Origin of the sequence: Gordonia effusa NBRC 100432, from assembly GCF_000241305.1 — a bacterium.
GTDB lineage: Bacteria > Actinomycetota > Actinomycetes > Mycobacteriales > Mycobacteriaceae > Gordonia > Gordonia effusa.
In genome coordinates this window covers 1-55,509 of the sequence record NZ_BAEH01000042.1, presented here as the reverse complement: position 1 = coordinate 55,509, position 55,509 = coordinate 1, and the positions used below count along the sequence as shown (strand labels likewise).

The 55,509-nt window shown below is 63.6% G+C and carries 52 protein-coding genes; 26 read left to right on the top strand and 26 right to left on the bottom strand.

Annotated elements, in window-relative coordinates; translation table 11 throughout:
• Both GOEFS_RS07505 and GOEFS_RS07500 read left to right on the top strand, forming a co-directional pair.
• The coding region (locus GOEFS_RS07505) for a MiaB/RimO family radical SAM methylthiotransferase (RefSeq protein WP_007317299.1) at positions 1–949 on the top strand (949 nt) is incomplete at its 5' end.
• Entirely contained in the window at positions 946–1,527 is a 582-nt protein-coding gene (locus GOEFS_RS07500; RefSeq protein ID WP_007317298.1) for an Rv2732c family membrane protein, read from the top strand. The genes GOEFS_RS07505 and GOEFS_RS07500, both read left to right, overlap by 4 nt.
• A 105-nt stretch (positions 1,528–1,632) precedes the next feature.
• Here the strand turns inward: GOEFS_RS07500 and GOEFS_RS07495 are convergent, their stop codons facing one another.
• On the bottom strand, positions 1,633–3,003 hold the full coding sequence (locus tag GOEFS_RS07495) for a DUF349 domain-containing protein (protein ID WP_007317297.1): 1,371 nt from the start codon (positions 3,001–3,003) through the stop codon (positions 1,633–1,635).
• A gap of 166 nt (positions 3,004–3,169) precedes the next feature.
• On the opposite strand from GOEFS_RS07495, the gene GOEFS_RS23210 reads away from it, so the two are divergent.
• The 4 genes from GOEFS_RS23210 (at position 3,170) to hflX (ending at position 7,434) form a co-directional block, all read left to right on the top strand.
• Entirely contained in the window at positions 3,170–3,910 is a 741-nt protein-coding gene (locus tag GOEFS_RS23210; protein ID WP_040524697.1) for a class III extradiol ring-cleavage dioxygenase family protein, read from the top strand.
• A complete protein-coding gene (gene miaA, locus GOEFS_RS07485) occupies positions 3,907–4,842 on the top strand; it encodes a tRNA (adenosine(37)-N6)-dimethylallyltransferase MiaA (RefSeq protein ID WP_007317295.1) in 936 nt (311 codons plus the stop codon). The genes GOEFS_RS23210 and miaA overlap by 4 nt, the downstream gene beginning before the upstream one ends.
• A 10-nt stretch (positions 4,843–4,852) precedes the next feature.
• Positions 4,853–5,761, top strand: a complete 909-nt coding sequence (dapF, locus tag GOEFS_RS07480; protein ID WP_007317294.1) for a diaminopimelate epimerase — start codon at positions 4,853–4,855, stop codon at positions 5,759–5,761.
• A gap of 83 nt (positions 5,762–5,844) precedes the next feature.
• Complete coding sequence (hflX, locus tag GOEFS_RS07475) at positions 5,845–7,434, top strand: GTPase HflX (RefSeq protein WP_007317293.1); 1,590 nt, start codon at positions 5,845–5,847, stop codon at positions 7,432–7,434.
• Between the two features lie 82 nt (positions 7,435–7,516).
• Here the strand turns inward: hflX and GOEFS_RS07470 are convergent, their stop codons facing one another.
• Genes GOEFS_RS07470 through GOEFS_RS07455 form a run of 4 tightly spaced genes read right to left on the bottom strand, consistent with a single transcriptional unit; the run spans position 7,517 to position 11,658 of the window.
• Positions 7,517–7,777 (bottom strand): HPr family phosphocarrier protein, encoded by a 261-nt coding sequence (locus GOEFS_RS07470; RefSeq protein WP_007317292.1) that lies wholly within the window; start codon positions 7,775–7,777, stop codon positions 7,517–7,519.
• A 50-nt stretch (positions 7,778–7,827) separates the two neighbouring features.
• Positions 7,828–9,876 carry a PTS fructose transporter subunit IIABC gene (locus tag GOEFS_RS07465; RefSeq protein WP_007317291.1) on the bottom strand — a complete coding sequence of 683 codons (2,049 nt, stop codon included), beginning with the start codon at positions 9,874–9,876 and terminating at the stop codon, positions 7,828–7,830.
• 49 nt (positions 9,877–9,925) lie between these two features.
• Positions 9,926–10,888, bottom strand: a complete 963-nt coding sequence (locus GOEFS_RS07460) for a 1-phosphofructokinase family hexose kinase (RefSeq protein WP_007317290.1) — start codon at positions 10,886–10,888, stop codon at positions 9,926–9,928.
• On the bottom strand, positions 10,885–11,658 hold the full coding sequence (locus GOEFS_RS07455; protein ID WP_007317289.1) for a DeoR/GlpR family DNA-binding transcription regulator: 774 nt from the start codon (positions 11,656–11,658) through the stop codon (positions 10,885–10,887). The genes GOEFS_RS07460 and GOEFS_RS07455 overlap by 4 nt, the downstream gene beginning before the upstream one ends.
• A gap of 141 nt (positions 11,659–11,799) precedes the next feature.
• Here GOEFS_RS07455 and ptsP point away from each other — a divergent pair, with 141 nt between their 5' ends.
• Positions 11,800–13,470: a phosphoenolpyruvate--protein phosphotransferase gene (gene ptsP, locus GOEFS_RS07450; protein WP_007317288.1), complete on the top strand. Its 1,671-nt coding sequence runs from the start codon at positions 11,800–11,802 to the stop codon at positions 13,468–13,470.
• Between the two features lie 162 nt (positions 13,471–13,632).
• Here ptsP and lexA read toward each other — a convergent pair whose 3' ends face one another.
• A complete protein-coding gene (gene lexA, locus GOEFS_RS07445; RefSeq protein ID WP_007317287.1) occupies positions 13,633–14,343 on the bottom strand; it encodes a transcriptional repressor LexA in 711 nt (236 codons plus the stop codon).
• Between the two features lie 182 nt (positions 14,344–14,525).
• Between lexA and GOEFS_RS07440 the strand changes: the two genes are divergently transcribed.
• Positions 14,526–15,002: a LysM peptidoglycan-binding domain-containing protein gene (locus tag GOEFS_RS07440; RefSeq protein WP_007317286.1), complete on the top strand. Its 477-nt coding sequence runs from the start codon at positions 14,526–14,528 to the stop codon at positions 15,000–15,002.
• Between the two features lie 34 nt (positions 15,003–15,036).
• The gene (gene nrdR / locus GOEFS_RS07435; protein ID WP_040524696.1) at positions 15,037–15,531 is read left to right on the top strand and encodes a transcriptional regulator NrdR; all 495 of its coding nucleotides are present in this window, start codon (positions 15,037–15,039) and stop codon (positions 15,529–15,531) included.
• On the opposite strand, the gene hrpA is transcribed toward nrdR, so the two are convergent.
• Positions 15,524–19,543: an ATP-dependent RNA helicase HrpA gene (gene hrpA, locus GOEFS_RS07430; RefSeq protein WP_505667386.1), complete on the bottom strand. Its 4,020-nt coding sequence runs from the start codon at positions 19,541–19,543 to the stop codon at positions 15,524–15,526. The two genes, nrdR and hrpA, sit on opposite strands and share 8 nt — an antisense overlap.
• Positions 19,544–19,619: 76 nt before the next feature.
• Here hrpA and GOEFS_RS07425 point away from each other — a divergent pair, with 76 nt between their 5' ends.
• A complete protein-coding gene (locus GOEFS_RS07425) occupies positions 19,620–20,849 on the top strand; it encodes an aminotransferase family protein (RefSeq protein ID WP_007317283.1) in 1,230 nt (409 codons plus the stop codon).
• Positions 20,850–21,093: 244 nt separating this feature from the next.
• Here GOEFS_RS07425 and GOEFS_RS07420 read toward each other — a convergent pair whose 3' ends face one another.
• Positions 21,094–21,627 (bottom strand): alkyl hydroperoxide reductase, encoded by a 534-nt coding sequence (locus tag GOEFS_RS07420; RefSeq protein WP_007317281.1) that lies wholly within the window; start codon positions 21,625–21,627, stop codon positions 21,094–21,096.
• Positions 21,628–21,671: 44 nt separating this feature from the next.
• The gene (locus GOEFS_RS07415; protein ID WP_007317280.1) at positions 21,672–22,259 is read right to left on the bottom strand and encodes a peroxiredoxin; all 588 of its coding nucleotides are present in this window, start codon (positions 22,257–22,259) and stop codon (positions 21,672–21,674) included.
• A 110-nt stretch (positions 22,260–22,369) separates the two neighbouring features.
• Here GOEFS_RS07415 and GOEFS_RS07410 point away from each other — a divergent pair, with 110 nt between their 5' ends.
• Positions 22,370–23,302 carry a hydrogen peroxide-inducible genes activator gene (locus tag GOEFS_RS07410; RefSeq protein WP_040524695.1) on the top strand — a complete coding sequence of 311 codons (933 nt, stop codon included), beginning with the start codon at positions 22,370–22,372 and terminating at the stop codon, positions 23,300–23,302.
• A gap of 107 nt (positions 23,303–23,409) precedes the next feature.
• Here the strand turns inward: GOEFS_RS07410 and GOEFS_RS07405 are convergent, their stop codons facing one another.
• Genes GOEFS_RS07405 through GOEFS_RS07395 form a run of 3 tightly spaced genes read right to left on the bottom strand, consistent with a single transcriptional unit; the run spans position 23,410 to position 26,928 of the window.
• Complete coding sequence (locus tag GOEFS_RS07405; protein WP_007317278.1) at positions 23,410–23,847, bottom strand: nitroreductase family deazaflavin-dependent oxidoreductase; 438 nt, start codon at positions 23,845–23,847, stop codon at positions 23,410–23,412.
• A gap of 29 nt (positions 23,848–23,876) precedes the next feature.
• Positions 23,877–25,994: a DEAD/DEAH box helicase gene (locus tag GOEFS_RS07400; RefSeq protein ID WP_007317277.1), complete on the bottom strand. Its 2,118-nt coding sequence runs from the start codon at positions 25,992–25,994 to the stop codon at positions 23,877–23,879.
• The gene (locus GOEFS_RS07395; protein ID WP_007317276.1) at positions 25,966–26,928 is read right to left on the bottom strand and encodes a PAC2 family protein; all 963 of its coding nucleotides are present in this window, start codon (positions 26,926–26,928) and stop codon (positions 25,966–25,968) included. Before GOEFS_RS07395 ends, GOEFS_RS07400 begins: the two co-directional genes overlap by 29 nt.
• A 256-nt stretch (positions 26,929–27,184) precedes the next feature.
• On the opposite strand from GOEFS_RS07395, the gene GOEFS_RS07390 reads away from it, so the two are divergent.
• Positions 27,185–27,883: a hypothetical protein gene (locus tag GOEFS_RS07390; RefSeq protein WP_050949819.1), complete on the top strand. Its 699-nt coding sequence runs from the start codon at positions 27,185–27,187 to the stop codon at positions 27,881–27,883.
• A gap of 115 nt (positions 27,884–27,998) precedes the next feature.
• On the top strand, positions 27,999–29,087 hold the full coding sequence (locus GOEFS_RS07385; protein WP_007317274.1) for a DUF4192 domain-containing protein: 1,089 nt from the start codon (positions 27,999–28,001) through the stop codon (positions 29,085–29,087).
• On the opposite strand, the gene GOEFS_RS07380 is transcribed toward GOEFS_RS07385, so the two are convergent.
• On the bottom strand, positions 29,088–29,771 hold the full coding sequence (locus GOEFS_RS07380; RefSeq protein ID WP_007317273.1) for an iron-dependent transcriptional repressor DtxR: 684 nt from the start codon (positions 29,769–29,771) through the stop codon (positions 29,088–29,090). It lies immediately after the preceding gene.
• Positions 29,772–29,988: 217 nt separating this feature from the next.
• Here GOEFS_RS07380 and GOEFS_RS07375 point away from each other — a divergent pair, with 217 nt between their 5' ends.
• Both GOEFS_RS07375 and GOEFS_RS07370 read left to right on the top strand, forming a co-directional pair.
• Complete coding sequence (locus GOEFS_RS07375; protein ID WP_007317272.1) at positions 29,989–31,278, top strand: acetoin utilization protein AcuC; 1,290 nt, start codon at positions 29,989–29,991, stop codon at positions 31,276–31,278.
• Positions 31,271–34,105: a bifunctional acetate--CoA ligase family protein/GNAT family N-acetyltransferase gene (locus GOEFS_RS07370; protein ID WP_007317271.1), complete on the top strand. Its 2,835-nt coding sequence runs from the start codon at positions 31,271–31,273 to the stop codon at positions 34,103–34,105. The genes GOEFS_RS07375 and GOEFS_RS07370 overlap by 8 nt, the downstream gene beginning before the upstream one ends.
• Positions 34,106–34,251: 146 nt before the next feature.
• Here the strand turns inward: GOEFS_RS07370 and GOEFS_RS07365 are convergent, their stop codons facing one another.
• Both GOEFS_RS07365 and GOEFS_RS07360 read right to left on the bottom strand, forming a co-directional pair.
• Complete coding sequence (locus tag GOEFS_RS07365) at positions 34,252–35,241, bottom strand: sigma-70 family RNA polymerase sigma factor (RefSeq protein ID WP_007317270.1); 990 nt, start codon at positions 35,239–35,241, stop codon at positions 34,252–34,254.
• A 71-nt stretch (positions 35,242–35,312) separates the two neighbouring features.
• Complete coding sequence (locus GOEFS_RS07360) at positions 35,313–35,723, bottom strand: DUF3099 domain-containing protein (RefSeq protein WP_007317269.1); 411 nt, start codon at positions 35,721–35,723, stop codon at positions 35,313–35,315.
• A 98-nt stretch (positions 35,724–35,821) separates the two neighbouring features.
• On the opposite strand from GOEFS_RS07360, the gene GOEFS_RS07355 reads away from it, so the two are divergent.
• Positions 35,822–36,082 (top strand): DUF3039 domain-containing protein, encoded by a 261-nt coding sequence (locus GOEFS_RS07355; protein WP_007317268.1) that lies wholly within the window; start codon positions 35,822–35,824, stop codon positions 36,080–36,082.
• 24 nt (positions 36,083–36,106) lie between these two features.
• Here the strand turns inward: GOEFS_RS07355 and GOEFS_RS07350 are convergent, their stop codons facing one another.
• A complete protein-coding gene (locus tag GOEFS_RS07350; RefSeq protein ID WP_007317267.1) occupies positions 36,107–37,261 on the bottom strand; it encodes a YihY/virulence factor BrkB family protein in 1,155 nt (384 codons plus the stop codon).
• A 136-nt stretch (positions 37,262–37,397) separates the two neighbouring features.
• Between GOEFS_RS07350 and GOEFS_RS07345 the strand changes: the two genes are divergently transcribed.
• The gene (locus tag GOEFS_RS07345) at positions 37,398–39,107 is read left to right on the top strand and encodes a DEAD/DEAH box helicase (protein WP_007317266.1); all 1,710 of its coding nucleotides are present in this window, start codon (positions 37,398–37,400) and stop codon (positions 39,105–39,107) included.
• Positions 39,108–39,177: 70 nt separating this feature from the next.
• On the opposite strand, the gene GOEFS_RS07340 is transcribed toward GOEFS_RS07345, so the two are convergent.
• The 4 genes from GOEFS_RS07340 to ppgK all read right to left on the bottom strand — a co-directional run bounded on the left by GOEFS_RS07340 (position 39,178) and on the right by ppgK (position 43,139).
• Positions 39,178–39,384 (bottom strand): DUF7455 domain-containing protein, encoded by a 207-nt coding sequence (locus GOEFS_RS07340; RefSeq protein ID WP_040524701.1) that lies wholly within the window; start codon positions 39,382–39,384, stop codon positions 39,178–39,180.
• A 197-nt stretch (positions 39,385–39,581) separates the two neighbouring features.
• Positions 39,582–40,667: a DUF5685 family protein gene (locus GOEFS_RS07335; protein ID WP_040524694.1), complete on the bottom strand. Its 1,086-nt coding sequence runs from the start codon at positions 40,665–40,667 to the stop codon at positions 39,582–39,584.
• Positions 40,668–40,737: 70 nt separating this feature from the next.
• Positions 40,738–42,168, bottom strand: coding sequence for an RNA polymerase sigma factor (locus GOEFS_RS07330; RefSeq protein WP_007317263.1), 1,431 nt, complete (start codon positions 42,166–42,168; stop codon positions 40,738–40,740).
• 194 nt (positions 42,169–42,362) lie between these two features.
• On the bottom strand, positions 42,363–43,139 hold the full coding sequence (gene ppgK, locus GOEFS_RS07325; RefSeq protein ID WP_007317262.1) for a polyphosphate--glucose phosphotransferase: 777 nt from the start codon (positions 43,137–43,139) through the stop codon (positions 42,363–42,365).
• A gap of 124 nt (positions 43,140–43,263) precedes the next feature.
• On the opposite strand from ppgK, the gene GOEFS_RS07320 reads away from it, so the two are divergent.
• Positions 43,264–44,157, top strand: coding sequence for an inositol monophosphatase family protein (locus GOEFS_RS07320; RefSeq protein WP_007317261.1), 894 nt, complete (start codon positions 43,264–43,266; stop codon positions 44,155–44,157).
• Position 44,158: 1 nt separating this feature from the next.
• On the opposite strand, the gene cei is transcribed toward GOEFS_RS07320, so the two are convergent.
• Positions 44,159–44,866 carry an envelope integrity protein Cei gene (gene cei, locus GOEFS_RS07315; protein ID WP_007317260.1) on the bottom strand — a complete coding sequence of 236 codons (708 nt, stop codon included), beginning with the start codon at positions 44,864–44,866 and terminating at the stop codon, positions 44,159–44,161.
• A gap of 427 nt (positions 44,867–45,293) precedes the next feature.
• Between cei and GOEFS_RS07310 the strand changes: the two genes are divergently transcribed.
• Positions 45,294–45,593, top strand: a complete 300-nt coding sequence (locus tag GOEFS_RS07310) for a DUF4193 domain-containing protein (RefSeq protein WP_007317259.1) — start codon at positions 45,294–45,296, stop codon at positions 45,591–45,593.
• A gap of 58 nt (positions 45,594–45,651) precedes the next feature.
• Here the strand turns inward: GOEFS_RS07310 and GOEFS_RS07305 are convergent, their stop codons facing one another.
• Positions 45,652–46,110 carry an SRPBCC family protein gene (locus GOEFS_RS07305; RefSeq protein ID WP_007317258.1) on the bottom strand — a complete coding sequence of 153 codons (459 nt, stop codon included), beginning with the start codon at positions 46,108–46,110 and terminating at the stop codon, positions 45,652–45,654.
• Between the two features lie 106 nt (positions 46,111–46,216).
• On the bottom strand, positions 46,217–46,753 hold the full coding sequence (locus tag GOEFS_RS07300) for a DUF3093 domain-containing protein (protein WP_050949816.1): 537 nt from the start codon (positions 46,751–46,753) through the stop codon (positions 46,217–46,219).
• Positions 46,754–46,776: 23 nt separating this feature from the next.
• On the opposite strand from GOEFS_RS07300, the gene dut reads away from it, so the two are divergent.
• A complete protein-coding gene (gene dut / locus GOEFS_RS07295) occupies positions 46,777–47,280 on the top strand; it encodes a dUTP diphosphatase (RefSeq protein WP_007317256.1) in 504 nt (167 codons plus the stop codon).
• A gap of 21 nt (positions 47,281–47,301) precedes the next feature.
• Positions 47,302–48,078 (top strand): DUF3710 domain-containing protein, encoded by a 777-nt coding sequence (locus tag GOEFS_RS07290; RefSeq protein WP_007317255.1) that lies wholly within the window; start codon positions 47,302–47,304, stop codon positions 48,076–48,078.
• Here GOEFS_RS07290 and GOEFS_RS07285 read toward each other — a convergent pair.
• Entirely contained in the window at positions 48,068–48,790 is a 723-nt protein-coding gene (locus GOEFS_RS07285; protein ID WP_007317254.1) for a hypothetical protein, read from the bottom strand. The genes GOEFS_RS07290 and GOEFS_RS07285 overlap by 11 nt on opposite strands.
• Before the next feature lie 124 nt (positions 48,791–48,914).
• Here GOEFS_RS07285 and GOEFS_RS07280 point away from each other — a divergent pair, with 124 nt between their 5' ends.
• Both GOEFS_RS07280 and GOEFS_RS07275 read left to right on the top strand, forming a co-directional pair.
• On the top strand, positions 48,915–49,289 hold the full coding sequence (locus GOEFS_RS07280; RefSeq protein WP_007317253.1) for an OB-fold nucleic acid binding domain-containing protein: 375 nt from the start codon (positions 48,915–48,917) through the stop codon (positions 49,287–49,289).
• A complete protein-coding gene (locus GOEFS_RS07275) occupies positions 49,273–50,094 on the top strand; it encodes a DUF3159 domain-containing protein (RefSeq protein WP_007317252.1) in 822 nt (273 codons plus the stop codon). Before GOEFS_RS07280 ends, GOEFS_RS07275 begins: the two co-directional genes overlap by 17 nt.
• A gap of 29 nt (positions 50,095–50,123) precedes the next feature.
• Here the strand turns inward: GOEFS_RS07275 and GOEFS_RS07270 are convergent, their stop codons facing one another.
• Complete coding sequence (locus GOEFS_RS07270; protein ID WP_007317251.1) at positions 50,124–50,783, bottom strand: potassium channel family protein; 660 nt, start codon at positions 50,781–50,783, stop codon at positions 50,124–50,126.
• A 52-nt stretch (positions 50,784–50,835) separates the two neighbouring features.
• Positions 50,836–51,501, bottom strand: coding sequence for a potassium channel family protein (locus GOEFS_RS07265; RefSeq protein WP_040524692.1), 666 nt, complete (start codon positions 51,499–51,501; stop codon positions 50,836–50,838).
• A 150-nt stretch (positions 51,502–51,651) separates the two neighbouring features.
• On the opposite strand from GOEFS_RS07265, the gene GOEFS_RS07260 reads away from it, so the two are divergent.
• The 3 genes from GOEFS_RS07260 to GOEFS_RS07250 all read left to right on the top strand — a co-directional run.
• A complete protein-coding gene (locus GOEFS_RS07260; RefSeq protein ID WP_007317249.1) occupies positions 51,652–53,661 on the top strand; it encodes an APC family permease in 2,010 nt (669 codons plus the stop codon).
• Positions 53,658–54,998, top strand: a complete 1,341-nt coding sequence (locus GOEFS_RS07255) for a class I SAM-dependent RNA methyltransferase (protein WP_007317248.1) — start codon at positions 53,658–53,660, stop codon at positions 54,996–54,998. Before GOEFS_RS07260 ends, GOEFS_RS07255 begins: the two co-directional genes overlap by 4 nt.
• A 165-nt stretch (positions 54,999–55,163) precedes the next feature.
• Positions 55,164–55,509, top strand: a 346-nt coding sequence (locus GOEFS_RS07250; protein ID WP_007317247.1) for a 1-deoxy-D-xylulose-5-phosphate synthase N-terminal domain-containing protein, incomplete at its 3' end; no start/stop codon positions are given.

The following is a 55,509-nucleotide window of genomic DNA, read 5'->3' as shown; positions in this document are numbered from 1 at the left end:
GGCCCTCGTCGATCAGGGGGTCAGCGAAGTTACCCTCCTCGGACAGAACGTCAATGCCTATGGCATGTCGTTCGCCGACCCAGAGTTGGGCCGTGACCGCGGAGCATTCGCCGATCTGTTGCGCGCATGCGGCAAGATCGACGGGCTTGAGCGGGTGCGATTCACCTCGCCGCATCCGGCCGAATTCACCGACGACGTCATCGAGGCGATGGCGCAGACACCCAATATCTGCCCGCAATTGCATATGCCGTTGCAGTCAGGATCTGATCGCGTTCTCCGTGCGATGCGCCGCAGTTACCGCAAGACGAAATTCCTCGGCATCATCGATCGAGTGCGAGCGGCGATGCCGCATGCGGCGATCACGACCGACATCATCGTCGGCTTCCCGGGGGAGACCGAGGAGGATTTCCAGCAAACCCTCGAAGTTGTTGCCGCAGCGCGCTTTTCGAGCGCCTTTACCTTCCAGTATTCGCAGCGCCCGGGAACGCCCGCGGCCACGATGGATGACCAGGTCCCGCCAGAGGTGGTGAAAGACCGGTACCAGCGCCTGATCGCACTGCAAGAGTCGGTGTGTCTGACCGAGAACACCACCCTGGTCGGCACCGAAGTGGAGCTCTTGGTCTCAGCAGCCGGACGTAAGAGCGCCGAGAATGCTCGCCTGACCGGTCGTGCGCGTGATGGCCGACTGGTGCATTTCGCGGTCACCGCCGACAACGCCGAACGTATCCGGCCAGGCGACTACGTCACCACCACGATCACCGGGGCCGCACCGCACCACCTGATTGCCGACGGGGGCGTCGGGAGCCACCGTCGGACGCGGGCCGGCGATGCCTACGAGACACAGACCACACCCACGACGGCGCCGGTCGGAGTGGGACTCGGTATGCCGAGTATCGGAGCGCGCGCACCGGAACCGGTGAGCGCATGTACTAGCGGAGGTTGCCCGTGAGCGACAATTCTGATTTCGCGGAATTCCACGACGACCTGGAGAAGGCCGAACGTAAGGTTGCCGGTCAGTTCGACCCGGGCGCCCGTGGGGTCGTCGTGGCGGTTGGCGTGCTCGCCGCCATCGCGTCGCTGATCTTGATGCACGCTGGAAAGGCGAACGGCTTTGACGTGCTGACCTATTCGTCGGCGGCGCAGGCTGAGCGAATCGCGATTACCTCGCGGATCTTCGTCTATTTTCTGGTGATCTTCGGCGTCGGCTTCTCCGCGCTCGCGCTGCTGACCCGACGTTGGGCCATCGCGTGGATTGCCCTGTGCGGCAACCTGATCGCCGTCGTAGCCGGGCTCTTGTCCTGGTGGACGCGCAATACCCCGGGGGTCACCGGCGAGACGCCGCCGTCGGGTGTCGGTATTGGCTTGATCGTTGGGTGGATCGCCGCGATGGTGCTTAGTTTTCACTGGGCGCGGCTGGTTTGGGCACGTAGCAGCTACCAGTTGGCACTCGAGGCCGAACGTCGGGCCGAGGCGGCCGAACGCGAGGAAGCGGTGCGGGAACTACAGCGGCGGCACAATCAAAAGTAGGTAACGCTCCTGGAACTATCCCCGTGATGCGAGCAAACGGCATATGAGCGCCTGCTCGCGCCACGGGGACATTTCCAGTCAGCTTGCGAGTATTGCGAGCACGACCTAGCCGTCGATCGCGCTCTTCGCCGTATCCGCCCACTGACGCCACTGCTCAGCCTGCTCACGTAGCTTGCGCGCATCGGAGGCCTTGCCCCGCTCCTCGGCTTTGCGGGCCTGCTCTTCGAATTGTGCTGCGCGCTCGGCGAATTGGGCCGCGCGGGCCTGCGCCTCGGGGTCGGATTGTTGCCAGTGTGTTTGCTCGGCGTCGCGAATACGGCGTTCGAGTGCGCGCGCTCGTCCCTCCAGCGACTGCATCTGATCGCGCGGTACTTTGCCAAGTTCGTCCCACCGCGCCTGGAAATTGCGGAACTCGCGGCGAGCGGCATCGAGATTCGCGCCCGGATCGATGGAGCGTTCCGCGGCGTCAAGCAATTCTCGCTTCGCGTCGGCGTTCGCGGCGAATTCGGTGTCGCGCTCGGCGGTTACCGCGTTGCGTGCCGCGAAGAAGACATCCTGTGCGGCCTTGAACTGTTGCCAGAGCGCGTCGTCGGTATCGCGGGGCGCGCGCCCGGCGGCCTTCCATTCGGTGAGGAGGTCCCGGAACTTACCTGCCGTCGGGCCCCAGTCGGTCGACGACGACAACTCCTTCGCGCGTTCGATCAATTCTTCCTTGCGAACCTTCGCGCCGGCCCGCTCGCGATCGAGTTCGGCGAAATGCCCACCCCGACGTCGATTGAAGGCGTCTCGCGCCTTGGCGTAACGCTTCCAGAGAAGGTCGTCGGTCTTACGGTCGATGCCTTTGATCGCTCGCCATTCGTCGAGGATCGCCCGCAGCCGGTCGCCGGACGCTTTCCACTGGTTCGACTCGGAGCCGATCGCTTCGGCTTCGACGCACAGTTCTTCCTTCTTCGCGATTGCCGCGGTCCGGGCCTGCTCACGCTCGGCCTTCACCGACGCCGCGACGTCGTCGGCAGTCTGGGTGATCGACGTCAGGCGCGCTGCGAGAGCATCCACATCGCCGACAACCGCGGCGTCGGGCAGCGTTGATAACAGGTGCGCTGCGGCGGTCTGAGTCTTGCGCGGGTCACCAGAACGCGCTGCCAACCGTTCTTCGAGAATTTCGACTTCGGTGGCTAGATCGTCGAATCGACGAGCGAAGTGAGCGAGCCCTTCTTCGGCATCACCGGCCTGCCACGACCCGACCTGTCGTTCGCCGGACGAGGTGATCAGCCACACGCCGCCGTCATCGTCGACCCGGCCGAACTTGTGAACGTCGCCATGTGGCACCGGATGCGGGTGACTCGCGGCAGCCGAAGGGGTGGGGGCGCCGCCGGGGCGCGGGCCGGGCTTAGGTCCCGGTTTAGGTCGAGGTTTGGGAGCGGCGGGAGGAGTGGCCGAGATGTTCTCGGGTGTCGTTGCGTCCGATTCGGTCATGTGGGGTGTCCTCCGCTAGTGCCGCGCGCCACGGCTGCCATCAACTGGTCGCATCCCCACCGGCCCATATGTCATCCACGGCCAACGGGGATGGCTCCATTCAAACAGGTCAGCGCGTCCGATGTGTGCGCTGGTGAGACATTGGTGGCCGGTTAGCCTGGTACCCGTGTTGAATTCTGTGGTGTTTGTGCCAAGCGCTCCGGTGCTGGTGCCGGAGTTGGCTGGGCCCGGCGCGCATGACGTCGACGACGTGCGCGCGGCAGTCGTCGATGCCCTGCGCGCGGCCAACGCGACGTCGGATGATCGGCCATCGCGGTGGTTGGTATGTGGTGATTCTGTTGGTGCGCAGCCAGATTCACGACTCGATGGTGCCGGCACCTTTCGCGGGTTCGGAGCCGACCGGGTGGTGTCACTGTCCGGTGGGGGTGGTGACGGACCGGCGAACCCGGATTGGCCGACGTCGATGTTGCTGGCTGGCTGGTATCGGGAAGCGGCCGGGTTGAGTCCACTCACGCCGACCGTTGTCGACGCGGAGGCCAGTTCCGATCAGATTGCCCAGATCGGCGCGTCGCTTCGGGCGGAGTTGCGTAATCCCGGCGAGTCGGTGTCGGTAATGGTCGTCGCCGATGGAGCTACCTCGCTGAGCGCCCGCGCTCCGGGTGGAGGCGACGAGCCGCTGGCGCACGACTTACAGGGCCGAATCGATGCGGCGCTTAGCGATGCCGACTGCGCTGCGTTGACTGCCCTCTCGTCAACCGAGTGTGACCGGTGGGGCGTCGGCGGGCGCGCGGTATGGCAGAGCGTGAGTGCGGCGGTCTCCGGGACGAGGCTGACGGCTCAACTGCACTATGCCGGCGCACCTCTTGGCGTCGGCTACACCATCGCCACCTGGACGGCGGTGTCGTGAGCGAGTCCGTTCCCGTGCCGATCGCCGTCGTCGGCCCGACGGCGAGTGGCAAATCGGCACTCGGTCTCGATCTGGCGCAACAGCTGAACGGTGAAGTGGTGAATATCGACGCGATGCAGCAGTACCGCGGCATGGATATCGGGACCGCCAAACTGCCGATCGCGCAGCGTCGAGGAATTCCTCATCATCAACTCGACGTCCTTGACGTCACCGAAACAGCAACCGTGGCCGGCTATCTGGCTGGCGCGGTCGCCGACGTCGAGACATTGCGTGCGGCGGGGACAACGCCAATTATCGTCGGTGGCTCGATGATGTATATCCAAGCGCTGCTCGATGATTGGCAGTTGCCAGCGACCGAACCGGCGGTGCGCGCCAAATACGAAGAGCAGCTCGACCAGTTCGGCGTCGCGGCGATGCACGAGCAATTGGCGCGTGTCGATCCCGCGGCTGCCGCGTCGATACTCGACACCGATGGCCGACGTATCGTCCGCGCACTGGAGGTCGTCGAGATCACCGGCGAGCCATTTGCCGCGTCGGCACCGGTTATCGGCGAACCGCGCTGGGGGACAACGATTCTCGCTGTCGACCGAGATACCGAGGAGTTGGACGACCGAATCAGGGCGCGTACCGAGATGATGTTCGACGACGGGCTGGCCGACGAGGTCCGCGCCCTGGAGCAGAAGGGGTTGCGCGAGGGACAAACGGCGCGTCGTGCGATCGGCTATGCGCAGGTACTTGCGGCGTTCGACGGTGAGTACGACCTCGCCGAGGCCGCCGAGCGGACCTTCATTGGTACCCGGCGCTACGTGCGGCGGCAACGGTCGTGGTTTCGGCGCGATCATCGCATCACCTGGCTCGACGGCGCTTCGGAGGAACTGGCGGAGCGGGCGATGCGAGTTGTCCTCGGGGATACCGATTATCGCGGCCGGTAACCTGGACGTTGTGACGTTAACGCTGCCCGACGCGGGTTCGGTCTCCCAGTTCTTCAAAGGGCACGGTACCCAGAATGACTTCGTGCTGCTCTACGACCCGGCGGCGACCCTCGAACTGACGCCTGACGCCGTCGCGGCACTGTGCGACCGCCAACGCGGCATCGGAGCCGATGGCCTGTTACGCGTCGCGCGTGCCGGCGAACTCGTAGCTCGCGGCGTACTGGACGCACACCCCGACGACGTCGCCCCCGACGACTGGTTCATGGATTACCGCAACGCCGACGGCTCTATCGCGGAGATGTGCGGGAACGGTGTGCGCGTGTTCGCGCATTTCTGCCGGGCGACTGGATTGGTCGAGTCCGACGTGTTCACCGTCGGATCGCGCGCGGGTGGGCGAGTGGTGACCGTCCATTCCTACGACGACTCGCAGGCCGAAGTCAGCGTCGAGATGGGGCGGGTACGAATCGACGGTGAGTCGTCGGCGACGATCGATGGCGTCGATTACCCGGGTGTTGTGGTCGACGTCGGCAATCCGCATCTCGCCGCGGTGGTCGAGGGGTTGTCGATTGACGCGCTCGCCGAACTGGACTTCATTGCGGGCGCCGACATCGACGCGGGCGTATATCCACACGGCGCCAACGTCGAAATACTGACGCCGCCGGTCGCCGACGGCGATGTATATCGCGCGTCGATGCGGGTCATCGAACGTGGCGTCGGCGAGACCCGCAGTTGCGGCACGGGACTGGTCGCGGCGGGTGCCGCCGCGTTGCGCTCGCTTGGTCGGGATACCGGTGAACTGCGACTTACCGTCCCCGGTGGGCAAGTAACCGTCATAATCGCCGACGATGGCGCGACCTTGCGTGGGCCATCACGACTCGTAGCGCGCGGCGCGTTGATCGACGGCTGGGAACGCGGGTAAGCGCCATATCTGTCGGTGGCATCGCCGGCAGCGGAAATATTGAGATGCCCCCACGTCGGTGAACGTGCCATCATGGATGACATATGACTGACACGAACATCTCGGACCCCATCATCGACGGTGACACTTGGCCCGCTCGCTCCGCTCCCGACGCCGGCGACACTTGGCCCGCTCGCTCCGCTCCCGACGCCGGCGACACTTGGCCCGCTCGCTCCGCTCCCGACGCCGGCGACACTTGGCCCGCTCGCTCCGCGAACATCCCGACCACGGGTGACCTGCAACTCGACGACCGTGCCTCCCTGCAACGCGTCGCCGGCCTATCCACCGAACTCACCGATGTCACCGAGGTCGAGTACCGACAACTGCGACTGGAAAAGGTCGTACTGGTTGGTGTCTGGACCCACGGTACCCAGGCCCAGGCACACGCGGCGATGGCCGAACTCGCCGCATTGGCGGAGACCGCCGGTTCGCAGGTGCTCGACGCGCTTATCCAGCGCCGCTCCAAACCCGACTCGGCAACCTACATCGGCTCCGGTAAGGCCGGCGAGTTACGTGAAGTGGTGCTGGCAACCGAAGCCGACACCGTGATCTGTGACGGTGAACTGACACCGGCACAGCTCACCGCGCTGGAGAAAGTCGTCAAGGTCAAGGTGATCGACCGGACGGCACTGATCCTCGACATCTTCGCCCAACATGCCACCTCGCGAGAAGGTAAGGCGCAGGTGTCATTGGCGCAGATGGAGTACATGCTGCCGAGGCTGCGCGGTTGGGGTGAATCGATGTCCCGCCAGGCCGGTGGTCGAGCGGGGAGTAATGGCGGCGTGGGCCTGCGCGGTCCGGGTGAGACGAAAATCGAAACCGACCGTCGTCGCATTCGAGAGCGAATGGCCAAGATGCGCCGCGAGATTCGCTTGATGAAGACCGCGCGCGTAGTCAAACGTGCCGCCCGACAACGCAATTCAGTGCCAGCGCTGACCGTCGTCGGATATACCAACGCGGGCAAGTCGTCCTTGGTCAATGCGATGACCGGGTCTGGTGTGCTGGTGCAGGACGCGCTGTTCGCCACCCTCGACCCGACGACACGTCGGGCCAAACTCGACGACGGACGGGTCGTCGTATTCACCGACACCGTCGGATTCGTACGACATCTGCCGACGCAGTTGGTCGAGGCATTCCGGTCGACGCTGGAGGAAGCCGCTGACGCTGATGTGCTCCTGCACGTCGTCGATGGCGCCGACGACTACCCACTCGACCAGATCACCGCCGTACGGCAAGTGCTCAAAGAGATCGTCAGTGAATCGTCGGGTCAGCCGAATACCGGCGCCGATGGTGCTGCGCTCCCACCCGAACTTCTGGTGGTCAACAAGGTCGATGCGATGACCGAGCTGCAAATCACCCAGTTGCGCGCGGCGCTGCCCGACGCCGTGTTCATCTCCGCACGCACCGGCGAGGGCATACCCGAACTCTTCGACCGAGTTCGTTCGGCACTGGGTCGCAACGACGTGGAACTCTTTGTGTCCGTGCCGTTTTCGCGTGGCGATCTGGTGTCGCGGATTCATGCGGAGGGAGAAGTGTTCTCCGCTGACCACGACTCCGCGGGTACTCGGATGAGGGTTCGGGTACCGGCCGCTCTGGCGGGCGAGCTGCGCGAGTTAGTGGTGCTGGCTCAGTAGCGCTGGACGTCGGATCAACTCTGCCGGTTGAGGGGCGTCGAGGGATATCGCCCCTCGGCGCGGCTCAGGCGACAGATAACGGCTACTCGGCATCCAGGTCGGCGGCCACCAATTCGGCGATCTTCGCCAGTGCCGCATCATCGTCGGCGCTGACGGTCACCTGCGTGCCCTTCTCAGCGCCGAGTGTCATGATCAGCAGGGCCGAACCTGCGTCTACCGGCTCCTCGCCGTCGACGGCGAGGGTGACGGTCGAACCTAGTTCGGTAACAGCCTCGGCGATGATGGTGGCCGGGCGGGCATGTAGTCCCACTGCTGATCCGACGGTAACGATGGTCGATGGCATGGTGTTCTCCTTCAATTGGGGGTGATATCTGCAGGTTGGGCGGGCATCGATCAGGCGACCGCCGCTTCTAGCTGGGCCTCGTCATTCGGGTGACGCGCGGCATGAAGTTGTTTGGCGGTAACCACCGCGGCGCATGCGACCGCCATTCCGATTGCGAGGGCGGCGAGGAACGCCAGTGCGTTGTTCATCGCGAAGAAGACGAACACTCCGCCATGTGGGGCACGGAGTTCGACGCCGAAGGCCATGATCAGCGCTCCGGTGGTGGCTCCGCCGAGCATCATCGATGGGATGACGCGCAGCGGATCGACCGCGGCAAATGGGATAGCTCCTTCGGAGATGAACGATGCTCCGAGTAGCCACGCGGCCTTACCGTTCTCCCGTTCCGGCTCGGTGAAGAGTGAGGGTCGGACCGCGGTGGCGAGCGCGAGTGCCAGCGGCGGAACCATGCCGGCGGCCATCACCGCCGCCATGATCTCCAACTGGGCGCTGCCGCCGATCGCGAGTCCCGTGGTCGCGAAGAGATACGCGGCCTTGTTGACCGGACCACCGAGGTCGAAGCACATCATCAAGCCCAGCACTATGCCCAGGACGATCTTGGAACTGCCGGACATCGAGTTGAGGCCGTCGGTCATCGACGTCGTAACCCAGGCGAGTGGCTTGCCGAGCAGCATGAACATGAAGCCGCCGACGATCATCGAGGCGAACAGCGGAATGATGACGACGGGTTGAAGACCACGAGCCCACTGCGGCAACGGAATTCGTGACAGCCACAGCGCGACGACGCCGGCCAGCAACCCGCCGATCAGACCTCCGATGAAACTGGCGCCGACGGCGACTGACACCAGCCCGGCGACGAATCCCGGCGCAATTCCCGGTCGATCGGCTATCGCGAAGGCGATATAGCCCGACAGAACGGGGACCAGCATGCCCATCGCTAGCGATCCGACCGCGAATGCCACCGCTCCCAGGTAGGTCATGACTCCGCCGGACGGCAGATCCCAGAGACTGTTGTGCAGAGCGATAAACGCGCCGTCGGACAGAGTCTGCGTCTGATCGAGAGTCTTGTTGGCGATTTCGTAACCGGCGAGCAGGAAGCCGAGCGCGATCAGCAGGCCGCCGGCCGCGACGAATGGAATCATATAACTCACGCCGGTCATCAACGCCTGCTTGAGTTGGCCGCCGTAGCCGACACTCGCCGACGTCGAGTCGTCGACGTCGGCAGCACTGCCGCCGACGGTAGCGGCGTGTGGGTTCTTCGCTGTCGCAACGGCTTCGGCGATCATCGTGTCTGGTTCGTTGATGGCACGTTTAACACCCGACGCGACGACCGGCTTACCCGCGAACCGCTCGCGGCCCTTCACGCCGACGTCGGTGGCGAAGATGACTGCGTCGGCATCGGCGATCTGTTGTGCGGTCATCGATGTCGTTGCCGACGACCCCTGAGTTTCCACCGTGAAGTCGACGTCGGCGCGTTCGGCCGCGTACTTGAGGGCATCGGCCGCCATATAGGTATGCGCGATACCGGTAGGGCAGGCCGTGATCGCGACGATGCGGGGGCGAGAAGCCGCTTCCGGCGACGATGGGGGCGCAGGGGCCGCGGTGACTGGCTGCGCTGGCGTAGCCTTCGCCTTGGGGTTGACGGCCGCACCAACGAGGTCGACGACGCTTTCGGCGTCGGAAGCGTCGCGGAGTGCGGCGACAAAGTCGGGTCGCACGAGAGCACGAGCGAGTGAGCTCAGCAGCTTCATATGCTCGCTGCCGCCCTCGGGAGCGGCGATGAGGAACACGATGTCCGCGTCGCCGTCAGGTCCACCGAAGTCGACTTTGTTCGACAACCGCGCCATCGCCAGGCTGGCGGTGGTCACCGACGCCGAGCGTGCGTGCGGGATGGCGATTCCGCCGGGAAGTCCGGTCGCCGATTTCGCTTCCCGGGCCATCGCGGCGGCGACGAGACCGTCGGCGTCGGAGGTACGACCCTGGACGTGCAGGACGTCGGCAAGTCGGCCGATGACGTCTTCGTTGATCTCGCCGGCATCGACGTCGAGGAGCACGCTCTGGGGGGTGATGATCTGCGGAGTAGCGGGTGTATCAGTGCTCATGATGGGTCATTTCTGTGCGAGCGGGGGGCGAGCGGGTAGGACTGGAAAATCACACGGTGGTAGACAGCGGCAATTCGGTGACGTGCACATTGGTCAGGTCGAGGTGGGTCGGCGAGGGTGGCTGTGTGCCGGGCAGTGCTGCTGCTGCCGACCCGTACGCGACGGCGCGGCGTAATCGTTCCGGAGGAGTTTCGCCGTCGAGGTCGGCAAGAAGGTAGCCAGCCAGTGACGCGTCTCCCGCACCCACGGTGCTGCGGGGCGTGATGGGTGGGGTCGTCGCCGACCAGGTTCGCGGGCCGATGGTCAGGAGTGCGCCAGCGGCTCCGAGCGTGGTCAGCACGGCTCCGCCGGTGCGGGCCGCGAGTGTCTGCGCCGCTATCGAGGCGGACGTGAAATCTCCAGTGGCAGCGAGAGATTCGATCTCCGGGCCGCTGCCGCCGACGAGCTCGGCGAGTTCGTCGGCGTTGGGCTTGAGTAATCCGATGCCGGGGCGGGCGACAGCTTTCAGGGGAGCGCCGGAGGTATCGACGGCGACGTTGGCGCCGCGCGCGGCGAGACGTTCGGCGATGCGGGCGTACCAATCGTCGGGAAGTCCGGGAGGCAGCGAACCACACAGTGCGATCCAGTGGGCGTCGGGAGCGAGTTGGTCGATCAAGTCGGTCAACGCGGTGTCGGTAGCAGTGTCGAGCTCGGCGCCGGCGGCATTGATCTTGGTCGTGGTGCCATCGGGATCGACGATGGTGATGTTGCTGCGCACGTCCTGATGGATGTCGATACAGCGATAGGGCAGGGAGACGTCGTCGAGGAGTCGAAGTAGCGCATCGGTTTGGCGGGCCGGCAAGACCGCAAGGGCGTCGTTACCCGCGGACGCGACGACTCGTGCGACGTTGACGCCTTTGCCGCCGGCCTCAACTCGGGAGGCGGTGGCGCGTTGAACGGCGCCCGGCTCCAACGGCTCGGCGAGCTCGACGGTTCGGTCAATACTCGGATTGACGGTGATGGTGAGGATCATGCGGTTACGACCTCGATTCCGTGCTCGGTGAATCGTTCGACGTCAGCCGCGTCTGCGCCGGCGTCGGTAATGATGACGTCGACGTCGGCGAGGGGGGCGAACGACACCAGCTCGTCGATGCCGAATTTTGATGAATCGGCAAGTACTACAACGCGATTCGCGCTGGCGACGATTGCCGACTTTACGGCTGCTTCGTCGGGGTCGGGAGTGGAGCAGCCGTGGTTCATGGAGAGCCCATTGGTGCCGACGAAGGCGACCGAGATTCGGAGTTTCGCAATGGCGGCGACGGTATCGGCGCCAACGCTGGCCTGGGTAAGACCACGTAGCCGTCCGCCGACGAGGTGCAGATTCACCGCCGGCGCAGTGGCGAGGGCTGCGGCGATACCTAGCGCGTTGGTTGCGATGGTCAGCTCACGCGGATCGACGATGGCGCGTGCGGCTTGGTAGGTGGTAGTGCCGGCATCGAAGAACACCGATCCCCCCGCGGCCGGCAGAAACTGTTGTGCGGCAATGCCGATGGCGGTCTTTGCCTCGCTATGCTCGGCGATGCGCTGGGCGAGTGGGCGTTCGCCGGCATCGAGAGTTGATAGGCCGGGGTCGACAGCGCCGCCGTGTACCCGATGGACGTGGCCGGTGCGTTCGAGGGCAGCGAGATCGCGACGGATGGTTTCGCCGGTCACGTCGAATTGGGCGGCCAGGTCGAGGACTGACACCCGGCCGTGTTCGCGCACGGCGCCAGCGATCGCCTCATGTCGTTCCGCTGCGTACATCGACGGGTACCTCTCGTGGATTCATGTGGATATGGACATCTGTGAATGTTGATATATATGGTTTTACTCCCGACTGTGTTGACAAGTCAAGTAATTCTCGTAACCTAGATCACATAAGTTGCTCGATGAAAGGTGAGTCTCGTGCCGGACGCCACAGCGCAGTTGACCGGAACCCCGGTTGTTTCAGGTATCGCGTACGGGCCGGTGATCTGGCCGGGAGCGCGCCCGGAGTTCGTACCGTCGTCGGTGGAATTGGTCGACGCCGAGCGCGCCCGTGAAGTCGATCGATTCTCGGCGGCCGCCGCCGACGTCGCGGCCAAACTGCGAGCTCGGGCGTCGGCCAGCACCGGCGTCGCCGCGGAGGTGCTCAGCGCCACCGCCGGACTCGCCGAGGATCGTGGCTGGCTTTCCGCCGCGGGAAAACTCATCAATTCCGGTAGTCCAGCGGCCGATGCCGCGGTCGCCGCCACGAAGCAATTCGCCGACCTGTTCACCAAATTGGGTGGCTTGATGGCAGAGCGCGTCACCGACCTCAACGATGTCCGCGATCGTGTTCTTGCAGTCTTGCTGGGATCACCGGAACCTGGTGTGCCCGTGCCTGATTCGCCGTCGGTGCTATTCGCGGATGATCTAGCGCCAGCCGATACCGCGGGGCTGGACCCGACGTTGGTGATCGCATTGGTGACGCGATTGGGCGGGCCGACGAGCCACACCGCGATCATCGCGCGGCAACTCGGAATCCCGTGCATCGTGGCTGTCGACGATCTAGCCAGTGTCGCCACCGGAACCCCGGTCTTGATCGATGGAACCGACGGCACTATCGATGTCGAGCCGCCGCCCGACGCCGCGCGCGCCGCGGCGGCGACCTGGCAGAAGGAGGCGGATCTGGTCGCGGCATGGGCCGGGCCCGGCCGTACCGCCGACGGTCTCGACATCGCGGTTCTGGCGAATGTCGCCGATGGACCGTCCGCGCGGGCGGCGTCGTCGAAACCGGTGGCCGGTATCGGGTTGTTCCGCACCGAGTTGGCCTTCTTGGATCGCGCGACGGCTCCGACCGTCGATGAGCAGGCCGCGAGCTATCGCGAAGTATTCGACGCGTTCGGCGATCGCAAGGTGGTGATCCGGACGCTAGACGCGGGATCGGATAAACCGATGAAATTCGTGACGAGTCCGCAGGAGGCCAACCCCGCATTGGGCGTGCGGGGCAACCGAATCGCTACCGCTCAGCCGGAATTGAGAGAAACGCAACTCGACGCCATCGCGGCGGCCGCGGCCGGCAGCGGGGCAGATGTCTGGGTGATGGCGCCGATGATCGCGACCGTCGCAGAAGCGGCGGAATTCGCCGCACGTGCTCGCGAACGGGGTTTGACGGCTGGGGTGATGATCGAGGTCCCGGCGGCAGCACTGTTGGCATCGGCGATCCTGGCCGAAGTGGATTTCGTGTCGATCGGTACCAACGATCTGACTCAGTACACAATGGCGGCCGATCGCATGTCGGCCGAATTGGCCACGCTGACCGACCCGTGGCAACCGGCTGTGTTGTCGCTCGTTTCGACGGTCGCCGCCGCCGGTCGTGCCGTCGGGAAGCCCGTCGGAGTATGTGGTGAGGCGGCGGCAGATCCGCTGCTGGCCTGTGTACTCGTCGGAATGGGCGTGACGTCGTTGTCGAGTGCTCCGGTTGCCGCCGCGGCAGTCGGAGCCCGGCTTGGGCAGGTCACGATGGCGTCATGCGAAGCCGCGGCGCGTGCGGCGCTCGCTACCACCGACCCGGCGTCGGCGCGGGCAGCGGCGGCCCAGGCGCTGGCCGGCTGAAGTCTGCGTTCTGGCGGTCGCCGGGGGAGTCCTGCCCTCGACGTTGCTGACGTTGCCGATTGCAGTCTGCAGACCGCCGACTGAAGCCTGCGGTCTGGTGCGTGCTGACGGAGTCCTGCCCTCGACGCCGCCTGAGGTCGCAGACTTCAGCCTCACCTGCGTCTAGACCCGACGCAGGACCGTCACCACCTTGCCGAGGATCGTGGCGTCATCTCCCGCGATGGGCTCGAACATGACGTTGTGCGGCATCAGCCACACATGACCGCGTTTACGTTTGAAGGTCTTGACTGTTGCCTCGCCATCGATCATCGCGGCGACGATATCGCCGTTCTCCGCCACATTCTGTTGACGCACGACAACCCAGTCGCCATCACAAATAGCGGCATCGATCATTGACTCGCCGACGACCTTGAGCAGGAAGAGCGATCCGTCGCCGACGAGTTCCCGGGGCAGCGGAAAGACATCCTCGACGGCTTCCTCGGCCAGGATCGGTCCGCCGGCGGCGATCCGGCCGAGGACCGGAACGAATGTCGGCGTCGGCATGGTCGCGACCCCACCGAATGGCGAATCACCCGACGGATCCGGCTCGTTGTCTTGGATATTCACCGCGCGTGGACGGTTGTGGTCGCGGCGGAGCAGTCCCTTGCGTTCGAGAGTGCGTAACTGATGGGCGACCGATGACGTGGAGGTGAGGCCGACGGCATCGCCGATCTCGCGGATACTCGGCGGATAACCGCGCATGCGGACGGACTTGCGGATGTACTCCAACACCGCGCGCTGACGCGTGGTCAATGTCGCCTCGACGGATTCGGCCAAGGTCGAGTCGAGTGCGCCGTCGGCCGCGGAATCGTCCGACGGTCCCTGCTCAGTCATCAGCTAGTTCCTCTCCTGTGGTCCTTCTTGGGTGCTTGCGGTGGCGTTCTGCACTCAAAACTAGACGAGCCGAGCTGGACTTTCAAACATTTGTTCGACGTGTCGCGAGACATTGTCAGTGGGTCGTGCTAGAAATCGAACATAAGTTCATCGAACACAGGTTCGTACACCAGGAGGACACCATGACCGCAGCACTCGCTCCGCGTATCGCCCCTCGGACCGGCGCACTGGCGCCGACGCGGCCGTCACCCCGACGCTCGCCGGGCTCGGCGACCCGACCGATCGACCGGCGCCCCGACGTGTCGTGGCCAGCCGGAACGCGCTGCTCGGGGACCGAAGGGATGCGAGCCCGCGAGAACCGGAACGTGGCTGTCTACCGCCGACGTCGTGGTGTCGCAAGTGTGCTCGTCGGCGCCGCGCTGGCCGGTCTGGTTTGGTTCTTCGCGGTGGTTGGCGGCAACTATGAAGCTTCGGTCGCACCCACCCCGACGGCGACGTCGGTGGTCCATGTGCGCTCCGGCGAGTCGCTGAGCGCGATCGCCGCACGAGTCGCCCCGGAAATGTCGAACCAGACGGTCGTCAACAAGATCGTCGAACTCAACAACCTTGACTCATCGAACGTGCGGGTGGGGCAAGCGCTGGTGACCCCTGTCTACTGAAGTTGTCGAAGTGCGGACAGTTACTCTTCTAGGTATGCGCTGTCCCTTCTGCAAACACGACGACACCAAGGTTGTCGACTCCAGGGTTGCCGATGAAGGGCAGGCGATTCGCCGTAGGCGATCATGCGCCGCATGTGGCCGACGCTTCACGACCGTGGAAAGTGCCGTCCTCGCCGTCGTTAAACGTAATGGCGTGACCGAGCCGTTCAGCCGCGAGAAGGTCATGCGCGGCGTGCGCCGTGCTTGCCAGGGACGCGATGTTGCCGAAGACGACCTCGCGCTACTTGCCCAACAGGTCGAAGAGGCTGTCCGCGCGTCCGGTTCGGCCGAGATCCCCAGCAACGAGGTTGGACTGGCCATCCTCGGTCCGTTGCGAGACCTTGACGAAGTCGCCTACCTTCGGTTCGCCTCGGTGTACCGGTCCTTCGAGTCGCTGGCCGACTTCCAACAGGAGATTGACGATCTGCGTAAGCATGTCAGTCAGCGTCGCGAATCCCGCGACGAAGCCACTGACGCGCAACTCACCTAAATTCGTCGAAGGCGCGGCGAATCCGCTTCTCGGACACCGGATATGCCGTACCGAGTCGTTGTGCGAAGATTCCAACTCGCAACTCCTCGACGAGCCACGTCGCCGACTCGTTGAACGCGTCGCGCCGCCCCGGCGGTAGCTGGGCAAGCCGCTGATTCCACGCCTCGACAACGCGGTCGATGACAGCCAAACCCGCGGCATCCCGGTCGGGAGCAATCGCCAACTGCTCCAACCGAATACGTGCCGCGTGCAGATATCGCGGAATCGACCGCAAATGCGTCAGTGCGGTGGCCGCCACAAATCCGGAATAGATCAGATTGTGTAGCTGATCAGCGACATCGTCGGCGGCGAGTGACCCGGCATTCGCATCGATCTCGGTGCGCGTCGGCGCCACTTCGCGTAATGCGTCAACCATCGCGTCAAATACCGATACCGCCTTCTCGGCGACTGGGCCGGAGACGTTCTTGCGCAACATGTCGAACTGTTCAGGGGTGCGGATGTCGGCAGTCATCGCGGGAGTAACACATTCGAAGACGGCTCGCGCGGTACATTCGGCGAGCATCAACTCAACTGTCCTGTAAGGACTTTGGCTAAGCGCGAGAGTTCCGGCCGGATCGAGTGTTCGAGTGATTCGCACCGGCAGCGAGGGGAGTGCTGCGGAAAGTAGTGCGCAGACCGCCTCATGCAACATTCGATTGGCCTGAGTCGGCGTCGTCGCCAAGATGCGACTGACACCGCCGTCGACCACTTTTAGGGTCGGATAGCGGGTAACCTGTTGGCCCGCAACGGTGTCGGTCTTTTCGCGCGGCAGATTGCCGATGCTTTCCGCGGTCCACCGCCTCACGACAGCGGCCGGGCGCTTGGCTGATCCACCACCGCCACCAGACTGTAGAGCCGACAATGACTTACCCGTCGAGACCGTAGCGCCGTCGGCGTCGATGACACGAAAGTTGACGCGGAGATGCGCGGGTATGGCGTCGGTGTCGAAATCGCCTGCGGCGATCGATAATCCGGTCATCGCCGAGAGTTCTCTCGCAAGCCCCTTGGTCAACGGCTCCGACCGTGGTTTGAGTCTCGCCAGTGCGGCCTCCGCGAAGCGCGATGCCGGTGCCATCGACTTGCGTAGTGATTTCGGCAATGACTTGACCAGTTCGGTCGCCAGTTCCGCACGCATTCCCGGCACCGACCAGTCGAAGCCCGCTGGGCGGACGTGGTGCAGGAGCGCCGCTGGAATCACCACGCTCACACCATCATCGGGATCACCCGGCGCGAATTTGTAGGTGAGATCGAGCCGCAACGTTCCCTGAGCCCATGCCCCGGGGAAGTCGGTAGCCGCAACCGGAGTATCGGCAGTGCCCACGACGTCGGACTCGGCGAGGTCGAGCATGGTGGCGTCGGCACGTCGCGCGGTGCGCCACCATGCGTCGAAATGTCGTGCTGAGGTCACCTCCGCTGGTATGCGTTTGTCGTAGAACTCGTATAACTGATCATCGGTGATGGTGATATCGCCGCGACGCGCCCGGTGCTCGATATCCGCCGCGTCATCGAGCAATGCCCGATTATGCGTGAAGAACTTGTGCTCGGTTCGCCAGTCACCTTCCACGAGGGCGTGCCGGATGAACATTTCCCGACACAGCTCGGGGTCGATGGAGGTGTAGGTGACGCGTCGTGATGCGACCAGCGGCACGCCGTAGAGCGTGACGCGCTCGTGAGCCATCGTCGAACCGCGTTTGGAGGACCAATGCGGTTCGCTATAGACGCGTTTGACGAGATCACCCGCGAGTTTCTCTGCCCACAGCGGGTCAACCCGGGCGACAGTATGCGCGAACAGACGTGATGTCTCGAGCAGTTCCGCGGCCATGATGAACGGCGGCGACTTCTTCGACAGCGACGATCCGGGAAAGATCATCAGCGTGGTGTTACGCGCCCCCGTGTACTCACGACTGTCGCCGTTGCGGGCCGCGATATTCGAAAGAAGGCCCGACAGAATCGAGCGATGAATAGCATCCGCATCACGCTGGGTCGCGCTCGTCGACCAGTTGAGGTCAGTAACGATCGACGTCAGCTGGCGGTGCAGGTCTCGCCATTCGCGGATACGCACCCAGTGCAAGAACTCGCGTTCACAGGTTCGGCGAAACTTGCTGCTCGACAGGGTACTTCGTTGTTCGTTCAGGTAGTCCCAGAGTTCCAGGTAGGAGAGGAAATCTGACCCGGGCACATCGAAGCGCCTATGCGATTCGTCGGCTGCCTGGCGATGGTCGACCGGCCGTTCGCGGACATCGGGCAACGAAAGTGCCGCTGCGATGACAAGCACGTCGTCGAGGCAACCGAGATGATGCGCCTCGACCAGCATTCGCCCGAGCCGTGGATCGACCGGCAACGTGGCGAGTTCGCGCCCGACGCGCGTCAAGCGTGGCGGAGCCGAATTCGATGACGGCGATTCGATGGCTCCCAACTCGTGCAATACCGCGACACCGTCCCGGATGGCGCGATCGCCGGGTGCTTGGACGAACGGGAAGTCGGCGATGTCGCCGAGACGCAGCGACAGCATCGACAGGATGACACCGGCGAGGTTGGTACGCAGAATCTCCGGATCGGTGAACTCGGACCGACTGTCGAAGTCGTCCTCGCTGTACAAGCGGATGCAGATACCCGGGGCGACGCGGCCGCACCGACCGGCCCGCTGTCGTGCGCTTGCCTGCGAAACCGGTTCGATGGGAAGACGATTGACCTTGGTCCGCGTGGAATACCTTGCGACACGGGCAGTTCCGGTGTCGATCACGTAGCGAATACCGGGGACGGTCAGTGAAGTTTCAGCGACGTTGGTAGCCAACACGATTCGACGTCCATCTGAGGGGGTGAAGACTCGGCGTTGTTCGGCGTTGGAGAGGCGGGCGAACAGGGGGACGATCTCCGCCCCTTTGTTGGCTCGGTGTTTCAGTGCGTCGGCGGTGTCGCGAATATCGCGCTCGGTTGGCAGGAAGATGAGGATATCGCCGCGACCGCCGCCGCTGGTCGACCACAACTCGCCGATCGCCGCGTCGATCGCGCCGATTTGGTCGAGGTCAGCGTGATCATTATCGGTATCGATCTCAGCGGAGTCGCCCGGCTCTCCCCACGGCCGATACCGAATATCGACCGGATAGGCACGCCCGGACACTTCGAGAATGGGAACGGCGTCGTCGGTACCGTCGACCGCGAAATGCCGTGCGAATCGGTCGGGTTCGATCGTCGCCGAGGTGATGATCACCTTGAGATCGGGCCGGCGGGGGAGCAGCCGCTTAAGGAAGCCGAGGATGAAGTCGATGTTGAGGCTGCGCTCGTGCGCTTCGTCGATGATTAGTGTGTCGTATGCCCGCAGCATCGGGTCGCTCGCGATCTCACGCAGCAAGATGCCGTCGGTCATGACCTTGACCAGCGTGTCCGCGCCGGTTTTGTCGGCGAACCGGACCGAGTAGCCGATGGCGTCTCCGAGGTCGGTCTTCGTCTCCTCAGCGATCCGGGTGGCCACCGAACTGGCGGCGATTCGTCGGGGTTGAGTATGGCCGATGGCGCCGCGGATACCGCGTCCGAGTTCGAGGCAGATCTTGGGCAACTGAGTCGTTTTCCCCGAGCCTGTTTCGCCCGCGATCACCACGACCTGATGTTCGGCGATCGCGGCGCTGATTTCTTCGCGTGCGGTGCTGACCGGCAGATCGTCAGGGTAGGTAAGCGTCGGGACCAACTCGGTGCGTCGGGCTATTCGTGACTGCGCTTTGGCGAGGTCGGCGGTGAGTGATTCCCAGGTCGGTGGTTTCGAACCTCTGCGGGCCGAAGACTTGCCGCTACGGCCGGAACCGCGGAACGAGTCGAGGCGGCGACCGAGCCGATGGGCATCGATAAGAGTGAGTTCGTCCAATGCCTGCCGATATTTCTTGATATCTGGCGCCGAGATAGTCGTGGCAGAGTCTGTGGTTTCCGATGGTGGCATGGCACTTATCAGGATACGGCTTGGATCGCCCGCTCTCGACATCCACATCGAGAGTGCGGCGCGTCCCGCGTCGGGGCTGAGTGCGGCGGAGTGGACCGCTACCGGCATGATGTAGGCCATGACTAATGCGCTGTGGCACGGTTTTGCCGACATGGGAGCGGTCAACGCCGCGGGTCCGTTTGTGATCGCGCGCGGCGCTGGCGCGCACGTATTCGACGCCGACGGTAACCAGTATCTCGACGCGACGGCCGGATTGTGGTTCACCAATATCGGCCACGGGCGCACCGAAGTAGGCGAAGCGGTGGCCGCGCAACTCGGCAAGCTCGCGCACTACTCGGGGTTCGGCGACATGACCGCCGACGTCACTTTAGATCTCGCGAATCGGCTCTCGGAGATCGCGCCGGTCGCCGGCAGCAAGATCTTTTTCACGTCCGGCGGTAGTGATTCAGTGGAGACCGCGGCAAAACTGGCGCGTCGTTTCTGGCGCGAAGTCGGCAAGCCGGAGAAGACCATCATGGTCGGGCGATCTAAGGCCTACCACGGCATGCATATCGGTGGTACGTCGCTCGCCGGAATCCCTGCTAACCATGACGGTTACGGCGAGTTCCTGCCCGACACCGAGACCGTCGACTGGAACGACGCTAAGAGTCTGCTCGGTTTGATCGAGCGGGTGGGAGCCGAGCGCGTCGCCGCGTTCTTCTGCGAGCCGATCATCGGCGCCGGTGGCGTCTACCTGCCACCGGAGGGCTACCTCGAAGAGGTGCGAGCCATCTGCCGCGACAACGACGTGCTATTCATAGCCGACGAGGTAGTGACCGGGTTTGGTCGCATCGGCGCCGAATCTTGGTTTGCCAGTACACGATTCGGTCTCGAACCGGACATGATTACCACCGCCAAAGGCCTGACGTCAGGCTATGTTCCGATGGGTGCGGTCTTTATCGCGCCCCGGATCGCCGAGCCATTCCACGGCGGCGGTGTTTGGTTCCGCCACGGTTACACCTACGGCGGCCATGCCGGTGCCGCGGCGGCGGCGATGGCCAACCTCGACATCATCGAGCGCGAGGGATTGCTCGCCGAGGCATCCCGACTTGAGGGTGACCTCGCGACGGCGTTCGCCCCACTGGCTGGGCTCGACGCGGTCAGCGAGGTACGCGTGGGACTCGGGGCGGTAGCCGCGGTGCAGCTGGCCGATCCGGCTACCGCGCCTGCGGCGGTGCTGCGCCTGCGTGAACAAGGCGTGGTAACACGCGCGGCAGGCCAAGGTGCCCTTCAGGTTTCGCCGACATTTGTCATGACCACCGAGCAGGTTGGTGAACTGGCTCAGCGTTTCTCCGACGCGCTGGGCTGAGCCGGTCGTCGAGTGCCGCGAAGAGGGCACCGAGTGCTGCGACAAGGGTGTGGTGTTGCCCCGTGCGATCGTCGAGTGCCGCGACGAGCTTGCGAGACGCGGTGTATCGAGACGTGGTGAGACAACGACGTTCTCTAACCCGGCCGGGGTGAGGGAGACCTTGACGCGACGACCGCCATTCGGCACGGACCAAAAGGGCCGGTCATCCGATGAGATGACCGGCCCAATTGGGTGATGATGTGTTCTAGGCCTTCGCCAAGACCTCGGTGGTCGCAATCGCTTGGGCGACGCCCGCGACGATTGATGCGACCTTCAGCGACTCGAAGATCGCCTCCCGATCCACGCCTGCCTCGCGCAGCGTATTCTCGTGTGCCGCAACGCAATGGCCGCAGCCATTGATTGACGACACCGCGAAGGACCATAGCTCGAACAGGGCCTTGTCGACTCCCGGATTCCCGATGATATTCATCCGCAGGCCCGGACGCAGGTCGTCGTACTTACCGTCGAGGAAACCCCGACCACGGTAAAACACATTGTTCATGCCCATGATCGACGCGGCGCCAAGTGCGGCGTTGTAGGTCTCGGCGGACAAAGTGTCGGCGGCCTCGTCGGAGATCTCCGACAGCACCCGGGCATTTCGAGTCGCCGCGGCGGTGGCCAGCAGGGTGCCCCACAACTGGTCCTCGTTCAGCGCGGTAGTGCGGCTGATCGAACCGAGATTCAACTTGAGATCTTTGGCGTACTCGGGGAGTGCGTTCTTGAGGTTATCGATGCTCATTCCGTACTTCCTGGTCTGGTTTGCTTGCTGTCGCTAGGGATGAATCAGACGCTGGCGGTGAGCAATTCGCCCGCGTTGATGGTCGGGTCACCCTTGCGCCAGTTGCATGCGCACAGTTCGTCGGATTGCAGGGCGTCGAGGACACGCAGTACCTCGTCGACGTTGCGTCCGACCGACCCCGCGGTCACCGAGACGAACTGAATCTCGTTGTTGGGGTCGACGATGAACGTCGCGCGATCGGCGACACCGTCGGCGTTGAGAACGCCCGCGGCAGAAGCGAGTTCACGCTTGAGGTCGCTGAGCATCGGGAAGGGGAGGGTCTTGAGGTCGTCATGCTGTGCGCGCCACTGGAAGTGGACGAATTCGTTGTCGACCGACGCGCCGAGGACCTGGGCGTCACGATCGGCGAATTCGTCGTTGAGCTTGCCGAAGGCGGCGATCTCGGTGGGGCAGACGAAGGTGAAATCCTTGGGCCAGAAGAAGATGATGCGCCACTTGCCCTCGTGGTCGTCACTGGAGACCTGGGTGAAGTAGTCGTCGGGTTGCTGGGCGTTAACCTGCGACAGATCTCCGCCGATGACTGCGGTGAGGTTGTATGCGGGGAACTGATCGCCGATGGTCAGCAATGCCATTGTGGTGCGCTCCTAAGCTCAATCAAAGTTTCGACTAGAGGATTTACTTCTCCATCCTGCCCGAACTGCAACGAAAACGAAACGTGATGATAAGCACTACACTGATAGGCATGACCGATCAAAGTTATCAGCCCTCTCCGGCCGGGCTGAGGGCGTTCGTCGCCGTCGCCAGAAAGCGGCATTTTGGTTCTGCGGCAACGGAATTGGGGATTAGCCAGCCGTCGCTGTCCCAGGCGCTCGCCGCGCTGGAAGCCGGGCTGGGTACTCAACTCATCGAGCGTTCAACTCGGCGTGTCTTCTTGACTCCCGACGGTGAGACGCTGCTGGCGCAGGCGACCGTGGCGGTCGATGCGATCGACGCGTTCATGGTCGCCGCCCGCGGTGCCGACGACCCGTTGGCCGGAGCCGTGCGCCTCGGACTGATTCCAACGGTCGCTCCCTATGTTTTGCCAGCGGTCCTGCGTGGCATTGCCGCCGACCTACCTGAACTGGGAGTGCGTGTCGTCGAAGACCAAACGGCTCGTCTCCTCGATCAGCTACGTGAGGGGACGCTCGACGCCGCACTCCTCGCGTTGCCGACCGAGGCGCGAGGGATCGTCGAAATCCCGTTGTACCGTGAAGATTTCGTCTTGACGCTGCCCGCTGGTCATCCGCTGTCGGGTCGCAAACGGGTCGATCCGCAGTCGTTGATCGACCTACCGCTGCTTCTGCTCGACGAAGGGCATTGTCTTCGCGACCAGGCGCTCGAAGTGTGCCGGTTGGCCGGGTTTCGGCCGGAGATCGGTCAGACGAGGGCAGCTTCGTTGGCGACGGCGGTGCAGTGCGTCGAGGGTGGACTCGGCGTCACTCTGATTCCGGCGACAGCGGTGGGGGCTGAGACGTCGGGTGGTGGGCTGGGCACGGCGACCTTCGCGAAACCACGGCCCGGTCGCGAAATTGGGCTCGTCTACCGCGAATCATCGCGCCGCGCTGAGACTTTCGCCGCATTGGCCGAGACGATAAAGAGCGTCGTCGGCGAAACCGGTGTTGTCGAGGAGCTCTAGGCCTATCCGCAAACCCGACTCGATAGGACATCCCCGACCCGGAAATCGGGTCGGGGATGTCGCGCGGAGTCGGGTTTGCGGAAGGGGCGGGGGACCGGTGCGCCGATCTAGTTGTTTGGCGTCAGTACGAACAGCGGAATTACTCGGCTGGTTTTGGTGGCGTAGTCGGCGTAGTTCGGGAATGCCGCGACCGCACGCTCCCACCAGATGTCGCGCTCGGCACCGGAGATCTCCCGTGCCGTGTAGCTGCCGACCTGCTCGCCATCACGCACGTCGACCTCGGGATGTGCGACGACATTGTGGTACCACTGCGGATTCTTCGGTGCACCGCCAAGTGAGGCAACCGCTAGATACTCACCGTCGTGCTCAACCCGCATTAGCGGACTCTTACGCAACTTGCCCGACTTCGCGCCGACGGTCGTCAGCACGATCACCGCCATCCCATTGAGTGAAGTTCCGGTGGTCCCGCCAGATTCTTCGATGGTCTCGGCTTGTTTACGGGCCCAGTCTGATGTGCTCGGTGCGTATTCTCCCTGAAGTGCCATAGCCAGACTCAACGTCAGATCAACGGCAACTATTCCGAGCCGACCGTGGTCAGCTGTTCCCATTCGTCAAGCAGGCTGGAGTCGACTTCGCGCACCATCGCGCCGAGTCTTTCGGTAAGTTCCACCACCTCGTCGGATGCGACGCTCTGCGGCAAACCCGATCGCAGTACTCGATACGCATCGGTGAGGTAGCGCAGCAACACTCCCTCGCTGCGCGCTAGCCCGTACTCGGACACGAACTCGTTGAATGTCTTTGACCGGCCAAGGATTTCACGCGCGACCGATTTCGGCGATGGCGGAAATGAACCGACCCAGGGATGACTCGACCGGTACACGCCGAAGGCAAACGTGATCTCGTCGAGGAGCGGCTGCGGCCAGGTGATCTCCTCGAGTCGAGCCATCCGTTCCTCGTATTCGATGCCGTCGGCCTTCATTTCGGCGATGGCTATATCGCGCGCAGCCTTGCGCTGAGCGAGCAGTACCTGTCGCGGGTCATCGAGAGTTGCTTCAACGACAGACAGCACGTCGAAGGGATAGGTCGATGATTCGGCATCGAGCAGGTCAAATGCGGCCAACGCGAACGCCGACAGCGGGTTGGTGAGGGCGAAATTCTCCGGCATATCAACCGAAAGTGCGACATGTTTGCCGAACCGGTCGGGTTCTGCCAACTGATTCACGATGCCGCTCTGGCGTAGGTCCCGATACAGCGCGATGGTGTGTTTGATGTGTTTGAGCTGTCGTGCGCGCGTCTCGTGATTGGTTTCCAGCAGATGACGCAGTGCTGCGAAACAGTCACCCGGCCGAGCGAGCACCTCCATCAGCATCGCCATCGTGATATGAAAATGCGACCGCAAGGGCTCGTTGGGCGCGGTGGTCAGCGTGAGGAAAGTCTGCTCGCCCCACGAGACGAAACCCTCGGGAGGCTTGCGGCGCACCACTTTTCGCACCTTCTTAGGATCACTGCCGGCTTTGGCGACAGCGCGGGCGTTCTCGACGTCGTGCTCTGGTGCCTGCGCGACGACGTACCCGACGGTATCGAAGCCGGCCCGCCCCGCTCGGCCGGCGATCTGGTGGAATTCGCGAGCGGACAAGCGCCGGACTTTGGTGCCGTCGTACTTGGACAGTCCGGCCAGCAGCACTGTACGAATAGGTACGTTGATCCCGACGCCGAGAGTGTCGGTTCCCGCGACCACCCGCAAGAGCCCCTGCTGCGCAAGCCGCTCGACCAACCGTCGGTAGCGCGGCAACATTCCGGCGTGGTGTACGCCGATGCCGGCCCTCAGCAGCTTGCTCAGCGTGGCGCCGAAGCCGGTGCCGAAGCGGAAATCGCCGATTGCCTCGGCGATACGAGCTCGATGCTCCTTGTCGGCAACCTTCGCTGACATGAGAGCCTGGGCCCGCTCGACGGCTGAGGCTTGAGTGAAATGCACTACGTAGACCGGGGCGCGTCCGGCGTCGACGAGCTTTTCGATCGTCTCGTGTATCGGTGTGAGCGCGTAGGCGTATTCCAGTGGCACCGGCCGGGTAGTACCAGTGATGGCCGCGGTCGGCCGACGAGTGCGTTTGGTGAGGTCATCGACGAAGAAGGAGACATCGCCGAGCGTGGCCGACATCAAGAGGAACTGGGTGTCGGGCAGCTCGATGAGTGGCACCTGCCATGCCCAACCGCGATCCCGGTCGCCGTAGTAATGAAATTCGTCGGCGACAAGCAGGCCGATATCGCTATCGGGTCCGTCGCGCAGAGCGATATTGGCGACGACCTCTGCTGTGGCGCAGATGATCGGTGCATCGGAGTTGACCGAGGCGTCGCCGGTGAGTAGCCCGACGTTGTCGGCTCCGAAGGCATCGCATAGTTCGAAGAACTTCTCGCTGACCAGTGCTTTGATCGGCGCGGTGTAATAGGCGCGGCGGTGCCGATGTCGCGCGAAGTAGATCGCGCCGGTCGCGACTAGTGATTTACCCGAGCCGGTTGGCGTCGCCAAGATGACATGCGAGTCGCCGACCAGCTCCAGCAGCGCTTCTTCCTGATGGGGATAGAACTGCAGGCCGCGGCCTTCCACCCAGTCGGAGAACTCCTCGAACGCCCGGTCCTCGTCGAAGTCCGCGCGAGAGGCGGGGTCAGATAGTGCCGGAGGTGTCGCCAGCATCGCCCTGTTCTTGATCGCGGTTATGTTGCGCGAGGAATTTCTCCAACTCGGCGCCGAGTTCGTCGCCGCTGGGCAGCGGCTCGTCGGCGGCAAGCAGCGATGCCTGCGTTTGAGCTGCTTCGTGGAAGCTGTCGTACTGCGACTCCAGGGCCGACACCACCGACTGGATCTCGCTATTGCCCGACACTTCGCTGTCGATCTGCTCACGTACCGTCGCCGCGGCGTTGTCCAGCGCGGCAATCGGCAGTTTGAGGCCGGTGACGTCGGCGACGGTCTCCACCAAGCGTGCCGCGGCACCCGGATAGTTTGTCTGCGACAGGTAGTGAGGCACGTGGGCCGATAGGCCCGCACCGCGATAGCCATGCTCGGTGAGTCGCAACTCAAGCAGCATCGACGCCGACGCCGGGATCTTCATCTCCGAACCCCATCGGGGTAGACCACCGAGTTGTTCGGAATCTCCGTGCGCGGTGATAGTTGCCGGCCGGGTATGGGGGACCGCCATCGGGATGGCGTTGAGACCTATGACATCGGTCACCCGAAATTGCTCGGTCAAACGCCGTACGGCCTCGACGAACTGTTCCCAGCGCAGGTCTGGTTCGGCGCCCGACAGCAACAGGAATCCAACGCCCGCGTTGTCCCGGACCGCGTGCATCGTCAGTTTCGGCATATCAACCGAGGTGAATTCCTCGCCGGAAAAGGTCATTATCGGGCGACGCGAGCGGTAATCGATCAATTCATCGGTGTTGAAGGTCGCAACGAGCTCAGATTCCAGGCTGTCACGCAGATGTTCGGCCGCCAATGCGACGGCGTGACCGGCGTCCGCGAAGCCCTCAAGTGCGTGAATCAGCACTGGGCCGCGTTCGGGCGGTCCAGACATCTCGGGCGCCGGGAACTCCAACTCGTAGAGTGAGCTCTGCTCTGGCTTCTCATCCATTGTCATGCCTCCTTCTTCTCGAGTGTGCCGACCGGTGAAATGACCATTGTCCCTCACCAGCACCCGGCTAGGCGAATCCATTCGCCGTGCCATCACGCGGCAGCGCCTCGAGTCGACGTTCGATTTCCGAATCTGACTGATCGGTATCGATCTCATGCAACGCACCGAGGGGGCGCCTGATTCCCGGAATAGGTGGTGATTGCTGGCAGACTTGTGCGCTGTGATCGGTCCACGAAGGCTCTCGGTGCGATGGCTGATGACGGCTGCGCTGATCAGTGCGATCCTGACGGGCAGCGCGTGCAGCGTCGAAGGCGACTCCCATCCCGACATCAGCGCCCGGATGGTCGTCGCGACGGACTTTCCGGCGCATCTGACTCCGACGAGTGTCGAGGGTGCCGCGCGCACCGCGGTTATCTCCGACGTCGTGGGCGACGTTCGCGGTGGGAGAGTCGAACCTGACGGTTGTGCGCCCAAGTCACTCTCGTCCAATCCGGCGGACAGTGCGGTGATGGTTGCCCAGTTGCCGGCGTCGTCGGCGCTGCCGGGCACACTAACGGTGGTGACCACGCGCGTGAGTACACCGTTGTCCGATGTCGAAAGCCAAGTGGCGCAATGTAAGTCGTATGTGCGCACCAACGCCGCCGGAGCGTTGTCGACAGTGCGGCAGGCCGAGATCGATCTCCCGAAGTCGCCCTCGGCCAGCGGTGTGTCGACATTTGGGATCGCGCGGACACAGACAACGGGTGGCTCGGGGCCTGGCGGCACGGGTGACTCCTCGCTTGGTATCGCGTCCAAAACCTATCTGGCTCAACGCGATGGTGTGCGGGTCTACGTTGTGTACCGCGGTGTGGCAACGGCGGCAGCCGCGAACGCCGACCCGGCGCAGGTCTCCGCGACGGCGACCGCCGATCTCGATGCCCTATTCGCCAAGGCGGTGTTGGCAGCGTTCGGCTGAGGCATGACATGCATCGGTCCAGGTAAATCCGTGGATGAAATACCAACTGTGGACGACACGCCGTCGTAGCGAAAATGGCTCTTGCGCAACCAGTTTCGCGTCCCACTATTGGACGATGACGACAAACAGCACTAACAAAGCTCTCAACGCCGACGTACTCCTGGATGCCTTAGGTGGACTGATTGGGTTCATGCCGGAGCGGTCGCTGGTTCTCGTCGCATTCGACGACGACGGCTCGATCAATTCGACGATGCGACACGACCTGCTCCTCGACGCCGGCGGTGTGGTGCGGCCTGAGTTCATCGGTGTGGTCGACAACCTGGCGACGATCTGTCGGCAGTACGATGCCGCGGCTGTGGTGGCGGTGATCGTGGATGATCGTTATCCACCTGATTCACCAGAGATCGCTTCCATTATCGCGCAGATCGCGGTTCCGTTTGCTCCCACCGGAGGGTTTGCGGCGGCCTACGCGACCAGGGAATATGCAGTCGGTAGCAAGTGGCACACGGTCTTTGCCGGGCCGCCGACGCGGTTTCTGGCGCCTCCCCCGGGCGCCGGCTCCCTGGCCGACCCCACGACGTCGCCGACCGCACTGGATCGAGCGGTTCGACGTGGTCGCCCGGTACTGCGACGGCGCGCCGAAATGAGTCAGGAGTTGGTCGAGAAGTCGCACTGCGACGACCCGAATTGCTCGGCTGACGCGCTTACCCAAATGTCTCGCGCGACGCGCGAGGAACAGGCCGATCTGCTCGCTTTTGCCCACGATGCAGTGTCGGTCCTGGCTAGCGGCACGCGGTCGACGGCAGTCCAAATGCCTTGTGCCGCAATGGCAACATGGCATCGGGTAGTAACCGACGTGCGAGTACGCGATGCGCTGTTGGTCTTGGCGATTAGTGATCTGCGTGAGCCGGCCGAGCGAATATGGCGAGAGCTCACCCAGGTACTACGCGGACGAGGCCGAGCCAGCGCGGCGACGCTACTGGCGCATCTGCACTACATCGCCGGTGAGGGCGCACTCGCCGGGATAGCTCTCGACATCGCGCTCGGCGCCGATCGTGACTGGTCATTCGCGATTCTGCTCGACCGTGCGCTGCGAGCCGGACTACGTCCGGCGTTACTCTGGGAACTCATCGGCGACTCCTACCGGATCGCCGAAGAACTCGGTGTGGACATGCCTCGACCGACGTTGCCGATTGCGGGCTGACTAGACCTTTTCGACGAAAATCGAGTGCGCCATCTCGGTGGATAGCACCAGACCTTCATGGCCCGGCGTGTTGATGGTGTACGAGCGCGGAGATCCGCTGATGGTGACACGCGCGTTGGGCACGACGCCGGCCTCACGCAGGCTCGCGATCAACTCTTGGTCGGACTGCGCGTGCTCCGACAGTCGCCGGATCACGACCGCGACCGCGTCGCCTTGCGGTAGGTCGGACACTCGGCAGGCCGAATCGACCGCGGGCACACCCTCTACGCCGAGAAGTTCCAACCCGGGGATCGGGTTGCCGTATGGCGACGTGGTTGGATTCTCCAGCACATTGACGAGCCTGCGTTCGACGCTCTCGCTCATGACGTGTTCCCAGCGGCATGCTTCGTCGTGTACCTCGTCCCACGGCAGACCGATCACGTCGACGAGCAGACGCTCGGCGAGGCGATGTTTGCGCATGACCGCGATGGCCAGTTCGCGGCCCTTGTCGGTGAGTTCGAGTTGACGGTCGCCAGCGACGTGTAGCAGGCCGTCGCGTTCCATTCGTGCCACCGTCTGCGACACCGTGGGTCCGCTCTGTTCGAGACGTTCGGCGATCCGTGCGCGCAGCGGAACGATGCCCTCTTCTTCGAGGTCATAGATTGTGCGCAAATACATTTCGGTGGTATCGACCAAATCGTTCACGTCGCCCCAGTTCCCTTTCGTGGCAGCACTGCACGCTCCTGAGCTACCAGAGTACTACTAGCGTGCCGCGGTTGGCGGTGAGGTTATCGCGGTGTGGCACAGCGTCGATGGTCCTTCGCCGAAGCCAGTACTGCCGTGAGGGGAGAATTCGGCAGCGCGGCAACCGAATCCGGCGCGCGGCACCGTGATGTCGTAACAATGGCCTAGCCTGATCACCGTGGCACATCCAGGCGTGAGTGACGACACTAGTGGTCCCGGAGCGAATGACGCGGCGGTGATCTGGAGCGAGGGCTACCTGTCGTACAAGTGGGCGTATACGCACCCGATGAACCCGGTGCGGCTAGCGCTGACCGTGTCGTTGGCGCGGAGTCTCGGGGTATTCGACGGCGTCGACCCCATCCCGCCGATCGACATCGACGATGAAGCGCTGAAAGTGGTCCATACCGCCGACTACATCGACGCGGTTCGCGCCGTCGGTGCCGGGACGGCGGCGCTATCGGGACCGCTACTTGAGCGGCTATTCGGCCTCGGCGATGCCGACAACCCGATCTTCGACGGGATGCACGAGGCATCGCGGTTGTTGGTCGGCGGCACCCTCGCCGCCGCGCGTGCGATCGCGAGCGGGTCGGTGCGTCGCGCGGTCAATATCGGCGGCGGTATGCACCACGCGATGCCGTCGCGCGCAGCCGGTTTTTGTGTGTACAACGACTGCGCGGTCGCCATCAAATGGCTGTTGGACAACGGATTCGACCGGATCGCCTATGTCGACATCGATGCCCATCACGGTGACGGCGTGCAGTTGGAGTTCATCAACGACCCTCGGGTGATGACAGTGTCGTTGCATCAGCATCCGGCGACTCTGTGGCCCGGGACCGGTTGGTCAAGTGAGGTCGGCGAAGGCGCGGCAGCGGGAACCGCGGTGAATCTGCCGCTGATGCCGGGTATATCAGACCGCTTGTGGCTCAGGTCATTTCACAGCGTCGTACCGTCGTTGCTCGCGGAGTTCAAACCGCAGATCCTGATCAGCCAATGCGGCGCGGACAGTCATCGCGCCGATCCGCTGACCGATCTGTCACTCACCGTCGATGGTCAGCGCGCTGCCATCTATGCGATGCGCGATCTGGCCGACCGCTATTGCGACGGTCGATGGCTGACCGTCGGCGGCGGCGGGTACGGCGTGATCAACGTCGTACCGCGAATCTGGACGCATTTGATCGCCGCAACCCTCGGGCGCAGTGTCGATCCGGCGACGGTCATCGGCGACGAGTGGCTGGCCGGCGCACGCACCATCGCCGACGACGTGCACTCGGACTATTCACGCCCACCGGAGGCGACGATGTCGGACGGCGGCGATGTGAATTACGTGCCGTGGGATGGCGATACCGGTCAGGTTCCGCCGGAAGGCATCACCGAGAAGGCCCAACTGCAGACCGATCGCTCGATTTTGGCTACCCGACGTGCGGTCTTGCCGCTGCATGGACTTGATCCGGAGGATCCGCGTGACTGATAGCGCACCCGAGCCCGCCGAGCGCGCCGCGGCGGATGAGACCGATGAGGTCACTCCCGCGATTCGACAGGCGTGGTCGTATCCGCGGCATTGGATCGCCGACGTGCTGGCGTCCGACGGCGGGGTAGTGCACCTGCGCCCGATCGTGCCCGACGACGCCGATCGCATCGTCGAATTCCACGGCAAACTCTCTGAACGTACTCGCTACCTGCGGTATTTCGGACCGACGCCGACCCTGTCGCCGCGCGAGATCGCTCGAACGACCACTGTCGATCACCAGCAGCGCGTGGCACTGGTCGCCGAACTCGGCGGCGAGATCATTGCGATCGGAATCTATGAGGGACTTGCCGAAACCGGGAAGCCCGGATCGGCGGAAGTGGCCTTCGTCGTGGCCGACGAACACCAGGGACGCGGCCTTGGGCCGATATTGCTCGAACATCTCGCCGGCGCCGCCGCCGAGAATGGCATCACCCGGTTCGAGGCGGAGGTGCTCAGCGAGAACCCGAATATGGTTGTGGTCTTCCGCGATGCCGGCTATCAACTGACTCGCAGTTTCGACGGTTCGACGGTGCACGTGGAATTCCTCATCGACCCGACCGAGGCACAACGATCGGTACGCAACGCACGGGAACGCGCGTCGGAGGCGCGCAGCGTCGCGAACCTCTTGCGCCCGCGGTCGGTGGCCGTCATCGGCGCGTCCACCGATCCCGGCAAGGTCGGTAACACTCTGCTTGCGAACATCGCATTGGGTGGATTCACCGGGCCGATTTACCCGGTCAACGGGCCGGGGCACGGCCCCGACCCCGGTGCTGTCAGCGCCGCTTCGGATGAAAAGTCTACGGCTGCACAGCATTTGCCCCCTCGGCGCTCGGGCACTGCCGATGACATCCGGCCGAAGTCGGTCCGCGGGATCCGCGCCTATCCGACGGTACGCGATATTCCCGATCCAGTGGATCTTGCCGTCGTCGCGGTGCCGGCCGCGATTGTCGATAGTGTCCTCGACGATTGTCTTGCCAAGGGGGTGCGCACACTCGTCGTCGTATCCGGCGGATTCGCGGAAAGCGGTGGTGAGGGACTCGAGAACGAGCGGCGGATGGTCGCGCAGGTCCGTGAGCATGGCATGCGTTTGGTGGGTCCCAACGCGCTCGGCGTTGCCAACAACGACCCCGGCGTGGCGCTCAATGCGACTCTGGCGCCGCGTATTCCGGCTACCGGCCGGGTCGGCTTCTTCTGTCAGTCCGGTGCGCTGGGCATCGCCATTCTCGACACTGCTGCCCGCCGGCAACTGGGATTGTCCACCTTTGTTTCGGCGGGCAACCGCGCCGACGTGTCCGGCAACGACCTACTGCAGTATTGGGACACAGACGAAGCGACCGAGGTGGTGTTGCTGTACCTGGAGAGTTTCGGTAACCCGCGCAAGTTCTCTCGGATCGCACGCCGGGTCTCGCGAACTAAACCGATCGTCGCGGTGAAAACCGGCAGCGGCGCGATGAGTCAGATGCGGGCCGAGCGAGCGTCGCAGGCATCCTTCGACGACAAAGTCGCGCAGATGGTGTTGGAACAGGCCGGTGTAATCCAAGTCGAGACGATTTCCGAATTGTTTGACAGCGCAACACTATTCGCGTATCAGCCGCTGCCCCGTGGCCCGCGCACGAGGGTGATCGGCAACTCGAGTGCGTTGGGTGCGCTGGCCGCCGATGTGGCGCGCCATTCTGGACTGGACACCTCCGAGGTCATTGATCTCGGCCCCGCCGCAACGCCGAGCGCATTCCACACCGCGGTCGGCGAGGCCGTCGCCGATGGTGACGTCGACTCGGTGATCGTGGTGTTTGTGCCGCCGGTGGAAGTACACGGCGAGGAGCACGCACGGGCTCTTGTCGACGCCGGGGCAGGCAGTGACAAGCCAATCGTGTCGACCTTCCTTGGCGTGGAAGGCATCTTGCCGACGCTGTCGGTGTTCGGTCCACATGGAACTCCGGTACGCGGCTCGATTCCGTCGTATTCGAGTCCGGAGCGGGCCGCGCGAGCCCTAGCACGTTCGTGGCATTACGCCCGATGGCGCGAGCGGCCGGAAGGGGAGATCCTCCGACTCGCAAATATCGACCCAGAGGCCGCACGTACCGCAATTCTGTCGCGGCTGCCGGCGTCGGGGGACACGCTCACACTCGATGATGTGACATCGGCGGCGATACTCGCGCATTACGGCGTGCGTGTGGTGCCGTTCCGGGTGGTCGGATCGATGCACGAGGCGTCGGCCGCGGCGCGGGAACTCGGCTTTCCGGTCGCGGTCAAAGCGACGTCGAAGCAGTGGCGGGGTCGGATGGACCGCGAAGGCGCGCGATTGGATCTGCCTGACGCGACGACGGTGGTCACCGCATTTGCCGAGTTGACCGAACTCACCGGCGACACGACCCTGCACGTGCAGAAGATGGCGCCCAAGGGTGTCGGGACCGTTATTCGGGCGTCGGACAATCCCGCGTTCGGTCCGGTTATATCTTTCGGTCTTTCCGGCGCGACATTCGAACTGCTCGGCGACATTGGCTACCGGGCAGTGCCACTGTCCGATGTCGATGCCGCAGAACTCGTCACAACGCCACGCTCGTCGCCTCTGTTGACTGGTTATCGCGGCGGGCCGACCGTCGACCAAGACGCGTTAGCGGAACTGCTGCAACGTATTTCGACTTTTGTCGACGACATACCAGAAGTACGTGAGGTGATCTGCGACCCGATCCTGGCGACGCCCGACGGTGCCGCGGTTCTGTCGGCGACTATCCGAATCGGACCGGTGCCCAGCGCGGTCGACGCTGGTCCGCGGCGATTGGCGTAGGAGGGGTTTGCTGGAACTGTCCCCCTCATACGAGCAGACGGGCATATAGCGCCTGCTCCCACCACGGGGATAGTTCCAGCGGTCGAGCAACAAAAAGTCCTGACGTCCCACATCCGTGGTACGTCAGGACTAGTGCCCCGAACGAGCTAGCTGGCGTAGGCGCGCAGCCGCTCGGCACGGTCGCCGTGGCGAAGTTTCACCATGACCTCCCGTTCGATCTGGCGAACACGCTCACGAGACAAACCGAACAGTCGACCGATCTGGTCGAGGGTGCGCGGCTGGCCGTCGTCGAGGCCGAAGCGCATCCGAATAACCTGCTGCTCACGCTCATCGAGCGTGCCAAGAACAGTGCGTACGTCTGAATGAAGCAGACCGGCGATCACTGCGTTCTCCGCAGACGTGGCTTCGGCGTCTTCGATGAAGTCACCGAGTGGTGCTTCCTCGTCGGTGCCGACTGGCATGTCGAGGCTGACCGGGTCGCGACTGTGGTCGAGAAGATCGGCGATCTTCTCGGCTGGGATGCCGGACTCCGCGGCTAGCTCGTCATCGGTTGCTTCACGACCTAACTGCTGGTGCAACTCGCGCTTGATACGAGCGAGCTTGTTGACCTGCTCGACGAGATGCACGGGGAGACGGATGGTGCGCGACTGATCGGCCATGCCACGGGTAATCGCCTGACGAATCCACCAGGTGGCATAGGTCGAGAACTTAAATCCCTTGGCGTAGTCGAACTTCTCCATCGCACGGATCAGGCCGAGGTTGCCTTCCTGGATGAGGTCCAACAGCGGCATGCCCCGACCGGTGTAGCGCTTAGCGAGTGAGACGACTAGACGCAGGTTGGCTTCCAATAGATGGGCGCGAGCAGCTTCACCTTCGCGGATAATCTGAGCGAGGTCACGCTTCTTGACCGCGGACAGACGCTTGCGGGTGGCGAGAACATGTTTCGCGTAGAGACCAGTTTCGATTTGCTTGGCGAGTTCGACTTCTTGCTCGGCGTTCAGCAGCGCGGTACGGCCGATGCCATTGAGATACACGCGTACCAAGTCAGCGGAGGGGGATTGCGCATCGAGATCTTGTTCGGTCATCGGCGGCCGCTTAGTGGCGGTCGGGGTTGGGCTAACTGACGTGCGAGACATTCGGCCTCCTCCATCGTGTGCGTTCTTAGTGGCTCAACGAGGAGGTGACGCGGAAAGTTCCCAGCGCGCGATCAGGTCTTATCGTCGCTGGCCGGAACGTGTTTCTCGAGGTCAACGTCGATCGCCGGCCCGTATGGCGTTGGGGTAACGGGAGAACTTCCCAGGGCTCGTGAGTCGGCAACGCGGTGATCGGCATGCAGGTAGTGCGCGACTTCGCCTCGTTTGCGCGGGGGCCGGTCGTTGGCGATCAGGACCGCGACCCAGGGCAACGGGATCGATACGGCGACGATCGCCAGGGCGATCCAACCGTTCTGCGTGATGTTGTAGGCGATACCCGCACCAACCAGCGCGGGGACGCGAATAGCCATGATCGTGAGGTACTTACGCACCCGTGCGCGATGCTGGTCATCGAGTCCGGTCGCGGCCCCGGTGATCAGAAACGTCTCGGGCGAATCCCGATGTCCGATACCTGAGTGGCCCATGTCTCCACTGTCCCACTTTCAGGTGATGAATGCACGGTCGGGGTCGGTGGCGTTGGTGGGGGATCGATCGTGCAGGATCGGTCGGGCAGAATAGGGATATGGGAACACAGACGATTGAACGCCCCGATGTCGACATCGACGATCTTCCAGACACCGACGCCACCGATTCGGACGACTCAGATCGCCCCAAGGTCTTCCACTACGTGAAGAAGAACAAGATCGCCGAAAGCGCGGTCATGGGAACTCACGTGGTGGCGCTGTGCGGAGAGGTTTTCCCGGTCACCCGTTCGGCCAAGCCGGGATCGCCGGTCTGCCCCAAGTGCAAGAAGATCTACTCGCGCATGAAAAAGGGCGAGTAGCTCGGCCCGTACCAGCGGCCTCAGTCACGACCCGGGCGGTCTTGGTCCAGCGTCTCTCCGTCGCTGTTCCGGGGGATGCGGGCTCGCGTCTTCTCTTCTCGGGCCGCGTCGCGAGCCGCCTGGCAGATGTCTGATCCCGCCGGTGATGTCGGCGGTGGTGTTGTGCACCCATTCTTTGACTTGATTGCTCGCTGCCGGTTTCGCTGGCCAGATGGACTGGATGGCCGCGTTGAACTCGGCGCCGAGGACGACGGCGAAACCGAGGAAGAAACAGAACAACAGGAACGCGATCGGAGTGGCCAGCGCACCGTAGGTGTAGCCCGACCGGGTGACCGCGGTCAGGTACAGACGCAGGATATAGCTGGCGATCCAGAACACAATTGCGGCGAGCACGGCCCCGGCGATGAGGCGATGCCAGGGGAGCGGGGTCGGCAGCGCGAGATGGTAAAGCGTGGTGAGCATCGCGACCAATAGCGCGGCCACGAGGGGGAAGTAGCCGACATCGATGAGGGTGGAGACGAACGACCCCCACGAACTTGGCACGATGCGCTGCAAATAGGTCGGCCCGACCGCGACAAGCGGTAACACGAACACGGCCGCGAATAAGAAGCCGATGTACAGAAACAGTGCAAAGAACCTCTGCCACACCGGGTTTCGGACTTCATGCTGACCATGCGCGTGAGCGATGGACGCCACGAAACAAGACACCGCCGCAGACCCGGCCCATAGCGATAACACGAAGGCGAGCGACACCACGCCGACCCGACCACGACCGAGGACGTCGTTGACCGTCGGTCCGATCAGATCGTTGACGACGCTCTCGGAGAAGGTGCGGTTGGCGAACGCGATGATCCGTTCGTGGATGACCGCCACCGTGTCCGGCCCGAACCATCCGCTGACGTAGCCGATACTGCCGAGCAAACCGAGCAATAGCGGTGGAAAAGACAGCGCCTGCCAGAAGGCAGCCTGTGCGGCCCACCCGATGATTCCGTCGTCGAATGCGCCAACGGTGGTCCGCCACACTAGTTTCGGCAGGTTGCGGAAGACGGGTTCGCGTGGAATGGGAACGGTTGGCGTCGAGTCCGGATCTACCGTGGAATCGGCGTCGGAGTCAGCGGCCGACGTCGTGGGGGTGGAATCAGCTCGATTCCGGCGGTCAGGTGGTCGACCGTCGGGCAATGGCGCCGGATTACGAGTGCGTGTAGTGATGCATCTAGCATCCACGATCGTGGCGACGCGCGTGTGCTCAGGTTCGCCGTGTCGTACAGGCCGGTTAGAATAGTGGTCGATTCTAGGGCAGGAGCGGAAGTCTTTCGTGAGCGAAAAACCAGCTGCTCCGGCGTTGCGAGCATGGCAGCGTCGGGCGTTGACCAAATACCTGTCGACCAAACCGCGTGATTTCTTAGCCGTCGCGACTCCCGGCGCCGGAAAGACCACGTTTGGTCTGCGGATTGCCGCTGAACTACTGGGTGATCGCACCGTGGACGCGATCACCGTCGTATGCCCAACCGAACACCTCAAACATCAATGGGCCGCGGCTGCGGCGCGTGTCGGCATCGCGCTCGACCCGAATTTCAGCAACTCGGTTGGGCAGACCAGCTCGGATTTCGACGGCGTCGTCCTGACCTACGCACAGGTCGCCTCACACCCGTCCAAGCATCGTGTGCGCACCGAGAACCGAAAAACTTTGGTAGTCCTCGACGAGATCCACCACGGCGGTGACGCTAAGTCATGGGGTGACGCGATCCGTGAAGCGTTCTCCGATGCGGAGCGCCGCCTCGCTCTGACTGGTACGCCGTTCCGGTCGGACGATTCGCAGATTCCGTTCGTTACCTATGAGGACGAAGCCGGCGGAGTCAAGCGATCCAAAGCCGACCACAGCTACGGCTACGCCGATGCACTTCGTGACGGCGTCGTGCGACCGGTCGTGTTCATGGCCTATTCGGGTCAGGCGAGTTGGCGAACCAGCGCAGGTGAGGAGTTCACCGCTCGACTCGGCGAGCCGTTGTCGGCCGAACACACCGCTCGAGCGTGGCGTACCGCCCTCGACCCACATGGCGACTGGATTCCGGCAGTGCTGGGTGCGGCCCACCGGCGGCTATTGCAAAAGCGGGCGTCGGGAATCACCGATGCCGGCGGACTGGTCATCGCGACCGATCAGTCAACCGCGCGAGACTATGCGGAATTGCTGACTGAGATCAGTGGTAAGCCGGTGACCTTGGTGCTCTCCGACGATCCCGGCTCCTCCGATCGTATTGAACAGTTCGCGGCGTCAGAAGATGAGTGGATGGTCGCGGTTCGCATGGTGTCTGAGGGCGTGGACGTCCCGAGGCTCGCGGTCGGGGTGTACGCGACCAGCGCATCGACGCCGCTCTATTTCGCGCAAGCCATCGGCCGCTTTGTCCGGTCGCGTCGCGTCGGCGAGACGGCCAGCGTATTCCTGCCGTCGGTTCCGGTGTTGCTTGGTCTGGCCAGCGAGATGGAAGCACAGCGCGATCACGTGCTCGGTAAACCACATCGGGAGTCGGATGGGCTCGACGATGCGCTTCTGGTCGACGCCAACAAGCGCAAAGACGAACCGGGTGAAGAGGAAGCGGCCTTCCAATCGCTGCACGCTGATGCAGAACTTGACCAGGTCATCTACGACGGCGCTTCCTTCGGGACGGCGACGATGGCCGGCAGCGACGAAGAGTCGGACTACCTCGGCCTGCCCGGCCTGCTCGATGCGAGTCAGGTCCGCGAATTACTCGCACGCAGGCAGGAAGAGCAACTCAATAACCGCAAGGTGGCATCGACCAACGGTCACCCGAACGGTGCCGTTCCCAAAGTCGCATCGACCGGCGCGAATCTCGGCGAACTACGACGTGAACTCAACTCGCTCGTCGCGCTGCACCACCATCGCACCGGAAAGCCGCACGGCATGGTGCACAACGAACTCCGTTCACGGCTCGGTGGTCCACCGACCGCCATGGCTACCGCCGATCAACTCACCGAGAGGATCAAGGCGCTGCGTGAGTGGCGCTGAAACGCCAGCAGCGCCCGGGATTCCGGGCGCTGCTGGGATGATGAGAGCTGATTTTAGGTAGTTACGAGTCCTAGACGAGTTCGGCGGCCGACTGGTCGACGGTCGCACCCAGTTCCGCGAGTCGAGCTTCGTGCTCGGTGAAGTGATGACGGCAGAAGAGCAACTCACCGCCGGACGGAAGGCTGGCCCGTACTTTTGCTGCGGCGCTGCAGCGATCGCAGCGGTCTGCGGCAGTCAGGGGCGTGAACACATCGGGGGTAGTGACAACAGATGACATGATTCCTCCGTCCCGGGCCAACACTGCCAGGTGTCGGTCCCAACGTGAGCGCCACATCTGGGTTGACGTGACTCTCTTACTCTGTCAGACGATCCGCGTTCATGTTTTGTTCCCGGGCCCCGGGTGTGTCATGTCACAGGGGGTCTTTGCTTTCGTTGGTCGCCAGCGGGCCGAGGTCGATTCGCGGGCATCCGCTTTCAGCAGTCGCAGCCGCAATCACAGCTATCGCAGCAGTTACAGCTGCTACAGCAGCCATCGTCCCCGCAGCAGTCGCAACAACTGTCGCAACTGCAGTCACAGGACTCTTCGAAGCAGCGGTCGCGCCACCGTTCCTTTTGCTCGTCGTTCGGGGCCGGCACGTCGGTCGGGTGGCCGAGGACTAGACCGTCAAAACCATCCGGCGGGCTGTGGGAAGCGCTGGTCGGCGCGGCGTCGAATACTCGATGGAATGCGCGGTGCATGCCTCCCAGGAGGGTCACGCGTAGTAGCCGATCGTCGTGCAGGGTGAGGTCGTCGAACCGTCGGACTACCGCCCGATAGAGCCGACGACAGTCTTCGCGTACCTGCTCGGTGGTGGTGCCGGTCTTCTCCAGCGGGTTGAAATCACCGCGGCCGACGTCGGTGGCGCGGTCGGTCACCGCGTCGATCAGATGGGCGAATGCGCCGAAGTCAGCGCCGATATCGGCCAGCGGGGCTCGGTTGGTTTCGACCCCGGCAAGGTCGGCACTGGCTGCGAATACCGCCGACGCCGAGCGTGCCGTGGGCGCCACAATAGCGTCCAATGACTGGCCGGTGAGTTCGGCCTGTGCCGACGCCGCCGGATCGGCGAGCAGGGCGTCGACGTCGACCACGGGTGCCACGCCACCGTCGGCCAAGGCGCGCCGTCGGAGCAACCCCGCGGCGCGGCCCGCGGTCCAGGAGTGCACGCGGCTCTGCGTGGCCAGTCCGTGCTCCCGTTCGGCGACGACGTCGGCGGCACGCGCGCTAGCTAATGTCAGTGAGGCCGTCGTGCCGAGTCGGATGCCCAAATCGGAGGCGTCGACGACGTCGGCGCGACGCATCGCGCGCAGCGGGCAGGGCCCGGCCGAGCGTAAGGAAGTGGTCGAATCTTGTTGTGCGGCAACAAGAATCGACAATACTACGGCGTCGGTATTGGTAATGGTGCGGTATGCCTGCCCATGATGATCGCGCAGAGACAGGCAGAGTCCGCAGAGGTGCGCGCGCCATTGGTCGCGTAAGTCGTCGTCGAGATGCGCCGTGCAGGGACGCAGAATGCCGAGCATGAGCAACAACAATAAACAACTCCGGCCACCGCGGACGGAGACCGGAGTTGTTTGTAGTTCAGTTGGATTACTAGTCCAGGTAGTCCCGCAGGACCTGCGAACGCGACGGATGCCGCAACTTGCTCATTGTCTTCGATTCGATCTGCCGAATCCGCTCACGAGTCACCCCGTACACCTGTCCAATCTCGTCGAGGGTGCGGGGCTGGCCGTCGGTGAGACCGAAGCGAAGTCGAACGACGCCTGCTTCACGTTCGGACAGCGTCTCCAACACGGACTGCAGTTGATCTTGCAGCAGGGTGAACGACACGGCGTCGACCGCGACAACAGCCTCGGAATCCTCGATGAAGTCGCCGAGCTGACTGTCACCTTCGTCGCCGATGGTCTGGTCGAGGGAAATCGGCTCACGCGCGTACTGCTGGATCTCCAGCACCTTTTCCGGCGTGATGTCCATTTCCTTGGCCAACTCCTCCGGAGTCGGCTCGCGACCGAGGTCCTGCAGGAGTTCACGCTGGATGCGGCCGAGCTTGTTGATCACCTCGACCATGTGCACCGGAATACGAATCGTGCGCGCCTGGTCGGCCATCGCGCGGGTGATGGCCTGCCGGATCCACCAGGTGGCATAGGTGGAGAACTTGTAGCCCTTGGTGTAGTCGAACTTCTCGACCGCACGGATCAGACCCAGGTTTCCCTCCTGGATGAGGTCGAGGAAGGCCATGCCGCGGCCGGTGTAGCGCTTGGCCAGCGAGACCACCAGGCGAAGGTTTGCTTCGAGTAGGTGGTTCTTGGCGCGGTTACCGTCGCGCGCGACCTCGCTGTAGAGGCGACGTTGGGCCGGGGGAAGTTTCTCGCCAGCCTCCATGATGCGGCGGATACGCTCGGCGGCGAACAGACCAGCCTCGATCCGCTTGGCGAGCTGCACTTCTTCCTCGGCGTTGAGAAGTGCGACCTTGCCGATCTGCTTGAGGTACGCGCGTACCGAGTCGGCCGACGCGGTGAGTTCGGCGTCTTTGCGAGCCTGGCGCAACGCCTCGGACTCTTCCTCGTCCCAGACGAAGTCGCCGGAGGCCTTGTCCGCTGCGGACGGCTCATCGGACTCTTCTTTGTCTTTATCTTTGGACTTGGAGCCAGCCTTGGCTGCCTTCGTCGTCTCGGCATCCTCGGTGTCGTCGTCGACGAGATCTTCGGACAGGTCGACGTCGACGTCGGCACCGCTGATGTCATCGATCGACGGTTCTTCGAGTTCACTCTGCTCGATAGCGTCCGAGTCGTTGACGGCGTCGGTGCCTTCGGCGGCCTTGGGCGCTGCTTTCTTGCTAGCGGCTTTGCGTGCCGGCGCTTTCTTCGCAGCAGCTTTGCGGGCTGGTGCCTTCTTGGCGGCGGCCTTTCGAGGCGCGCGCTTGGCAGGTGCCTTACGGGCGGTGGAGTTGTCACCGGTCGATGACTCGGTGGCAGCCGAGTCGGCGGTGTCGGTTTCCGCCGAACGGGTCTTGGAGGCAGCCACGTACAACCTTTCGGACGAGCAGATGGGGAGTCGCGCCGAGGGTCGGTGGACCACGCGGTGCGGGTGGGCTATTGGTGCGGATCGCACCGCTGACGAACATTGTAACGACACCTGAGAAAAGGTGAAGAAAAGCCCAGCTAGTGCGGTGTTGCGCGATCAACTCAGGCGGTCTGCGACCTCATTGGGCGGCCGGATCAGACCCGTAGATCGACATCGACGGCCATCGCCGCGCCGACGATCCCGGCGGTGTTCAACAACGTCGCCGGAACCACCGGAGTGTCATTGCTTAGCAACGGAATCCATTTATGCGACTTGCGGCTGATACCGCCGCCGGCGATGAATAACGCGGGGGAGAACAGCGCCTCATACGTACGCAACACTTCGGAGAGCTTTTCCGCCCACTTCTCATATGACCAGCCGTGGTCCTCCTTCACCTTCGACGATGCGCGGTGCTCGGCCTCCTTGCCGCGGACCTCGAGATGGCCGAGTTCGGTATTGGGGAGCAGTTGGCCGTGATAGAGAATCGCCGAGCCGATGCCGGTACCCAGTGTCAGGAAGATGACCACGCCGTCGACCTCGTTGGACGCTTGGCCGTAACGCGATTCCGCCATCCCGGCGGCGTCGGCGTCGTTGAGGACCGAGAGCGGCCGATCGCCGAGATGCCGGCGGAAGAGTTCGTAGACGTCGGTACCGATCCAGCCATGGTCGATATTCGCCGCGGTACGCGCGACGCCGCCTGCCACGACGGCGGGCAGTGTAATGCCGACTGACCCGGACCAGTCGAAATGGGCGACGACGTCGGCGATGCCCTGCGCGACCGCCTCCGGAGTCGCCGGCTGGGGCGTGAGCACTTTGAAGCGCTCACCGACGAGCTCGCCGGTGTCGAGATCGACGATGCCGCCTTTGATACCTGACCCACCGACGTCGATGCCGAAACTGCGTCGGCCGGGGCCAGTTGTGTTGTCTGTCATGGCTTGTCGAAGCCCTTTCCGTTTGCGGGTCGCACACTCGATGTGATCAGGCTAACGGCAAAGCCGGAGCGGTGAGCACCTCTCGCGGTGACACGTTATTCGACGGCGATGACACACTGGGAACGTGACCGAATCCAGACAGCTGCGCACCGACGCCGACGATCTCGCGCTCGTCGCTATCGAGCTCGCTCAAACCGCCGCCGCCCATGTCCGGCGACGTCGACCCGAATTATTCGGCAGCACAACGGTTTACGAGTCATCAGATACTGCGAGCGGCTCCGCTGCCGTGTCGACTAAATCGACGCCGACCGATCCGGTGACACTCGCCGACACCGAAACCGAGGCGTTGATCGCCGATCTGCTCGCGCAACACCGGCCGGGTGAGGAAATGCTCGGTGAGGAGGGCGGCGGATCGCGCGACATCCCCAGCGGCGTGCGCTGGGTGGTTGATCCAATCGATGGCACGGTCAACTTCATGTACGGGATTCCCGCGTATGCGGTTTCAGTCGCCGCACAGATCAACGGCGTTTCGGTAGCAGGCGCCGTCGTCGACGTGGCGCGGGAGATTACCTATGCGGCCGCTGCCGGAAGCGGGGCGTATCGGCACGCCGGCGGCCTGCGAGAGAGGTTGCGGGTCAGCGGTATTGACGATCCGTCACTGGCGCTGGTGGCGACCGGGTTTGCGTACGACCGACAGCGTCGCGCTCAGCAGGCGCAGATCATCGCGGCGCTGCTGCCCCGGATACGGGACATCCGCCGCGTCGGTGCCGCTGCGCTCGACCTCTGCATGGTGGCCAGTGGCGCGGTCGATGCGCATATCGAGCACGGATTGAGTCCGTGGGACTGGGCCGCCGGTGGCCTGATCGCCGCGGAGGCCGGCGCGGTGGTCACGCTGCCGCCCGCCAACTCGCGCGCCACCGACGGTCATCCGACGATCGCGCTGAGTCCCGGTGTGGCACAAGAAATGACGCGAGTGCTGGACGAGGTTGGTGCGCTCGTCGACCTACCCTCGCGATAGGTCAGCAACTGGCTGAGTGCACAGCCTTGACGAGTGAAGGATCGACTCCGGTCTTGGGGTCCTTGGGGTCGGCCGAGCGCAAAGCTTCGAGTGCCGCCTGGGCGTCTTGGCTCTGTTCGCGCGCTTTGTAGTTCTCACCGAGCGCGACGTCGATGCTGGTTCCAGCGCGGCCGTCGTCGACGAGTTGGGCGCAGGGGATGGCCAGCCATACCGCCGCGGCGCTGGCCTTGCCGGCCGGACCGAACCGAATCTGAGCGACGCAGTTGAGGTCCTGGTTGGGGTAGAGAGGGTCGTCACCGAAGGCCGAGTCAGGCGTCGGTGTGAACCCTTGCGCGATCAGGTCATCGGAGACTGTCCGTGCCGCGCCACGCGTGGTCGACGCGTTGAGCACGCGAACAGAGAATGTGGTGAGTGCCGCGGGGGCGACGGTGAGCATGTCGTCACGGGATGCCGCGGTGAGTTTTGGAGCCGCCGTCGACGTCGAGGCCGGGGCTGGTGTCGCGCCCGACGTCGTGGGGGTGGCGATCGTCGGCTGGTTGCAGTCCACCGCGACACTTTCGTCGTCGCCACTGCTTAGCACCACCGACCAGGCGACGACGCCGGCGAGCGCGAGTGCCGCAACCAGAATCAGGGCGGGTAGGGCGATACGGCGCCGAAATGGCCGTCCACGCCGGTCGGTCGCCCGACCCTGCGTAATGTTGCTCACCACGCGCTATGCACCTCATTCGCGGTCGATCCCCGGACATCTGAGACGAGTCGGCAGGGGTTGGTCGATATCCTCGACCACTCTAAGGGGTCCGATGTCCGCTCGGCCGTCAGTGCCACTCGTGTCGGCCCGAGATCAAGTCAGAGACACACGCGCCGACAACGATGTTGACCGCATGTCTACAGTGGGCTATATTGTGGCGCGCCCGGTCCGGGAGAAACGGCCCAGCAATACTTCCGTTCTGTGATGAATGTCACTGGAATGGCCCACGATCGGCGGCAACAAATGTAGGGGTAGTGGCGTTGTAACACCGACCGATGCGCGTAACCACGGCTCATCGGTGCAGCACAACGACACCCGGCCACGAGTTGGAATGTGGCGTTGAACACGCGGCGACAGACTGCGTGATGACAATGAATAAGGCGGGAATATGGCTACTGACTACGATGCTCCGCGTCGCACCGAATCTGAAGAGATCGGTGAGGATTCGCTGGAGGAACTGAAGGCCCGCCGTAGTGAAGCCCAGTCGTCGTCGGTTGACGTCGACGAGGGTGACACCGCGGAATCCTTCGAGCTACCCGGTGCCGACCTCTCCGGAGAAGAACTGTCGGTGCGGGTCGTGCCGAAGCAAGCAGACGAATTCACCTGTACGAGTTGCTTTCTCGTATACCACCGCAGCCGTCTCGATCACGAGAACGGCAGCGAGATGATTTGTGTTGATTGCGCCTAATCGGCGCGACCGTGCGATGGCGGCAGGCTAGCGGGTACTCCGCTAGTTTCTGCCGCGTTTATTCTTCCGGCGCTGATGCCGCGGCCTCGACCTGTTTGGTGAGCGTCGTTTCGGTGTATCGAATCGCTTGTCCGACAACAGGTTCGATGATCGCGGCCAGTGCGCGCCCGGCCAGCCCGCCGGGCAGGTTATAGGCGAATTCGACATCGACGGCCGTGCGGCCGCCCTCGGCATCGGCGAAACGCCAGGTGGTTCCGGCGCTGATACCGTCGATTGATTCCAACTTTATGAGTTCGTTCTCCACCCATTCGGTGGTCCGCAAAGTGCTGTGCAGCGACTTGGGTCCGATTTTCATTGTGGCGTCGAAGGTCGAGTCGAGGCCTTCGGTCTGCTCCGTGAGTGGAGTGAACTTGGTGACGCCGAACATCCACGTCGGGACGCTCCTGTAGTTGTTGACGTGAGCGAAGGCGAGTTCACGCGGTGCGTTGGCGACTACCTGACGTCTGATGACTGTCATGCTGGGCTCCTCGGCGGTCGGGTTGTCGCGCGATACGCGAGTAGGGAAGTTTGTGGCCAAGAATGCCAGATGCACGGTGGCACGGTCACTTTGGTTGCCGGGGACGTCAGTCCGACTCGGACTTCTTCGAAACCGCTTGATGACGTGCGTCGGTGAGATCAAGGGCGGCGAGAACTTGCTCGGGATGCCTGGTGGATACCAGCCAATAGGGTGTTGGATCGTCTGGATCGTCGAGCACCAACAGCACCATCTGCTTTACCCAGGCTCGGTGCATCAGATATGCCGCCGGATCTAATTGACGCCCAAGCGCGGCGCTCTTGGCCGTCGGGGGAACCGACGCCGCACGGTCGATGACCGACCGTGGCAGGGTCGCCTTGTCGGCGATCAACTCACCGTCGGAGGTGACGCGGATGCGAATTCGTCCCATCGACCACAGCAACCAGCCGATGACTACCGCGAACACCACATAGCCAGCGATGCTCCACAGGGCGCCGTGTGCGGCTAGGGAGACCTCGTAGCCGAGAACTCCGGTGACGACCGCGCCGGCGAGCCACCACCAGGCGGGCACATACAAGCGCTCTGAATAGACGTAGGACGGAGCCGGATTACCGGCCGCGCCGGACGGCGTTTGCGGGGATGACACTCGACCCAGCGTAGTCTGCGGGGGTGTCCAGCGAAATTTCACCGCAGTCGACCACCAACGTACTTCGCGTCAAGCGACTCGATCGCGATCTGCCGATGCCGGTACGTGCGCACCCGGGCGATGCCGGCGTTGACCTATTCTCGACGATCGATTTCGAATTGGCCCCGGGCCGTCGACAGTTGGTCGGCACGGGTATCGCCATTGCCTTACCGGTCGGCACGGTCGGCCTTATCCATCCGCGGTCGGGGTTAGCGGCGCGAACGGGACTGTCCATTGTCAACACGCCGGGGACCGTGGACGCGGGTTATCGAGGCGAAATTAAGGTTTGCTTGATTAATCTCGATCGCGACGAGTCCATTGCCATCGCGCGCGGCGACCGCATCGCACAGTTGATCGTCCAGCGCGTGGAGTTACCCGACCTCGTTGAAATCGACGAACTTGACGAGACCAGCCGCGGTGCGGGCGGCTATGGCTCCAGCGGAGGGCACGCGCGCCTGCATGAGGGCGCGGTTTCCCCAGGGGCCTGAACCAAGGAGGCAACAGCACAGATGGCAGGAATCCGCAGCGGCAAGGCTGATCAGCCGCAGACGTATACGCTCGGCGACGCCGCTGGCCCATATGACATCGAGTCGCTGACCAACACCGACGAAGAACTCGCCCAATCACACCTCGATCTGGGATCGGTGCTGGTGCCGGTGGTTGAGGGGGGACAGGTCAGCGTCGAAATGACCATTGACCATCAACCTGAAGCCGTCTATCTGATCACGCCGATCGGCCGCATCACGGTGGCGGCATATGCGGCGCCGAAATCCCCCGGCCAATGGCGTGAGGTAGTCCGTGAGCTGGCGGAATCGATTCGCTCGGAGGGCGCGGCGACTCGCGTCGAAGATGGCCATTGGGGTCGGGAGATTGTTGCCGAAGTGCCCGGTGAAGTGCATCGTTTCCTCGGCGTCGACGGCCCGCGCTGGATGTTGCGCTGCATCGCCAGCGGTCCGGCGGAACACGGCGAGCATCTGGCCCAACTATCCCGCGCGGTATTGGCCGAGACCGTGGTCCGGCGCGGGTCGGACCCGTTCCCGCCGCGTGAGCCGCTGCCTGTCGTGCTCCCGCAGATCCTGGCCGAGCAGGTCGCTTCCGCACAGCAGGAAATGGCTACCGGCGGGGCATTCGCTCCGGACAATCTGCCGCCCGGAGTGGAAGTGGCGGACACACTCGGCAACGCCGACGATCCCGGCGTCGAATTGGGTGACGCTGCTCCCGCCGAGGTTGACGCACCCCCGAGGTCGGGTTCGGCGTTGCAGCAGTTGCGTCAGCCTAAGCCATAGGACGAGCTGACCGGGTCAGCTCCAGCCATCCTCGCGCGCAGTTATCGCCCAGCAGCGCCGCGTTGGTTCCCCATTCCGTCAAAGTCACTTCGCGAAGTGCCGTGTGCGGCGCGGCCGACGCCCAACTGCGGCCGACGCCGACCGGATGGATGGGATCGTCGGTGGCCACCGTGATCGCCAGCGGTACATCCAGACCGGCCAGTTCAGCCAGAGTCGGACCAACGAATGACGCCGCGGCGTCCAGCTGGTCGAGCAGATCTGGGTACAGCCGCCGCCATGAACGGGTCAACTCGTCTGCCAGCCAGCCGGGGCTGCCAGCGACCATCGCTTCGACGGTGGCGTTGAGTCCGTCGCGTCGTAATGCCGACGCGGTCGCCAAGGCTGATGCCGCGGCGACGCTCTCGCCCGGATCACCGGTCCACGGCGGTAATGCGGCCAGGACTCCGGCGCAGGTCGGCGTGTTGCGCAGCGCCCACGAGGTGGCAATACTCGCGCCAATGGACACACCGCCGACCAGAATTCTGCGGTGTGTGCGTACTGCGTCGGCGAGCCCGTCGAGATAACCGCCGACGAGATTCGCCGTGGGCTCCAGAGCGATCAGATCGATGCCGAGAGTCGACGCGGCACGCCCGAAGGCACGACGAACGTAGTCGGCGTCGGAGCCGGTGCCGGGCATCGCGACCAGCGCTCGGGCGGGTGGGTAGGCAGCCATGTCAACTGATGATGCCCCGCCCGGTGGAGTCGTCGTGCGGCGAGGTCTACAGTGGCCGATAGGAGTGCCGGTAAGCCCATCGCGTACTCAACGAACTACGAACTGATCGCCCGGGGAGGGTGGGATGGCTGCAACTGGTTATCTGAAGCGTCTGACGCGGAAATTGGTCGAGGATCTCGACACCGCGGACGCTGAGGAAATCGCATCTCAATCGCGTGCGCGCGGTGCGCAATGTGCATCGGAATGTACGCGTGGCGAAGAAGTCAATATCCACGGGGAATTGCGTTCGGTACAGACCTGCTCGAAGGCCGCACATACCGGCGTGAAAGCGGAGTTCTTCGACGGCACCGATACTGTTCTCCTGAAGTGGTTGGGACGCAACAGAATTCCGGGGATTGAGCCGGGTCGCAAGTTGACCGTTCGGGGGCGGTTGGCGCAACAAGACGGCGAGAAAGTCATCTACAACCCGTACTACGAGCTTGATGGTGCCGACGAGTAAGGAACCGGGGCCCACCGAGCACGACACCGATCACACCGAGTCTGTCGACGATGCCGCACGCCCTGCCGCCGACGAACCCGCGCGGGAGACAGCCACCCTGCTGGAGCAGATGGGCGGCGTCTCCGGACTGATCTACTCGACGCTTCCAGTCGTCGTTTTCGTGCCGGCTAATATGGCCTTCGGTCTGACCGGCGCCATCATCGCCGCGCTGGTGTGCGCGGTAGTGATATTCGCCATTCGGCTGGTACGTCGCGAGCCCTTGAATCCCGCTATTTCGGGCTTGTTGGGTGTGGCTATCTGCGCGTTCATCGCGCACCGAACCGGCGATGCGAAGGGCTATTTCTTATTCGGCATCTGGACCATGCTCGCCTACGCCGGCGTCTTTGTTCTGTCGATCCTGCTGCGGTGGCCGCTGGTCGGTGTCGCGTGGAATGCGATCAACGGCAATGGCCACGCGTGGCGTAAACATCGCCCGACGTTATTGGCCTACGACCTTGCCACCGCATTGTGGGCGGTTGTCTTCGGTGCCCGCTATATCGTGCAGTCCTCGCTCTATGACACCAGTCACACTGGTTGGCTGGCGGTCGCGAGAATTGGCATGGGATGGCCGCTGACCGCTGCGGCGGTTCTGGGCACAGTACTGCTCGTCCGGCGTGCGGAACGGGACGAGCGTGAACTTGTCGAGGTAGAGCCCGACGTCGAAGAAGCGCCGGGCCTCAACGCAGAGCCGAGCCTCAAAGCTGAGCCCAGCACCAAGGCTAACCCCACTAACAAACCCGGGCCCGACATCAAGGCCGGCTCTTAGCGAGTTGGTGTTAGCCCGAGTTTCGGTGCCTAACCCAGTTCCATCGCGGTATGCAGCTCGGCTTCGGCTTCGACCGGGGCGATAAACACCAACTCGTCGCCGCCTTCGATCGGATCGTCGGATTGCGGCACGATCACCCGTCCTCCGCGCAGAATCGTCACCAGCGCAGCGTCGCGGGGCAGCTTGAGCTTGCCGACCGGGCGCCCGGCGAGCGGGGTGTTGTCGGGCAGGGTGAGTTCGACGAGATTTGCCTGACCTTGGCGAAATGTCATGAGCCGCACCAAGTCTCCGACCGAGACCGCCTCTTCGACCAATGAGGCAAGTATTCGTGGGGTCGATACCGCGACGTCGACGCCCCACTCCTCGCCGAAAAGCCATTCGTTACGCGGGTCGTTGACGCGTGCGACAACACGGTTGACCGCGAATTCGGTTTTGGCGAGCAGACTGATCACCAAGTTGGCTTTGTCGTCGCCAGTAGCCGCGATCATGACGTCGTAGCTTTGCAAGTCGGCCTGCTCGAGATTGGATAGCTCGCACGCATCGCCAAGCAGCCATTGCGCCCCGTCTACCGAACTCTCGTCGATGTGGCCGCGGTCGCGCTCGATCAGAGTGATCTCGTGGGAGTTGACCAGTAGCTCACGGGCGATCGAACGCCCGACGGCGCCTGCTCCGGCGATGGCAACTTTCATCGACTTCCCACCTGTTCTGTTGTCGCTGCGTCGGCGGACGTCGGATTAATCGTCATTCGGTGGTCTCTCGCGGTGCCGCGGCGAGTGCGCGGGCGTTGGCTACGTTGTCGGTCAGCACGGCGGCAAAGATCAGGTCGTCCTGCTGCAGGACCGTTTTGACGTCGGGCAGGATGGTTCGGCCGACGCGTTCGAGGAATGACACGCGGGCGCCGGTCAGCTCCTGGAACTTGCCGACCGAGGTGCCGATCCACGATTCATGGATGTCGAGTCGAATGATCACCAGGGCTCCGGAAGGGTCGCGCCACTCAGCGGTCGTCGATGTTTCGCCAAGTTCGGACACGAATCGTTCGGTGGTCCACGGGACGGTCGCAACCGTCGAAATACCAAGGCGCTCATAGACTTCCGCGCGCCGAGCATCGTAGATCCGAGCCACGACACGTTCTACGCCGAAAGTTTCGCGGGCAACGCGCGCGGAAATGATGTTCGAATTGTCGCCCGACGACACTGCCGCGAACGCATCTGCCGACTCGATACCCGCGCGGATGAGGATGTCTCGGTCGAATCCAACACCGCGCACCTTGGTACCGGTGAATTGCGGGCTCAGACGGGCAAACGCGACCTCGTCTCGATCGATGATCGCAACCGAATGACCACGCTTTTGCATTGCCATGGCCAGCGACGAACCGACGCGGCCGCACCCCATGATGACTACCTGCACGCCATGACCGTACCCGATTGATGTGCCGGGCAGTGGGGATGTCTGCGCAGTGCCCGTCCTGCCCGATCTGAGCGGTTGCTGTCGACGAATGTCGATTGTCGACCGGGGTGGCGATGGCGGTGCGGTTGCGTAGGCCCTAATGTTTGCTGGGTGTCCACACTCTCCACGGTGTCGGTAGCGACCAAGCGGTTGCTGCTCGGACGTCCGTTCCGCAGTGACAAACTCGGTCATACGTTGCTGCCTAAACGTATCGCGTTGCCGGTCTTCGCGTCCGACGCGATGTCGTCGGTGGCGTACGCCCCGCAGGAAATCTTCCTGGTCCTTTCGGTAGCCGGGCTGTCTGCCTTCGTCTATGCGCCGTGGGTGGCGGTAGCGGTGGCACTTGTGATGGTTGTCGTCGTCGCCAGTTATCGCCAGAATGTGCACGCGTATCCGTCCGGCGGTGGTGACTACGAGGTGGCGACGGTCAATCTGGGGCCTAACGCCGGCCTCACCGTGGGTAGCGCGCTACTCGTCGACTATGTGCTCACCGTGGCGGTGTCGATCTCGTCGGCGATGGAGAATATCGGCTCGACGTCGTCGCTCGTGCACGACAACAAGGTCTTCTTCTCCGTTCTCGCAATCGCGCTGCTCGCGGCGGTTAACCTGCGCGGCATCAAGGAATCCGGTGCGCTGCTTGCCATTCCGACCTATCTGTTCATCGTGAGTGTCGCGGTGATGTTGATCTGGGGCGCGATCGACGTGGTTCTGAATCGGCCGATAGAGGCGGAGAGCGCGGGCTTCGAGTTGCGTGCCGAAGACAGTCATCTTGTCGGGTTGGCATTTGTGTTCTTACTCGCTAGATCATTCTCTTCGGGCTGTGCCGCATTGACCGGTGTCGAGGCGATAAGTAACGGCGTACCGGCCTTCCGTAAACCTAAGTCACGTAACGCTGCGACCACGCTGCTCTTGCTCGGCGGTTTCTCAATCGTTTTGCTATTGGGGCTGGTTCTGATGGCGCAGGAGGCCGGGGTCAAATACGTCGCCGATCCCGCAAAGGATCTGATCGGAGCGCCGGACGGCTACCAGCAGAAGTCCATGATCGCGCAGTTGGCGCATGCGATCTTCGGTGGATTCACCCCGGCGTTCTATGTTGTCGCCGTTGCCACGGCGCTTATCTTGATGCTCGCCGCGAATACCGCGTTCAACGGATTCCCGGTGTTGGGTTCGGTGCTCGCCCAGGATCGATACCTGCCGCGTCAGATGCACACTCGTGGCGATCGATTGGCGTTCAGCAACGGAATTGTCTTCCTGGCCGTCGCGGCGATCATCTTTGTCGTGGCATTCGGCGCGGAAGTAACCGCCCTAATTCAGCTCTACATCGTCGGAGTGTTTGTCTCCTTCACACTCAGCCAGACAGGCATGGTTCGGCACTGGACGCGACATCTGCGGACCGAGACCGATCCACGTGCGCGCAAGCGCATGTACCGCTCCCGGATCATCAACGCGATCGGGCTGGTGATGACCGCGACCGTGTTGGTGATTGTGTTGATCACCAAATTCGCGGCCGGTGCCTGGATCGCGATTGTCGCGATGGTGATTCTGTTCGTCATTATGAAGCTGATCCACCATCACTACGCGACGGTTCAGATCGAACTGGACTCGACCGAAGACGACGAGGTATTACCGAGTCGTACTCACTCGGTTGTGCTGGTGTCGACGCTGCACCTGGCAACCAAACGAGCCATACGATACGCACGTGCGACCCGGCCGGACACGCTGGAAGCGATCACCGTCAACGTCGACGACCGCGATACCCGAAAGCTGGTGTCGCAGTGGGAGGCTAGCGATATCACCGTGCCGCTCAAGGTGATCGCATCGCCCTACCGGGAGATCACGCGGCCGGTCATCGACTATGTCCGGCGCGTGCGCCGGGAGTCGCCGCGTGACGTCATCACTGTCTTCATCCCGGAGTATGTCGTCGGACATTGGTGGGAGCAGATTCTGCACAACCAGTCCGCGCTGCGCCTCAAGGGACGATTGTTGTTCGAGCCCGGGGTGATGGTGACATCGGTGCCGTGGCAGTTGACTTCGTCGGATCGGCGAAAGAACCACGATGCCGTCTACACCGCGCCGGGCGACGTGCGTCGGGCCCTCGGCGATACCTCCGACAACCGGTGAGCGACGCGGTGCCGACGCGGCCGGGCGCGTGGTCGGAACGCGAGGTGGAACTCACGCTGGACCGCCTCGCACATGGTGGCGCGGGAGTTGGGCGAGTCGACGGACGGGTGGTGTTCGTGCGGGGTGGTCTTCCCGGCGAACGCGTTCGTGCCGTCGTCGTCGACGATCGCAAGCCGTCGTTCTGCCACGCGGACGCAATCGAGATTCTTGAGCCGAGTCCACATCGCATCGAGCCTGCGTGTCCGGCCGCGGCGGCCGGTGCCGGGTGCTGCGACCTGTCGTATGTGACGCTCGATCATGGGCGTGAACTGAAATCGCAGGTGCTCGCCGACACGTTGACGCGGGTGGGCCGGCTGCCCGACGTCGAGGTTCGGGTGGAGTCGCTGAGTGAACCCGATGAGGGTCTGTACGCCGGTCCCGACGCGGGCTCGCAGTGGCGGGTACGCGCGCGGTTGAGCGTCGACGGTGAAGGTCATCCCGGTTTTCATCGGCATCGCGACGCCGCGATTGTGACCGAGCCGTGTATCGCATTGCATCGACAGATGTATTCGACCGTTCACGAGCACCGGTATCAGCCGGGGAGCGAAGTCGTCGTGGTGCGAGATGGACGTGAGCAGGTGCATGTTGTCGAGCTGGCGCCCGCTCCGCGAGGCGATGTTCCGCGACGTGCGGGCGGGCAGCGACGTGCGCAAGCGCAACGGCATCGCGCGCGGGCAGAACGTCGGATGACGCATTTGGTCGCGGGGTCGTCGACGGCGTCGTTCATCGTTGGTTCGCGTGAGTGGCGAATTCCGTCGACTGGCTTTTGGCAGGCACATCGCCGAGCGCCGCAGGTCTATTCCGACGCGGTCGTCGAGTTGGTATCCGAGTACCGGGGTTTGGCCGGTGGTATGACGCTCTGGGATCTCTATGGCGGCGTCGGGGTGTTCACCGCTGCGCTCGTCGACGCCGCGGCCTCGAGCGGCGCCGAACTGGGACAGGCGCATGTGGTCGACACCGATGCCACCGCACTCGACGCGGCGACGGTCACGCTGGGTGATCGGGGAGTCAGCGTCCATCGAGGAGCGACGCAGGCGGTAGCGGGGACATTGCCCGCGCCAGATGTCGTTGTGCTCGACCCTCCACGCAGCGGCGCGGGCCGCGATGTAGTGGCGACGGTTGCCGCGGCCGCTCCCGATGTCGTCGTGCACGTTGGGTGCGATGCAGCCGCGTTCGCGCGGGACTTGGGTCTCTTCGTCGAGCACGGGTACCGGGTGGTGGAGGTCCGCGGGTTCGATGCGTTCCCGCGGACGCATCACGTCGAGGCGATCGCGGCACTGGTTCGGGTGTCTGGTTGATCACCTTCGGGCTTTAACCACCGACGGATGCGTGAGGTCGGGTTAGGTGAGTCCGTAGACTGACCGAAGACTAAACGGTGACGCGAGCGCGGCTGTGCGTCGTGGTGACGAGTGGACCGCCGGCCCGGACGTTGGGCAGGGGTGGGACCGATGAGGAGGATGGCGATGAGGGTGCTGGACAGGATCAGCTCTCCGGCGGATCTGGTTGGGCTGGACCAGCGGGAAATGGCCGAGTTAGCCCGCGAGATCCGAGAATTCCTCATCGAGAAGGTCTCCGCGAGTGGCGGACATCTTGGCCCCAATCTCGGTGTAGTGGAATTGACGCTCGCGATCCATCGGGTTTTCGACTCGCCGCATGACCCGGTCATCTTCGACACCGGCCATCAGTGTTACGTGCACAAGATCATCACCGGACGTCGGGATGGCTTCGATCAGCTTCGTCAGCGTGGGGGACTGACCGGCTATCAGGAGCGCGCCGAGAGTCCGCACGATTGGGTCGAATCCTCACATG

Bases quoted from the DNA above. Each gene is read 5' to 3' on its own strand.
- GOEFS_RS07495 (WP_007317297.1), bottom strand. From the start codon at position 3,003: ATGACCGAATCGGACGCAACGACACCCGAGAACATCTCGGCCACTCCT.
- hflX (WP_007317293.1), top strand. From the start codon at position 5,845: ATGACTGACACGAACATCTCGGACCCCATCATCGACGGTGACACTTGG.
- GOEFS_RS07470 (WP_007317292.1), bottom strand. From the start codon at position 7,777: ATGCCATCGACCATCGTTACCGTCGGATCAGCAGTGGGACTACATGCC.
- GOEFS_RS07465 (WP_007317291.1), bottom strand. From the start codon at position 9,876: ATGAGCACTGATACACCCGCTACTCCGCAGATCATCACCCCCCAGAGC.
- GOEFS_RS07460 (WP_007317290.1), bottom strand. From the start codon at position 10,888: ATGATCCTCACCATCACCGTCAATCCGAGTATTGACCGAACCGTCGAG.
- GOEFS_RS07455 (WP_007317289.1), bottom strand. From the start codon at position 11,658: ATGTACGCAGCGGAACGACATGAGGCGATCGCTGGCGCCGTGCGCGAA.
- lexA (WP_007317287.1), bottom strand. From the start codon at position 14,343: ATGACTGAGCAGGGACCGTCGGACGATTCCGCGGCCGACGGCGCACTC.
- GOEFS_RS07440 (WP_007317286.1), top strand. From the start codon at position 14,526: ATGACCGCAGCACTCGCTCCGCGTATCGCCCCTCGGACCGGCGCACTG.
- nrdR (WP_040524696.1), top strand. From the start codon at position 15,037: ATGCGCTGTCCCTTCTGCAAACACGACGACACCAAGGTTGTCGACTCC.
- hrpA (WP_505667386.1), bottom strand. From the start codon at position 19,543: ATGTCGAGAGCGGGCGATCCAAGCCGTATCCTGATAAGTGCCATGCCA.
- GOEFS_RS07425 (WP_007317283.1), top strand. From the start codon at position 19,620: ATGACTAATGCGCTGTGGCACGGTTTTGCCGACATGGGAGCGGTCAAC.
- GOEFS_RS07420 (WP_007317281.1), bottom strand. From the start codon at position 21,627: ATGAGCATCGATAACCTCAAGAACGCACTCCCCGAGTACGCCAAAGAT.
- GOEFS_RS07415 (WP_007317280.1), bottom strand. From the start codon at position 22,259: ATGGCATTGCTGACCATCGGCGATCAGTTCCCCGCATACAACCTCACC.
- GOEFS_RS07410 (WP_040524695.1), top strand. From the start codon at position 22,370: ATGACCGATCAAAGTTATCAGCCCTCTCCGGCCGGGCTGAGGGCGTTC.
- GOEFS_RS07405 (WP_007317278.1), bottom strand. From the start codon at position 23,847: ATGGCACTTCAGGGAGAATACGCACCGAGCACATCAGACTGGGCCCGT.
- GOEFS_RS07400 (WP_007317277.1), bottom strand. From the start codon at position 25,994: ATGCTGGCGACACCTCCGGCACTATCTGACCCCGCCTCTCGCGCGGAC.
- GOEFS_RS07395 (WP_007317276.1), bottom strand. From the start codon at position 26,928: ATGGATGAGAAGCCAGAGCAGAGCTCACTCTACGAGTTGGAGTTCCCG.
- GOEFS_RS07390 (WP_050949819.1), top strand. From the start codon at position 27,185: ATGACGGCTGCGCTGATCAGTGCGATCCTGACGGGCAGCGCGTGCAGC.
- GOEFS_RS07385 (WP_007317274.1), top strand. From the start codon at position 27,999: ATGACGACAAACAGCACTAACAAAGCTCTCAACGCCGACGTACTCCTG.
- GOEFS_RS07365 (WP_007317270.1), bottom strand. From the start codon at position 35,241: ATGTCTCGCACGTCAGTTAGCCCAACCCCGACCGCCACTAAGCGGCCG.
- GOEFS_RS07360 (WP_007317269.1), bottom strand. From the start codon at position 35,723: ATGGGCCACTCAGGTATCGGACATCGGGATTCGCCCGAGACGTTTCTG.
- GOEFS_RS07355 (WP_007317268.1), top strand. From the start codon at position 35,822: ATGGGAACACAGACGATTGAACGCCCCGATGTCGACATCGACGATCTT.
- GOEFS_RS07340 (WP_040524701.1), bottom strand. From the start codon at position 39,384: ATGTCATCTGTTGTCACTACCCCCGATGTGTTCACGCCCCTGACTGCC.
- GOEFS_RS07335 (WP_040524694.1), bottom strand. From the start codon at position 40,667: ATGCTCGGCATTCTGCGTCCCTGCACGGCGCATCTCGACGACGACTTA.
- ppgK (WP_007317262.1), bottom strand. From the start codon at position 43,139: ATGACAGACAACACAACTGGCCCCGGCCGACGCAGTTTCGGCATCGAC.
- GOEFS_RS07310 (WP_007317259.1), top strand. From the start codon at position 45,294: ATGGCTACTGACTACGATGCTCCGCGTCGCACCGAATCTGAAGAGATC.
- GOEFS_RS07305 (WP_007317258.1), bottom strand. From the start codon at position 46,110: ATGACAGTCATCAGACGTCAGGTAGTCGCCAACGCACCGCGTGAACTC.
- GOEFS_RS07290 (WP_007317255.1), top strand. From the start codon at position 47,302: ATGGCAGGAATCCGCAGCGGCAAGGCTGATCAGCCGCAGACGTATACG.
- GOEFS_RS07285 (WP_007317254.1), bottom strand. From the start codon at position 48,790: ATGGCTGCCTACCCACCCGCCCGAGCGCTGGTCGCGATGCCCGGCACC.
- GOEFS_RS07280 (WP_007317253.1), top strand. From the start codon at position 48,915: ATGGCTGCAACTGGTTATCTGAAGCGTCTGACGCGGAAATTGGTCGAG.
- GOEFS_RS07275 (WP_007317252.1), top strand. From the start codon at position 49,273: ATGGTGCCGACGAGTAAGGAACCGGGGCCCACCGAGCACGACACCGAT.
- GOEFS_RS07270 (WP_007317251.1), bottom strand. From the start codon at position 50,783: ATGAAAGTTGCCATCGCCGGAGCAGGCGCCGTCGGGCGTTCGATCGCC.